Annotated in this window: 51 protein-coding genes and 1 pseudogene; 25 read left to right on the plus strand and 27 right to left on the minus strand. The window is 37.8% G+C overall.

The genetic code is table 11. The annotated features are described in order from the left end of the window. The first annotated feature begins 33 nt into the window (after positions 1–33). Entirely contained in the window at positions 34–834 is an 801-nt protein-coding gene (locus C7H19_RS14815) for an SDR family NAD(P)-dependent oxidoreductase (RefSeq protein ID WP_106457662.1), read from the plus strand. A gap of 231 nt (positions 835–1,065) precedes the next feature. On the opposite strand, the gene C7H19_RS14820 is transcribed toward C7H19_RS14815, so the two are convergent. From C7H19_RS14820 to C7H19_RS14830, 3 genes are all read right to left on the minus strand, one after another. Beyond that, the gene (locus tag C7H19_RS14820; RefSeq protein WP_106457663.1) at positions 1,066–1,476 is read right to left on the minus strand and encodes a hypothetical protein; all 411 of its coding nucleotides are present in this window, start codon (positions 1,474–1,476) and stop codon (positions 1,066–1,068) included. 115 nt (positions 1,477–1,591) lie between these two features. After that, a complete protein-coding gene (locus C7H19_RS14825) occupies positions 1,592–3,829 on the minus strand; it encodes an EAL domain-containing protein (RefSeq protein ID WP_106457664.1) in 2,238 nt (745 codons plus the stop codon). Between the two features lie 448 nt (positions 3,830–4,277). After that, entirely contained in the window at positions 4,278–9,818 is a 5,541-nt protein-coding gene (locus C7H19_RS14830) for a HAMP domain-containing protein (protein ID WP_106457665.1), read from the minus strand. A 449-nt stretch (positions 9,819–10,267) separates the two neighbouring features. On the opposite strand from C7H19_RS14830, the gene der reads away from it, so the two are divergent. After that, a complete protein-coding gene (gene der, locus C7H19_RS14835; RefSeq protein ID WP_106457666.1) occupies positions 10,268–11,626 on the plus strand; it encodes a ribosome biogenesis GTPase Der in 1,359 nt (452 codons plus the stop codon). Here der and recJ read toward each other — a convergent pair. Then, the gene (gene recJ / locus C7H19_RS14840) at positions 11,561–13,927 is read right to left on the minus strand and encodes a single-stranded-DNA-specific exonuclease RecJ (RefSeq protein ID WP_106457667.1); all 2,367 of its coding nucleotides are present in this window, start codon (positions 13,925–13,927) and stop codon (positions 11,561–11,563) included. The genes der and recJ overlap by 66 nt on opposite strands. Before the next feature lie 153 nt (positions 13,928–14,080). Here recJ and C7H19_RS14845 point away from each other — a divergent pair, with 153 nt between their 5' ends. Both C7H19_RS14845 and C7H19_RS14850 read left to right on the plus strand, forming a co-directional pair. After that, on the plus strand, positions 14,081–14,416 hold the full coding sequence (locus C7H19_RS14845; protein ID WP_106457668.1) for a 2Fe-2S iron-sulfur cluster-binding protein: 336 nt from the start codon (positions 14,081–14,083) through the stop codon (positions 14,414–14,416). Between the two features lie 28 nt (positions 14,417–14,444). After that, entirely contained in the window at positions 14,445–14,867 is a 423-nt protein-coding gene (locus C7H19_RS14850) for a DUF1824 family protein (protein ID WP_106457669.1), read from the plus strand. Between the two features lie 639 nt (positions 14,868–15,506). Here the strand turns inward: C7H19_RS14850 and C7H19_RS14855 are convergent. Then, on the minus strand, positions 15,507–15,935 hold the full coding sequence (locus C7H19_RS14855) for a hypothetical protein (RefSeq protein ID WP_106457670.1): 429 nt from the start codon (positions 15,933–15,935) through the stop codon (positions 15,507–15,509). 263 nt (positions 15,936–16,198) lie between these two features. On the opposite strand from C7H19_RS14855, the gene C7H19_RS14860 reads away from it, so the two are divergent. Continuing rightward, positions 16,199–16,876 carry a uracil-DNA glycosylase family protein gene (locus tag C7H19_RS14860; RefSeq protein WP_106457671.1) on the plus strand — a complete coding sequence of 226 codons (678 nt, stop codon included), beginning with the start codon at positions 16,199–16,201 and terminating at the stop codon, positions 16,874–16,876. Positions 16,877–17,148: 272 nt separating this feature from the next. Here C7H19_RS14860 and C7H19_RS25725 read toward each other — a convergent pair whose 3' ends face one another. Beyond that, positions 17,149–17,310 (minus strand): hypothetical protein, encoded by a 162-nt coding sequence (locus C7H19_RS25725; RefSeq protein ID WP_181280617.1) that lies wholly within the window; start codon positions 17,308–17,310, stop codon positions 17,149–17,151. Between the two features lie 55 nt (positions 17,311–17,365). Between C7H19_RS25725 and C7H19_RS14865 the strand changes: the two genes are divergently transcribed. Then, entirely contained in the window at positions 17,366–20,911 is a 3,546-nt protein-coding gene (locus tag C7H19_RS14865; protein ID WP_181280618.1) for a PAS domain S-box protein, read from the plus strand. 65 nt (positions 20,912–20,976) lie between these two features. Here the strand turns inward: C7H19_RS14865 and C7H19_RS14870 are convergent, their stop codons facing one another. Together C7H19_RS14870 and C7H19_RS14875 are read right to left on the minus strand one after the other, a co-directional pair. Beyond that, positions 20,977–21,504: a pentapeptide repeat-containing protein gene (locus tag C7H19_RS14870; RefSeq protein WP_106457673.1), complete on the minus strand. Its 528-nt coding sequence runs from the start codon at positions 21,502–21,504 to the stop codon at positions 20,977–20,979. Positions 21,505–21,819: 315 nt separating this feature from the next. After that, on the minus strand, positions 21,820–22,404 hold the full coding sequence (locus C7H19_RS14875; RefSeq protein ID WP_181280619.1) for a general stress protein: 585 nt from the start codon (positions 22,402–22,404) through the stop codon (positions 21,820–21,822). A gap of 404 nt (positions 22,405–22,808) precedes the next feature. On the opposite strand from C7H19_RS14875, the gene C7H19_RS14880 reads away from it, so the two are divergent. Next, positions 22,809–25,472 carry a bifunctional diguanylate cyclase/phosphodiesterase gene (locus C7H19_RS14880; RefSeq protein ID WP_245927546.1) on the plus strand — a complete coding sequence of 888 codons (2,664 nt, stop codon included), beginning with the start codon at positions 22,809–22,811 and terminating at the stop codon, positions 25,470–25,472. Between the two features lie 38 nt (positions 25,473–25,510). Here the strand turns inward: C7H19_RS14880 and C7H19_RS14885 are convergent, their stop codons facing one another. Together C7H19_RS14885 and C7H19_RS14890 are read right to left on the minus strand one after the other, a co-directional pair. Continuing rightward, the gene (locus C7H19_RS14885; protein ID WP_106457674.1) at positions 25,511–26,143 is read right to left on the minus strand and encodes a Uma2 family endonuclease; all 633 of its coding nucleotides are present in this window, start codon (positions 26,141–26,143) and stop codon (positions 25,511–25,513) included. Next, positions 26,140–27,063 (minus strand): histone deacetylase family protein, encoded by a 924-nt coding sequence (locus C7H19_RS14890; protein ID WP_106457675.1) that lies wholly within the window; start codon positions 27,061–27,063, stop codon positions 26,140–26,142. The genes C7H19_RS14885 and C7H19_RS14890 overlap by 4 nt, the downstream gene beginning before the upstream one ends. Before the next feature lie 16 nt (positions 27,064–27,079). Here C7H19_RS14890 and C7H19_RS14895 point away from each other — a divergent pair, with 16 nt between their 5' ends. Next, positions 27,080–27,949: an alpha/beta fold hydrolase gene (locus tag C7H19_RS14895; protein WP_106457676.1), complete on the plus strand. Its 870-nt coding sequence runs from the start codon at positions 27,080–27,082 to the stop codon at positions 27,947–27,949. Between the two features lie 3 nt (positions 27,950–27,952). On the opposite strand, the gene C7H19_RS14900 is transcribed toward C7H19_RS14895, so the two are convergent. Next, positions 27,953–28,855, minus strand: a complete 903-nt coding sequence (locus C7H19_RS14900) for a tetratricopeptide repeat protein (RefSeq protein WP_146136522.1) — start codon at positions 28,853–28,855, stop codon at positions 27,953–27,955. 144 nt (positions 28,856–28,999) lie between these two features. On the opposite strand from C7H19_RS14900, the gene C7H19_RS14905 reads away from it, so the two are divergent. The 4 genes from C7H19_RS14905 (at position 29,000) to C7H19_RS14920 (ending at position 31,023) form a co-directional block, all read left to right on the plus strand. Continuing rightward, positions 29,000–29,368, plus strand: coding sequence for a phasin family protein (locus C7H19_RS14905; protein ID WP_106457678.1), 369 nt, complete (start codon positions 29,000–29,002; stop codon positions 29,366–29,368). Between the two features lie 88 nt (positions 29,369–29,456). After that, a complete protein-coding gene (locus C7H19_RS14910; protein WP_106457679.1) occupies positions 29,457–29,840 on the plus strand; it encodes a hypothetical protein in 384 nt (127 codons plus the stop codon). Between the two features lie 63 nt (positions 29,841–29,903). Further along, on the plus strand, positions 29,904–30,230 hold the full coding sequence (locus tag C7H19_RS14915) for a cupin domain-containing protein (protein WP_106457680.1): 327 nt from the start codon (positions 29,904–29,906) through the stop codon (positions 30,228–30,230). Positions 30,231–30,252: 22 nt separating this feature from the next. Then, positions 30,253–31,023 carry an HAD family hydrolase gene (locus tag C7H19_RS14920; RefSeq protein WP_106457681.1) on the plus strand — a complete coding sequence of 257 codons (771 nt, stop codon included), beginning with the start codon at positions 30,253–30,255 and terminating at the stop codon, positions 31,021–31,023. Positions 31,024–31,117: 94 nt separating this feature from the next. Here C7H19_RS14920 and C7H19_RS14925 read toward each other — a convergent pair whose 3' ends face one another. The 6 genes and pseudogenes from C7H19_RS14925 to sufR all read right to left on the minus strand — a co-directional run bounded on the left by C7H19_RS14925 (position 31,118) and on the right by sufR (position 33,038). Then, on the minus strand, positions 31,118–31,327 hold the full coding sequence (locus C7H19_RS14925; RefSeq protein ID WP_106457682.1) for a DUF6887 family protein: 210 nt from the start codon (positions 31,325–31,327) through the stop codon (positions 31,118–31,120). Beyond that, complete coding sequence (locus C7H19_RS27220; protein ID WP_425428912.1) at positions 31,324–31,500, minus strand: DUF6888 family protein; 177 nt, start codon at positions 31,498–31,500, stop codon at positions 31,324–31,326. Before C7H19_RS27220 ends, C7H19_RS14925 begins: the two co-directional genes overlap by 4 nt. Before the next feature lie 76 nt (positions 31,501–31,576). Further along, positions 31,577–31,822, minus strand: coding sequence for a hypothetical protein (locus C7H19_RS14930; protein ID WP_106457683.1), 246 nt, complete (start codon positions 31,820–31,822; stop codon positions 31,577–31,579). Between the two features lie 13 nt (positions 31,823–31,835). Next, a pseudogene (locus C7H19_RS14935) lies at positions 31,836–32,078 on the minus strand (Txe/YoeB family addiction module toxin); the annotation flags it as partial. A gap of 18 nt (positions 32,079–32,096) precedes the next feature. After that, on the minus strand, positions 32,097–32,357 hold the full coding sequence (locus C7H19_RS14940; protein WP_106457684.1) for a type II toxin-antitoxin system Phd/YefM family antitoxin: 261 nt from the start codon (positions 32,355–32,357) through the stop codon (positions 32,097–32,099). 39 nt (positions 32,358–32,396) lie between these two features. Then, on the minus strand, positions 32,397–33,038 hold the full coding sequence (gene sufR / locus C7H19_RS14945) for an iron-sulfur cluster biosynthesis transcriptional regulator SufR (protein ID WP_106457685.1): 642 nt from the start codon (positions 33,036–33,038) through the stop codon (positions 32,397–32,399). 247 nt (positions 33,039–33,285) lie between these two features. On the opposite strand from sufR, the gene sufB reads away from it, so the two are divergent. The 6 genes from sufB (at position 33,286) to C7H19_RS14975 (ending at position 39,102) form a co-directional block, all read left to right on the plus strand. Continuing rightward, complete coding sequence (sufB, locus tag C7H19_RS14950; protein WP_106457686.1) at positions 33,286–34,728, plus strand: Fe-S cluster assembly protein SufB; 1,443 nt, start codon at positions 33,286–33,288, stop codon at positions 34,726–34,728. A gap of 60 nt (positions 34,729–34,788) precedes the next feature. Beyond that, positions 34,789–35,559 carry a Fe-S cluster assembly ATPase SufC gene (sufC, locus tag C7H19_RS14955; RefSeq protein WP_106457687.1) on the plus strand — a complete coding sequence of 257 codons (771 nt, stop codon included), beginning with the start codon at positions 34,789–34,791 and terminating at the stop codon, positions 35,557–35,559. A gap of 3 nt (positions 35,560–35,562) precedes the next feature. Then, the gene (gene sufD, locus C7H19_RS14960) at positions 35,563–36,903 is read left to right on the plus strand and encodes a Fe-S cluster assembly protein SufD (RefSeq protein WP_106457688.1); all 1,341 of its coding nucleotides are present in this window, start codon (positions 35,563–35,565) and stop codon (positions 36,901–36,903) included. A gap of 45 nt (positions 36,904–36,948) precedes the next feature. Next, a complete protein-coding gene (locus C7H19_RS14965; RefSeq protein ID WP_106457689.1) occupies positions 36,949–38,211 on the plus strand; it encodes a SufS family cysteine desulfurase in 1,263 nt (420 codons plus the stop codon). Between the two features lie 328 nt (positions 38,212–38,539). Continuing rightward, entirely contained in the window at positions 38,540–38,827 is a 288-nt protein-coding gene (locus C7H19_RS14970; protein WP_245927547.1) for a DUF4926 domain-containing protein, read from the plus strand. Positions 38,828–38,949: 122 nt separating this feature from the next. After that, on the plus strand, positions 38,950–39,102 hold the full coding sequence (locus tag C7H19_RS14975; RefSeq protein WP_245927549.1) for a hypothetical protein: 153 nt from the start codon (positions 38,950–38,952) through the stop codon (positions 39,100–39,102). Here the strand turns inward: C7H19_RS14975 and C7H19_RS14980 are convergent. Further along, entirely contained in the window at positions 39,087–39,857 is a 771-nt protein-coding gene (locus tag C7H19_RS14980; protein WP_106457691.1) for a tryptophan-rich sensory protein, read from the minus strand. The two genes, C7H19_RS14975 and C7H19_RS14980, sit on opposite strands and share 16 nt — an antisense overlap. Positions 39,858–40,546: 689 nt before the next feature. Between C7H19_RS14980 and C7H19_RS14985 the strand changes: the two genes are divergently transcribed. Further along, positions 40,547–41,851, plus strand: coding sequence for a GTPase family protein (locus tag C7H19_RS14985; protein WP_106457692.1), 1,305 nt, complete (start codon positions 40,547–40,549; stop codon positions 41,849–41,851). Positions 41,852–41,881: 30 nt separating this feature from the next. On the opposite strand, the gene C7H19_RS14990 is transcribed toward C7H19_RS14985, so the two are convergent. Together C7H19_RS14990 and C7H19_RS14995 are read right to left on the minus strand one after the other, a co-directional pair. Next, positions 41,882–42,232 carry a type II toxin-antitoxin system PemK/MazF family toxin gene (locus tag C7H19_RS14990; protein WP_106457693.1) on the minus strand — a complete coding sequence of 117 codons (351 nt, stop codon included), beginning with the start codon at positions 42,230–42,232 and terminating at the stop codon, positions 41,882–41,884. A gap of 3 nt (positions 42,233–42,235) precedes the next feature. Continuing rightward, positions 42,236–42,442, minus strand: a complete 207-nt coding sequence (locus C7H19_RS14995) for a hypothetical protein (protein WP_106457694.1) — start codon at positions 42,440–42,442, stop codon at positions 42,236–42,238. Between the two features lie 390 nt (positions 42,443–42,832). Between C7H19_RS14995 and C7H19_RS15000 the strand changes: the two genes are divergently transcribed. From C7H19_RS15000 to C7H19_RS15015, 4 genes are all read left to right on the plus strand, one after another. After that, entirely contained in the window at positions 42,833–44,563 is a 1,731-nt protein-coding gene (locus C7H19_RS15000) for a diflavin flavoprotein (RefSeq protein ID WP_106457695.1), read from the plus strand. A 40-nt stretch (positions 44,564–44,603) separates the two neighbouring features. Continuing rightward, positions 44,604–45,107 (plus strand): phosphate-starvation-inducible PsiE family protein, encoded by a 504-nt coding sequence (locus C7H19_RS15005; RefSeq protein WP_106457696.1) that lies wholly within the window; start codon positions 44,604–44,606, stop codon positions 45,105–45,107. Positions 45,108–45,128: 21 nt separating this feature from the next. Further along, positions 45,129–46,844 (plus strand): diflavin flavoprotein, encoded by a 1,716-nt coding sequence (locus tag C7H19_RS15010; RefSeq protein WP_106457697.1) that lies wholly within the window; start codon positions 45,129–45,131, stop codon positions 46,842–46,844. Between the two features lie 185 nt (positions 46,845–47,029). Then, complete coding sequence (locus tag C7H19_RS15015; RefSeq protein ID WP_106457698.1) at positions 47,030–48,421, plus strand: (Fe-S)-binding protein; 1,392 nt, start codon at positions 47,030–47,032, stop codon at positions 48,419–48,421. Here C7H19_RS15015 and C7H19_RS15020 read toward each other — a convergent pair whose 3' ends face one another. From C7H19_RS15020 to C7H19_RS15045, 6 genes are all read right to left on the minus strand, one after another. After that, entirely contained in the window at positions 48,422–48,643 is a 222-nt protein-coding gene (locus tag C7H19_RS15020; protein WP_106457699.1) for a hypothetical protein, read from the minus strand. Positions 48,644–48,895: 252 nt separating this feature from the next. Beyond that, positions 48,896–49,609, minus strand: a complete 714-nt coding sequence (locus C7H19_RS15025) for a hypothetical protein (protein ID WP_106457700.1) — start codon at positions 49,607–49,609, stop codon at positions 48,896–48,898. A gap of 2 nt (positions 49,610–49,611) precedes the next feature. Continuing rightward, entirely contained in the window at positions 49,612–50,685 is a 1,074-nt protein-coding gene (locus C7H19_RS15030) for an AAA family ATPase (RefSeq protein WP_106457701.1), read from the minus strand. Between the two features lie 59 nt (positions 50,686–50,744). Next, positions 50,745–51,581: a tetratricopeptide repeat protein gene (locus tag C7H19_RS15035; protein ID WP_106457702.1), complete on the minus strand. Its 837-nt coding sequence runs from the start codon at positions 51,579–51,581 to the stop codon at positions 50,745–50,747. An 87-nt stretch (positions 51,582–51,668) separates the two neighbouring features. Beyond that, positions 51,669–52,394, minus strand: a complete 726-nt coding sequence (locus C7H19_RS15040) for a DUF928 domain-containing protein (protein WP_106457703.1) — start codon at positions 52,392–52,394, stop codon at positions 51,669–51,671. A 40-nt stretch (positions 52,395–52,434) separates the two neighbouring features. Further along, the gene (locus tag C7H19_RS15045; RefSeq protein ID WP_106457704.1) at positions 52,435–54,324 is read right to left on the minus strand and encodes a sensor histidine kinase; all 1,890 of its coding nucleotides are present in this window, start codon (positions 54,322–54,324) and stop codon (positions 52,435–52,437) included. Between the two features lie 430 nt (positions 54,325–54,754). Between C7H19_RS15045 and C7H19_RS15050 the strand changes: the two genes are divergently transcribed. Beyond that, positions 54,755–55,525, plus strand: a complete 771-nt coding sequence (locus tag C7H19_RS15050) for a calcium-binding protein (protein WP_106457705.1) — start codon at positions 54,755–54,757, stop codon at positions 55,523–55,525. A gap of 799 nt (positions 55,526–56,324) precedes the next feature. On the opposite strand, the gene C7H19_RS15055 is transcribed toward C7H19_RS15050, so the two are convergent. Then, a complete protein-coding gene (locus C7H19_RS15055) occupies positions 56,325–56,987 on the minus strand; it encodes a response regulator transcription factor (protein ID WP_106457706.1) in 663 nt (220 codons plus the stop codon). A gap of 256 nt (positions 56,988–57,243) precedes the next feature. Here C7H19_RS15055 and C7H19_RS25730 point away from each other — a divergent pair, with 256 nt between their 5' ends. After that, a complete protein-coding gene (locus C7H19_RS25730) occupies positions 57,244–57,450 on the plus strand; it encodes a hypothetical protein (protein WP_106457707.1) in 207 nt (68 codons plus the stop codon). Positions 57,451–57,671: the final 221 nt, after the last annotated feature.

Below are 57,671 nucleotides of genomic sequence, written 5' to 3' on the forward strand. Positions count from 1 at the left end.
GGGTTCAAAGCATATATAGGAATTTTAATAGTAATGAACAGTTCATTTACGCGCCCTTTAGCCGTTGTTACGGGTGCTTCTAATGGTATTGGCTACGAACTAGCGAAACAGTTTGCCCAAAATGGTTTTGATCTATTAGTAACAGCCACAGGATCTAGTATAAATGATGCGGCTCAGGAATTTGAGCAATTAGGAGCAAAAGTCCAGACTTTAGAGGCGGATTTGGCTACTTATGATGGTGTTGAAAAACTGTATCATGAGATTAAGGCAACCGGTCAGCCTGTAGAAGCGATCGCTATTAATGCGGGTGTTGGTGTTGGTGGTGACTTTGCCCGTGAAACAGATTTACAAGATGAACTAAATTTAATTAATCTTAATGTCGTCTCAACCGTTCATCTAGCCAAACGAGTAGTTAAAGATATGGTCGATCGCGGTTTTGGTCGAATTTTATTTACTTCCTCCATTGCTGCCATCATGCCTGGACCTTTTGAGGCGGTTTATGCTGCGTCTAAATCTTTTATACAATCTTTCTCTGAAGCTTTGCGTAATGAGTTAAAAGATACGGGTGTTACTGTTACTGCTTTGATGCCAGGACCGACGGATACTAACTTTTTCCACCGTGCGGGAATGGATGACACGAAGGCGGGTTCAAACAAGAAAGATGATCCAGCAGATGTCGCAAAACAGGGCTTTGAGGCTTTAATGTCGGGTAAAGATTCTGTGATCGCGGGTTCACTGATGACCAAGATTCAAGGCACAATCAGTAATATTTTACCAGATACGGTTAATGCTGAACAACATCGTAAGTTGACTGAACCAGGCTCAGGGAAATAATTTGATTTTTATTATTGACCAAACGCCTTCTAACCGACCAACCGCCCCCTAACCCCCTCCTAAAAGGAGAGGGAACTATAAGGAAATGATGATTTAAAGCCCCTCTCTTGAAAGGAGAGGGGTTGGGGTGAGGTCAACATAATCCTAATTAAAGGAAATGGGTTGGGGTGAGGTCAACATAATCCTAATTAAAGGAAATGGGTTGGGGTGAGGTCAATAAAAATTAATCAATTAATCTGCGTCTTCTTGTAAACTAAATTCGGGTAATTGTTTCATCACATCCGATAGCAGTTCTTTTTTGTTCTGCTCATTGAGGGTGTTTATCTGAGCTTTAATTCCCATTTGTAATATCTTAAGTTGATATGGATCGAGATCGATCGGTACGGGTTTAGCATCATCTGGGGAACTATCCCACGACTCTAATTGTGACTTAAGTTGAGTTCTTATTGCCTGTATCCGTTCTTGAGCTTCTGAATAATCATCTGTACCATAGGTCAATAGGTTTTGTTCTTTTGTATCGCTATCATCTGAGGAAAACTGTTGAGCTTGAGCGGATTTTTGTAATTTAACAATGCTTTGCTCAATACTTTGATCAATCAGTTCTAATTGTTTTTTATTAATAGAAAGGGGCAGCGCATCCATAATTATTTTCTTTAGTTTTAAGGTTTAGCCTGATTGTACGCTCATCACTCAGAATAAATCATCCATCATTAGGTTTAATTTAACGGTTTCTAATTTGGTAATTATAAGCGCCAGTCTACATGACTTTTTGCTCCGATTTCAGCTTAAGTTCTGTGAGTTTGAACAGAGCTTCTATTGCTTTGTGAGCTAAAGGTTTAGAAAATAAATAGCCTTGGCCTAATTCGCAGCCTAAAACTTGCAATTTAAAGAGTTGCTCGTGAGTTTCTATTCCTTCAGCCGTTACATCAATTTGTAAATGGTGTGCTAAGGTGATAATCGTTTCTACAATTTTTAAATTTTCATCGTCTTGAGTCATTCTATTGACAAAAGAGCGATCAATTTTTAAGGAATTAACAGGTAAATGATGAAGATAGCTTAAGGAAGAGTATCCAGTTCCAAAATCATCAATACTAACTTGAATTTTTCTTTTAATTAATTGGTCAAAGATATTTTTTATAATGACTGTATTGTTCATCAATATACTTTCGGTAATTTCTAATTTAAGATTTTCTCCTTTTAATCCTGTTTTTTTTAAAATTAAATCAATTTGCTCTACTAAATCTATTTGTTGTAGTTGTCTACTCGAAAGATTAACACTAATTTTTAAGGATGCGGCTTGAGGATATCGTTTTTGCCAGACCGAGAGTTGACGACAAGATTCATATAAAATCCATTGCCCTATCGGTATAATTAAGCCTGTTTCTTCTGCTATAGGAATAAATGATGATGGCGGAATTAATCCTTTTTGTGGGTGCTGCCATCGAACTAAAGCTTCAAATCCCACTAGATGTTCGTTAGTCAAAGAAACAATGGGTTGATAATGTACCAAAAATTCTTGACGTTCTAAAGCCAATCGCAAATTAGTTTCTAACTCTAAAAGCGTATGTACTTGCTCGTGCATCATGGGCTTAAAAATCGCATAACAAGACTTTCCTTGCGCTTTAGCTTCATACATTGCTAAATCAGCATTTCTTAATAAGTCTGCGGGACATTGTTCAAAAGAAGAATTAAAAGCAATGCCAATACTAGCAGTAGTAAAAACTTCCCAACCTTCAACTAAAAAAGGTGTTTTTAATTCTTGGTTAATTCGTTGAGCGACTTTGATAGCGACTTGTTCGGTGTTAATGTTATCGAGGAGAATGATAAATTCATCGCCTCCTAAACGAGCTACCGTATCGTTAGTACGAACACATTCTTCTAGTTTAGAAGCGATCGCTATCAACAATCGATCGCCTACAATATGTCCTAAGCTATCATTGACTACTTTAAATCGATCTAAATCAATAAACAAAAGAGCTAAATGATAATTTTTCTTTTGTCTGGATCTTTCTATTGCTTGCTCAAGTCGATCCATTAACAATAATCGATTGGGTAACCCAGTCAAACCATCATGTAAGGCATCATGACGCAATCTAGCTTCTGCGTGTTTACGCTCCGTTACATCGTTAGCCATAGAGATGAATAAATGTCTGCCATCGGACAATTTTCCAAAGGATGTCGAACTAATATGCCAAAGTCGTAATTCTCCATTCTTAATCCGAATTGTTGTTTCTTTTTGATTGATTTTGCCATTACTCAGTTTTTGATGATAATTTTGCTCAAGATAATTTTCTATGACTTGAGTTATGCCAAAGGCTTTGGAATGCCAATCTGTAAGGGTAGAAATTTCTGATGATGAATATCCGGTTAATTCTAACCAAGCATTATTAATTTGAAGAACTTGCCCATCTTCAGCGTAAATCATCACGGGAAACGGTGCATACATAAAGGCTTGACGAAAACGTTCTTCACTTTCGACTAATGCTGCTTCTGCTCGTCGTCGTTCGACTAATGAGGCGACAAAATTAGCTAGGATTGAGATTCCTTCTAAGAATAGATCATCAGTATTAATTATTTCGGGATGAGCCAGGCTGAGTACGCCAATCACTTGTTGATTAACGATCATCGGTTGACAGATGAAGGTACTGATACTCATTTGGTTAAGCGTTGAATTTGTCTGACAAGTCTTGGTTTCGTCTTTCTTGTAATGCTTAACGAGCGATTGCCCTGTTGCTGCTACTTTTCCTGAAAGTGTTTGCTCGACGGGAATTTCTAAAAACTCGCCATTTGTTGGGCTAGGGATTCCTTTTACACCCAGAAAAACCATGACTTGACGAGAGCGATTATAGAGTTCTATTGCGCCAATCGGAAACTCTGTAGCCGCACAAATTTTCTCGACAATACGTTGAGCAATAGTGGCTAAAGATTCTGAAGTTAAGGCAATTAGAGAAATTTCATGTAACATCCTTAACTGTTGATTTGGTTGGCTAAACATCTTTTTGATTGTCTTTCATTTAGTAACTTGCCTTATTGTTCGGTTAGGTAACCAAGGAAAAAAGTTCAAGAAAAAGTCATAAAATTTAATATTATTGTTAAATTAATTTACTTAAGTTTTGTTCAACAATTGACCACAATCCTAAAAATTTAATTGGGTAGTCAACTCAATATTCTGTAAGTCGAGGGTTTCAAACATTGACTAATCGATTATGTCAGTTTGAACCAATTTATCAAATGGTTTTTAGTTCATTCTAAGAGACTTAGAGAATAGACGCGCTCATTAATTATGGAAAGGATTATTACCCAAATTATTGATTAATTTCCTTAACTCACTCATTAAATAGCTGTTAGTCCATTCTAATAAACTTTTCGGATAAAATAATAGATTTATTTCCCTATGGATTGCGAAATTGATACAAATCTTAGGTTAATTACATAATTTTAAATTAGGACAACCATACGCGCAGTAATGAAAGTAATTGCTCGGTATCAACGGGTTTAGTAATATAATCGGATGATCCGGCTTCGAGACATTTATTACGATCGCTTTTCATGGCTTTGGCGGTTAGGGAGATGATCGGTAAGGTGCTAAACTGTTGTTGTTGGCGGATTAGGCGCGTTGTTTCATAGCCATCTATACCAGGCATCATGACATCCATCAAAACAATATCAACATCGGGATGATTGCGTAATAGAGCGAGTCCATCTGTGCCGTTTTCTGCGGATAATACTTGCATGGAGTAACGTTCTAAAAGACTGGTTAGCGCAAAGATATTTCTTAAGTCGTCATCAATGATGAGAACTTTTTTTCCCAAAAGAAGTCGATCGGTTTTTTGTACTTGTTGTATGAGTTGTTGTTGGATGGGAGATAACTGAGATTGAATACGATGCAACAATAAGGTTGTTTCTTCTAAAAGACTGGGGAGTGAGTTCGTTACTTTGACTTGCGTTGTTTGATTTAGATGAGCGATTTGACTTTCAAGATCGGGGGTTAAATGATCTGTAGTGTGGATAATGATCGGGATTTTTGTTTCGCTAATTTTTTCTTGACATTCTTCTAATAATGTGCTATCAAAAATGGCACTATCAACGGTTGGCGAGGACAAGTCGCCGCTTTGTGAATTTAAAAGGTTTATTGCTTCTGTTGCTGTACTGACGGTGGTAATTTGTAGATCATTGTTACTAATTAGTTCGACGATTTCCTGTTGTTGTGTTGCGTCGGGTATCGCAAGCAAGAGATTTTTGTGTGGACGATCGAGCCAATTTTTTAGCTCGGTAATAATATTTATTAAAGCCACGCGTTCTATAGGTTTGTGATGATAGGCGATCGCACCTTGTGAGATAGCGCGTTTTTGGACATCTTTCATCGAGAAGATGATCACAGGAATATGGCGAGTATCTGCATTATGTTTAATGCGATCTAATACAGTCCAACCGCTATCACCGGGTAAACAAATATCGAGTAAAATGGCGGAGGGTCGATATTTTTGCGTCATGACTAATGCCGTCGCCGATCGCATGGTAATTAGTCCTTTAAAACCCTGTTCTCGTGCTAGTTCGAGCAATAAACGGGCAAAATTCGGATCGTCTTCCACAATGAGAATTGAACGATCGCCATTCTTGATGTTTGAGCGATCGTCATTCAGGATAGGTAGAGACGCACCATCTAGAGACGCGTTATGACTCGTTTCTACTAATTCATTTACTAACTGAGGGCTTTTAGGATGGGTGTCTATAATAGATACGGGTGTTTCTTGTTCATGTTGTGGGAATTCGGCTTCTAAATAAGTTTGGGGTATATAGAGAGTGAAAGTACTACCGACTCCGACTTGACTGGATAAAGTAATCTCACCCCCTAATAAACGAGCAATTTCACGACTGATCGATAAACCTAAACCTGTTCCTCCGTAGTGACGAGAGGTTGTACCGTCTGCTTGTTGGAATGCTTCAAAAATGAGTTTTTGTTTGTCTGGGGCGATGCCAATACCCGTATCAGTAACGGTGAAGGCAATAACGAGATCGGCTTGGTTTAAGGTATTATGATCATAACTCCAGCCTTGAGTTACTGGGTTACATTGTAGGATAACTTGACCTTGGGCTGTAAATTTAAAAGCATTCGAGAGTAAATTTTTGAGAACTTGCTGTAAACGTTTGGCATCGGTATAAAGGCTGTGGGGCAAGTTTTCATTAAAGATGATGCTAAAGTTTAAGCCTTTATCGTGGGCTATTTGACGGAAAGTGCGATCGAGATGATTATTTAAGTCAACTAAAGGCATTTGCTCGATCTCGACTGACATGGTTCCAGATTCAATTTTAGCCAAATCTAAAATATCGTTAATCAATGCGAGGAGATCACTTCCTGCTGAATGAATAATTTGGGCGTATTCAACTTGTTTGGTGGTGAGATTACTTTCTACATTATCGGCCAAGAGTCGAGCCAAAATTAATAAACTATTGAGTGGTGTGCGTAACTCATGGGACATATTCGCCAAGAATTCGGATTTATACTTAGAAGTTAGGGCTAATTGAGAGGCTTTTTCTTCGAGTGAGTGTCTTGCTTGTTCAATTTCCGAGTTTTTGCGTTCTACTTCTTCATTTTGCCCTTTCAGTAGACGGGCTTTTTCTTCTAGTTCTTCGTTGGTTTGTTGTAGTTGTTCTTGTTGATTTTTTAGTAGTTCTTCACTTGCTTTGAGACTTCGCGCTTGTTCTTCTAAACGTTGGTTGGTTTCGCGGAGTTCCCCTTGTTGGGTTTGTAACTCTTGTGCTAGAGACTGGGACTGTTTGAGAAGTTCTTCCGTTCTCATGGATGCTGCGATCGTATTTAATACAATAGCAATACTTTCGGTTAGTTGATCAAAGAAGGTCAGATGAATTTCGTTAAAACGTTGGAATGAGGCTAGTTCAATAACCGCCGTCACTTGTCCTTCAAATAATACAGGCAAAACAACCGCATTGAGGGGGGATGCTTCGCCTAATCCTGAGTTAATTTTAATGTAATCGGAAGGAATTTCCGTCAGTAAAATTCGTTCTTTTTCTAATGCACATTGTCCGACTAAACCTTCTCCTAGATAGAAACGATTAGCGAGATGTTTCCGTTCCCGATAAGCATAACTACTTATTAACTTCAGATGTGATTGTTGGATTTCCACACCGTCCATCAGATAAAATACACCGTGTTGAGCATGAACAAGGGGCGCAAGTTCGGACAGAATTAATTTAGAAACGGTTTCTAAATCTCGTTGACCTTGTAGCATTCTGGTAAATTTGGCTAAATTTGTCTTTAACCAGTCTTGTTCTGTGTTTTTCTGGGTTGTTTCTCGCAAATTGGCGATCATTTGGTTAATATTGTCTTTGAGGACTGCGACTTCTCCTTCTGCTTGTACGGAAATAGATCGGGTTAAGTCCCCTTTGGCGACGGCGATGGCTACTTCTGCGATCGCTCTTACTTGAGTGGTTAAATTTGCGGCTAATTCATTCACATTATCCGTCAAGTGTCGCCATGTTCCCGATGCGCCAGGTACTTTCGCTTGTCCCCCTAATTTTCCTTCGATCCCCACTTCTCGCGCTACCGTCGTCACCTGATCGGCAAACGTTGCCAGAGTATCGATCATTTCATTAATTGTATCGGCTAGGGTTTCAATTTCTCCCTTAGCATCGAGCATTAATTTTCGTTTCAAGTCCCCATTAGCTACCGATGTTACTACTCTAGCGATCCCTCGTACTTGGGCGGTTAAATTTCCTGCCATCGAGTTAACATTATCAGTCAGATCTTTCCATGTTCCTGCAACTCCGCTTACTTGCGCTTGTCCGCCTAATTTTCCTTCGGTTCCCACTTCTCGCGCTACTCTAGTTACTTCAGAAGCAAAAGAACTGAGTTGATCAACCATTGTATTGATCGTATCTTTGAGTTCTAAAATTTCCCCTTTCACATCAACGGTAATTTTCTTCGATAGATCGCCATTTGCTACCGCTTTCGTCACTTCGGCAATATTTCGCACTTGCCCGGTTAAATTACTCGCCATCGAGTTAACATTATCAGTCAGATCCTTCCATGTTCCGGCAACCCCTTTGACATACGCTTGTACTCCTAGTTTTCCTTCGGTTCCCACTTCTCGCGCTACTCTAGTTACTTCGGATGCGAAGGAATTAAGTTGATCTACCATGATGTTAACGGTGTTTTTCAGTTCTAGGATCTCTCCTTTGACATCAACGGTAATTTTCTTGGATAGATCGCCATTTGCTACCGCCGTCGTCACTTCGGCAATATTCCTTACCTGTGCGGTTAATGAACTCGCCATTAGATTAACATTATCGGTAAGATCTTTCCATGTTCCCGCAACGCCCCTGACTTCTGCTTGTACGCCTAGTTTCCCTTCGGTTCCCACTTCTCGCGCTACTCTGGTTACTTCCGATGCAAAGGAACTGAGTTGATCTACCATGACATTAATGGTGTTTTTCAGTTCAAAAATTTCCCCTTTTACATCAACGGTAATTTTTTTGGATAGATCGCCATTTGCTACCGCCGTCGTTACTTCTGCAATATTCCTCACCTGCGCGGTTAGGTTTCCTGCCATCGAGTTAACATTATCAGTTAGATCTTTCCATGTTCCCGCTACGCCCCTGACTTCTGCTTGTACGCCTAGTTTCCCTTCGGTTCCCACTTCCCGCGCTACTCTAGTTACTTCGGATGCGAAGGAATTAAGTTGATCCACCATAATATTAATAGTGTTCTTCAGTTCTAGGATCTCGCCTTTGACATCAACGGTAATTTTCTTAGATAGATCCCCATTCGCCACCGCCGTCGTTACTTCCGCAATATTCCTTACCTGTGCAGTTAGAGAACCTGCCATGAAGTTTACTGAGTCGGTTAAATCTTTCCATGTTCCGGCAACACCGCGTACATCGGCTTGTCCCCCAAGTTTACCTTCTGCACCCACTTCTCGTGCTACTCTAGTTACTTCGGATGCGAAGGAATTTAATTGATCCACCATTGTATTAACGGTGTTTTTTAGTTCTAGGATCTCGCCTCGCACATTAACGGTGATTTTTTTGGATAGATCGCCATTTGCTACCGCCGTCGTCACTTCTGCAATATTTCTTACCTGCGCGGTTAGGTTTCCTGCCATTAAATTTACACTATCGGTAAGATCTTTCCATGTTCCGGCAACGCCTTTGACTTCTGCTTGTACGCCTAATTTCCCTTCGGTTCCCACTTCTCTCGCTACTCTAGTTACTTCGGATGCGAAGGAGTTTAACTGATCTACCATGATATTAATGGTGTTTTTCAGTTCTAAGATCTCGCCTTTGACGTTGACGGTGATTTTTTTAGATAGATCTCCATTTGCGATCGCGGTTGCCACTTCAGCGATATTTCTCACCTGTGCCGTCAGATTTCCCGCCATTGAGTTAACATTTTCGGTAAGATCTTTCCATGTTCCTGCAACGCCTTGTACTTCTGCTTGTACGCCTAATTTCCCTTCGGTTCCCACTTCTCGCGCTACTCTAGTTACTTCCGATGCAAAAGAACTGAGTTGATCGACCATTGTATTGACGACTTGGGCGGTTTGCAAGAATTCACCTTTGAGGGGCATTCCTTCAATTTCGGTAGCTATCGTCTGAGAAAGATCCCCGTTTGCTACTGCTCGAATAACTCTAGCGGTTTCGGCGGTGGGTTGCACGAGATCGGTAATTAAAATATTCACTGACTCGATACAGTCTCCCCACGAACCCCCTGCACTACCCAGACTCGCTCTTTGGGCTAATTTTCCTTCTTTCCCGACGACGGTACTGATCCGCTCTAATTCTGCCGCCATCCTTTGGTTTAAGTCAATAATGTCATTGAGAGTATCCGCAATTTTTCCCGCTACACCAGTATGATCGAGGGGAAGACGAGCGCTGAAATCTCCTTTTTTGACGGCGACTAGGGTTTTTAAGAGTTCACTAAGATCAAGCGTATCACTATTTTTCGTTGTGCCAGCAGTGGACATTATTTTTACCTTTGAGCAGAATTAGGAAGGGAAGGGCGATAATATCATTCTAAAAAGAATTTTCCTCCTTAAAACAGAGGATAAAAACTCTCTAAGGATAGAAGTTTGATCTTAGTTTCATGTTAAAAGCCAGTTAAAAGCCAGTGAATAAATTCACTGTCTGATAGCAGAAGTCCGTTAAAACGGACTAACAAACTGTTTGGAGTCGGTTTCAACAAGGGGCTGTGGAAAGCCGTCGCACGGCGAACCTTGTACGCCCCGCCGACTTTTGCTATTAGACAGGGGTTTAAACCCCTGACAAACTAACAAACTGACAAACTGACAAACTGACAAACTGACAAACTAACAAACTAACAAACTGACTGACAAACTGGCTCTTATTCAATAAAAAAGATCTCAATGAGATTACGTTATGATGGAAGATCAAATGTTTTTTTCATTTTTGCACCATGACACTGCCCATTGTAGCCATTATCGGACGACCGAATGTCGGTAAATCAACTCTTGTAAACCGTTTAGCTGGTGATCAACAGGCTATTGTACACGATGAACCTGGTATAACACGCGATCGCACCTATCGCCCCGCATTTTGGCAAGATCGAGATTTTCAGGTGGTTGATACGGGGGGTTTGGTCTTTCATGATGATACCGAATTTTTGCCCTTGATTCGTGAACAGGCGATGATTGCTCTAAATGAGGCGAGTATAGCTATTTTTGTTGTCGATGGGCAACTGGGACCAACGTCCGGCGATCATGAGATTGCAGAATGGCTCAGAACACAATCTGTTCCCGTTATTCTAGCTGTTAATAAATGTGAATCTCCCGAACAAGGTTTGATTCAAGGGGCGCAATTTTGGGAACTGGGTTTAGGTGAACCTTATGCGATGTCTGCAATTCATGGAAGTGGTACGGGTGAATTACTTGATGCAGTGATTACTTATTTACCTTCTACTGATAATATTCCCGAAGAAACAGAAATTAAAGTCGCAATTATTGGTCGTCCCAATGTGGGTAAGTCTAGTTTACTAAATGCTTTGACTGGGGAACAACGAGCGATCGTTAGTCCGATTTCGGGAACAACTAGAGATGCAATTGATACATTAATAGAAAGAAACGGCCAAACTTATCGAATTATTGATACAGCAGGAATTCGACGCAAAAAGAATGTAGAATACGGTGCAGAATTTTTTGGAATTAACCGCGCTTTTAAAGCGATTAATCGTTCGGATGTTATCTTATTTGTTATTGATGTGATCGATGGTGTAACGGAGCAAGATTTAAAACTCGCAGGGCGTATTATTGAAGAAGGTCGTGCCGTTGTTTTGGTGGTGAATAAATGGGATGCTGTCGAAAAGGATTCTCATACGATTTATGAATATCAAAAATTACTACGCGATCGTCTATATTATATGGATTGGGCGGAAATGATTTTTATTAGTGCTATGACGGGGCAACGCGTTGATAAAATCTTTGAATTAATTGATCAAGCAGCAGAAGCACATCGTCGTCGCGTCAGTACATCGGTGATAAATGAAGTATTAGAAGATGCGGTAAAATGGCATAGTCCGCCAACAAATCGTCAAGGTAAACAAGGTAAGATTTATTATGGAACTCAGGTAACAAGTCAACCTCCTACGATTACTTTATTTGTCAATGATCCAGCAAGATTTAATGATAATTATCGTCGTTATATTGAAGGTCAATTTCGGGAACAATTAGGGTTTAAAGGAACTCCTATTCGTTTATTCTGGCGTGGAAAACGTACCCGGGAAGTCGAAAGAAGTGCTAACCGTGCTACTAAAGTTTAAGCGATTTTGTTCTAAGATTTTTTGTAAGATATCAAAAGGAACTTGAGAAAAATATTGTTTCTGGAACTGTTCTTCTTGAAATGCTTTGATAAAGTCTAAGTAATTATTTGGTTCTAAGGGTTTGGTGAGAATAAATTGTATTTGCTCATTGTTGATCTGATAGCTAATACCATAATTTATTAAGGTTTTTAAGCCTAATTCTAAAGTGCGATCGCTTAAATTTAATTTCTCTTTTAGCTGTTGTTTTGTAATCATTTGATTAGTACGGCTGAGATATTTTCCTATTCCTATTAACTGTTGTAAAACATCTTCGGCAGAAGAATCTAAAGGCGAAGAATAAGCTAAAGCAAGTTTATTTTGTTGTGCTAATGCTTGTCGATAAGCTTTTTGTATTTCCTGCCAATAAGTCGGACATTTTTCTAATAATTGAAGTTGTTCTAAACTAATAGTTTCATCTTTTTTATTACGCCAATCAATTAAATATTGTTCTACGGAAAAAGGCTCAAACCAATTTATTTCAGATGTTTTGGTTTGAATCGCAATTAAGCGTAATTCACATTTTTGAGAAGATTTAGTATTAGTATTCAGATCTAACTCAACAATGACATCACAACATATATTCTGAGGAATTTCTTCCGAAGTCTGTCCCCACCAAACTCCAGGAAATCCTTCTTTTATAGTATCATCAAAAAGCTGAAAACCAACTCTTTGATATTTTATTTTATTACCTTTTAAATCTTCTATATTTCTCCATGTTATATTTTTAAAATAACAATTTTTAATCATTAATTTAGGTACATTATTTCCCATTCCACAAGGTTCTAAAAGCTTAAGTTCTCGAAAAAGGGATAATCCTAAATCAGCAACAGTAACAATTAAATCAGCTTCTAAACTTGGGCATAAACTTAAACTTTCATAACCTTTTTGTCGTAACTTTTGATTAATTCCTTCTCGAAATAAAGGAATATTTTCTACTAGCATACTTAATCCTGCTGCAAATGGATGACCCCCAAAACGATGTAATAAATGAGATTGAGAATTCACCAATTCATAGAGGTCAATATTTTGTACAGAACGGGCGGAACCTCTGGCTAAATGAGGTGAATTACCGTCCTCTTCAGTCGTACTTAATAAAATAGTCGGCTTACCATATTCTGCCGCAATTTGTCCCGCTACTAAACCTAGTATACCACTCGGCCACTGGGGATCTTCTAACACAATTACACCAGTTGTTGATAAGTCCATTCTTGCTAATTTCTTTTTAACATTTAGAATTAAATCATTTTGTAAAGACTTTCTTCTAGTATTTGCTAATTCAGCATCTACAGCTAATTTCTTACACTGTTTTTCATCTTGACTGGTGAGTAATTCAACACAAAAAGTCCCATCACCATGAATGCGACTAACTGCATTAATTCTCGGACCAATTCCATAAGAAATATCTGTCGGACGACTACCCGTTTTTTTAGAGTATTTTAATAACTGAGTTACACCAGGATGAGTCGTTTTTTGAATTTGTTCGATACCTTTTTGGGCTAGATAACGACAGTCACCCTTTAACTGTACTAAATCAGCAATTAAACCAATTGCCACTAAATCTAATAAATTTTCTAAGGGTTGTTTGGGAATATCTGGAAATGTTTGATACAAAGCTTCTACTAATTTATAAGCAACGGCAACCCCAGAAAGATGAAACAATGGATGATTATCAGCAAAATAACGAGGATTAATGATCGAAATAACAGAAGGACGATCATCGGGTAAGGTATGATGATCGGTAACAATGATATCAATTCCCAACTGATTAGCGTATTCAATTTCAGCTAAATTGGTACTTCCTGTATCACAAGTAATAATTAATTTAGTCCCATTGACAACTAATTTTTCAAGTCCTGAACAATTTAAACCATGAGATTCGGTAAAACGATTCGGGATATAATAATTTAATTGTAAATGTTGGGGGAAAAATTGCCCTAAACCTTCCCATAAAACGCTAGTCGCTGTAATACCATCCGCATCAAAATCGCCCCAAATGGTTACTCTTTCTTTCGTCTTTAATGCTTTTGAAAGTCGTTGTATTGCCCATTTCATCTCTTGTCCAAAAGCAAAAGGACTCGTAGGATGATAAGCATTAGGATCGAGAAAATTAATTAACGTTCCAGGATCTTGTATACCACGATGCCAAAGTAATTGCGATACCATACGCCCATCAGACTCTGGCGTGTACTGCTTGACAATGCCCAGAAACCAGTCTGGTATAGAATGAAAGGGAACTATGGAGAAGCGCGAATCTGATCCCATCTGAAAAAAATATTAGTTATTGGATAGTATTATCGTACTATTTATGGCGTTTTGGGAAAATATCAAAAATCTTAACGGTTTTTAGCGAATCGTGTTTCATGTTACACATTTTAAGGGTAGCATGGTTAAAGTGTACTTTTTTGTTGTTTTCCTGTGGCGGTTTATCAAGTTCGTCTCATTAATCCCACGCTTAATTTAGATCATACGATCGCTGTCTGTGATGATCAGTATATTTTAGATATTGCAGCAGAGACGGGGATACGTTTGCCATCGGGTTGTCTCAACGGAGAATGTTCGGTTTGTCTGGCTAAAATTGTTAATGGTGAGGTAGATCAAAGTGAACAAAAGTTTTTAAAACCTTCAGAGATGGCAGCAGGTTATACTGTAATTTGTGTTGCTTATCCGCGTTCTGATTGTGTCTTGGAAACTCATCAAGAACAAGTTTTATACAAAGACTCTTTGTATTTTAAAAATTCTTCTCAAGTTTAGTAAATATTAGATTAATTAAGTTGTTCTCATGTCTACTCAACAACAAATCAGTTTAACCATAGAAGAGGCTTTAAAGCTACTCAAAGAATATAGTTATATTCAAGTTCAAACGGTCGAAAAAGAAGCCGATCAAGAACTATTACGCCAAGCTTTGCTGTTAGTTACCAGTTTAACAGAATATGAAACACTCGGTGTCTGCGCCGATCATGTTGAACAAGGTTTCACCGCTTTAGTAAATTATCTCAAAGCTTTAGGATATGAGATAAAATTAGAGCGAGATCAGTTAGAAGAAAAGCAAGGCGCGGTTTATATTAAATTTAATTCTCAGAAAATGTCTTATTATATAGATTCTTATACGGGAAGTTATCGAGGTGTCTTGATTTCTTGTCAAGGTGAAAATGATACTTTAGTCGGAACTTATGGACATTTTCCTTTAGATTTATTTGATTGAAATTGGATTCATTTTATTTATTTTTAAGTTTGAATGCCAGAGATTTGTCAGAGATTTGCCAGATTTGCCAGATTTGCCAGATTTGCCAGAGATTTGCCAGATTTGTCAGAGATTTGTCAGAGATTTGTCAGAGATTTGCCAGTGATTTGCCAGAGATTTGTCAGAGATTTGTCAGAGATTTGTCAGAGATTTGCCAGAGATTTGCCAGAGATTTGCCAGAGATTTGTCAGAGATTTGCCAGAGATTTGCCAGAGATTTGCCAGAGATTTGCCAGAGATTTGCCAGAGATTTGCCAGATTTGCCAGAGATTTGCCAGATTTGTCAGAGATTTGCCAGAGATTTGCCAGAGATTTGCCAGAGATTTGCCAGAGAATAAATTCTCTGTCTTATAGCTAAAGTCGGTTAAAACCGACTAAATATTAATGTTTTAGTCCATTTTAATGGACTTCTGCTATGAGACAGGGATTTTAATCCCTGACCAACTAATAATCACATTAATTAATCAGATTTTCTTAATCCCTGACCAACTAATAATCACATTAATTAATCAGATTTTCTCAATCCCTGACCAACTAATAATCACATTAATTAATCAGATTTTCTCAATCCCTGACCAACTAATAACCTAATCTCATGATTTTATCCGACTTTGTGTTGATCTAATCCTTCTTTGATCCAACTTAGACAATCATTTGCGGAGATAAATAACTTTGGTGCGGCAATATTTTTCAGTTGCTCAGGAGGATAATGATCATAAAAGTATTTGCCGTTTTGATGATGCAGAATAATCATATTATTTTGATAAATGTATCTGTCTCGAAAATGATCTAATCCTAAATAACTAATCATTTTTTCATCTAAATTTTGTTGAGCTATTTTGATAATATCTTCTAGATTATTAGAACAAACTCCAGATAAATTGTCGGATTCATGGAGAGGGCTAATATAACCTTTTTCTGAGAGTAATTTATAAGAGTAAATAGTTTCACAGCCAATGCGTCCTAAAATAAAGGGTACAATCAAATGCCCTTTATAAGAAACAGATTTCTCATAGATTAGGCGTTTCATGGGTTCTATTAAAGATAAATGGTAAAAATTTGTCTATTAGCAGCTATTGTATCGCAAAAGACCATCTATTTTATACCTTGGGGTAGATTTTGGGATCATCTCAGACACGTTCTTTCTCTATGAAAAAGGGTTCTTTATCTATCTGAAGCAAGAAAGTGTCGAAAATAAAAAAAATATCATAAACAAAAGTTATAGGTCACGTTGTCCCAAGCAAGGCAATTAGGCTACAATAAAACGTCATTTATCTTAAAGATACTTGGAGTATGTCAAATCTCGAAACCCTAATCCAACAAATCCAACAAGAAGCAGAACGCGCACCCTTTCCGATAGATATTCCGATTTATCAGTCAGCGAACAAAGAACCAACACAACCGATTTTGTATGCAGGAAATCTCAAAAGTCCTTTGTGTTTTTTTGGTCGAGATTTAGGGAGAGATGAAGTTTACGCGGGACAACCTCTGATTGGTGCAGCAGGAACCCTTGTTAGAGAAGGGTTTTATCTTGCTTTACATGGCAAAAAAAACAAAACGAAAAAAGAATTACAGTCGGTGTGCGATCGCGTTTTAATGACCAATACAGTACCCTATAAACCCCCCGGTAACAAGGCCTACTCAACAGAGGTTAAAGAACGGTTTCGCCCCTTTATGGAACAATTTTTATTATTCCATTGGGAAGGGAATCAAATTATTACTCTAGGTACAGAAGCTTTTAAATGGTTTGCCCCTTATGGTAAAAGAGGAGAAGTAAATAAATTTTTCTTAAATGACGATCGTTATCGTACTAAATTACCCGTTATGTTAACAGCAAAAGACGATAATGGAATGCAGCATCAACGCCAAATTACCCTTTTACCTTTACCTCATCCTTCTCCATTAAACCAACAATATTACGAACTTTTCCCCAAAATGTTACAGGATAGACTGAATGAATTTGAGTTTTAAAAGTTAATAGTTAAAAGATCGCCTAACTTCAAGCTCAATCTTTTGATAGATAAACAGAAAAAGCAAAGATCATCCTTCAGATATATTTTGATTACTGCACTCTATCCTATTCTCTAACTGTAGGGGTTTGGTATCCAAAACTGTTTAATATCTTTTTTCCTTAATCTAGAAAACTAGACTGCTCGTTTGACTAAAATTCATTTTATTCTAAAATTAAGATGAACAGATATTTCTAATCATTAATCTAACCAAGAAAATAACATCAACAAATCTTAATCTTTAAAAAGTCCGATTCTCATTGAAAGAAGAAGGAAAATAATCAATGTAAAATAATTATAAGGTTGCTTGGGAGTATTTTCGGTGAGGGTGAGAATGGAGAAAGCCAGCGATCGATTTAGCACTCGCCAAAATACATTATATTGCTGATCAGCCATTGGAGACAAATCATAACCCGCAAGGGTGATCGCAGTCTTGATGAGGAAAGATATTATGACTGAAAATAGCCGCAAAAATCAAGATGCAATCACAAGTACTCATAATACTGCTACTTTTTCGACAGCCCGCATTTTTTTAGTAGATGAGTATGCAGATCTACAAGTTTATATCAAACGTCTTTTGAGCAGACAGTATGACATCGAAATAGTTTTTAATGGAATAAAAGCTTTAAACGCGATCGCACAACAACGACCAGATTTAGTAATAATGAGTCTGAGGTTGTCGAACTTAGAAGAGTTAGAATTGATTAAACAATTACGTGCTAATCCATACACCCGAGAAATTCCCATCATTGTGTTATCAGTATTAGCAGGGGAGGACATCCAACAAAAAACACTTTCTGTTGGTGCAGATGACTACATGATAGAACCCTTTGGCGAGCGCGAACTACTAGCACGAGTAGAAGCGAATCTGAAAATTACAAAAATGCGGCAAAAAGCACAAGAACGAGAACAACAATTACGTTTTGAAACAGAAGCGGTACAACAACGAATTAGTGATATTCTCGAAAGTATAACCGATGCTTTTGTCGCAGTTGATCACCAGTGGCGATACATTTATGTTAATGGGCAAGCAACCAGACTTTTACACAAAACCCGCGAAGAACTACTAGGAAACATAGTATGGGAAGTCTTTACCGAGGGTGTTGAGCTAAATATGCTTGCATATCGGGAATTACAAAGAGCGATGAGAGAACGAGTCGGGGTTAAATTTGAAGATTATAGCCCAACTCTAAGCACATGGTTTTATGTTCATGCTTATCCTATTCCTGAAGGACTCGCCGTCTATTTTCAGGATATTACTGAACGCAAACAAATAGAAGCAACCCTACGAGAAAGTCAAGAACGTCTCAAATCAGCAAATGAGCGTTTTGAGTTAGCAGCAACGGCCGTCAACTGTTTGATCTATGATTGGGATCTAGAAAAAGATATTGTTGAAAGAACGGAAGGATTAACCCGAATTTTGGGTTATTCTCCAGAAGAAGCCGACACGAGCGCTCAATGGTGGTTTAATATTTGCCATCCAGAAGATCAAGCGCGAATCCAAAACCGAACTAATATTAATTGGATCACTCAAGATAGATGGACAGCCGAATATCGCGTTCGTCACAAAGACGGTTATTATATAAATGTATTAGATCAAGGAATCATTGCCAAACGAGACTCACAAGGAAACCCGATCCGAATTGTTGGCAGTACAACCGATATTACTGATAAAAAACAGGCTGAACAAAACTATCGAGAACAAGGATTATTTTTACAAAACATAACAAATAATGTACCCGTTCTACTCTGGACTGCACAACCCGATGGAATCCTAGAATTTGTCAGTCAACCTTGGATAGATTATACAGGTATGGATATGGAGCAAGTAAGTCAGCAAGGTTGGCAAAACTTGATTCATCCTGATGATTTAGCGGAAACCGTAAAGCGTTGGAACAAAGCCGCCCAAACAAGACAACCCTATGAAATGACTCATCGGCTAAAACGTTCCGATGGAACTTATCACTGGTGTATTAGCCGCGCAGTTTTGACGGGAGATGAACAAATAACACCTTTACGCTGGGTTGGTTCAGCCGTCGATATCGATCGACAGAAAAAAGCCGAAACCGCATTAGGAGAAAGTGAAGAACGATTTCGACAAATGGCAGAAACCATCGAAGTCGTTTTTTGGCTTTCTGATGCTTTTGAAGAAAAAATTCTTTATGTGAGTCCAGCATATGAGCGGATTTGGGGTCGAGATCGTGAGGAATTGTATACTGATTTTAATAAGTTGATTGAGACGATTTATTCTGAAGATCAAGAACGAGTCAAAGCAGCAGCAACACGCGATCGTTTGCAAGAAGGGCTAGATATTGAATATCGCATCGTGCGTCCTGATGGTTCGCTCCGTTGGATACGCGATCGCAGTTATTTAATTCAAGATGCCGACGGAAAACCCTATCGTTTAGCGGGTTTTGCTGAAGATATTACCGATCGCAAACAAACACAGCAAGAGCGACAACAAACCTTACAAGCCCTAGTTGAAAGTGAAAAAGCTCTCCGCCAAAGTCTAGCCATTCTCCATACCATTAATGAAGCTACGCCAACATTAATTTATGTTAAAGATCGTCAAGGTCGTATCATTATGGGAAATCCAGCCTTATTCCGGATTTTGGGTAAGCCCGAATCCGAAATTATTGGTTATACCGATCCAGAATTTTATGTTAATCCGGCTGATGCTGATGTGATTGTCGAAACCGATCGCCAGATTATGGAAACTGGACAGATGCAAATCATCGAAGAAACCCTAGAATTACCTCAAGGAAAATCTACATTTCTCTCGGCTAAATCACCTTATTATGATGAATCGGGCAAGATTATCGGTTTAATCGGTGTTTCTTTTGATATTACAGATCGCAAGCAAACTGCCCAAGCACTACAAGAGAGTGAAGAACGTTTACGAGTCGCCCTCGAAGCGGCTAGACTGGGTATGTGGTACTGGGAACTCGAAAGCGATACCCTCACTTGGACAGATCAGTGTAAAGCTCTCTTTGGACTTAGTACTGATACAGTCATGTCCTATCAAGTTTTCTTAGATGCTCTCCATCCTGACGATCGTCAGCGTACTAATGAAGCAGTTAATCAAAGTATTGAAGAGCATATGAACTATGATATTGAATATCGTACTATTTGGCCAGATGGGACTATACATTGGATTGCAGCAAAAGGAAATTGTTTATATGATTCAACTGGAAAACCAATCCGTTTATTGGGCGTAGCGATCGATATTACCGAACGTAAGCAAACTGAAGAAAATCTCTATCAAACAACACAGGAATTAAGAGAGCTTAATACAGAGTTAAGTACAGCTACCACTATTTTAGAGGAACGCAATCAAGAACTCGATCAGTTTGTCTATGTTGTTTCTCATGATCTCAAAGCCCCACTGCGAGCGATTTCTAACCTTTCCCAATGGATCGCCGATGATTTGGGTGATCAACTCCCAGAAGAAAATCAACAGCAAATGCAACTCTTACAAGATAGAGTTAGTCGCATGGAAAATCTGATTGATGGATTGTTGAACTATTCGCGCATCAATCGCATCGAAACGGCAATAGAGACAGTAAATACCCAGGAGTTACTAGAAGAGATTATTGATTCCTTGGCTCCTCCAGAGAGTTTTTCCATTCTTTTTAAACCTGAGCTACCAATTTTCAAAACAGCAAGACTGCCTTTGAGTCAAGTTTTTGCCAACTTAATCTCTAATGCCATTAAACATCATGGACGCACAGACGGTGAAGTGAGCATCTGGGCGAATGATTTAGGACATTTCTATCAATTTGCTGTAGCCGATAATGGACAAGGTATATCGCCAGAAAATCATGAGAAAGTTTTTGCGATTTTTCAAACCCTCGGTTCTAAAGAGTCTAAAAATAATACAGGAATTGGACTAGCGATCGTCAAAAAACTCGTCGAGAAAAATGGCGGTAAGATCACCTTAGAATCTCAGTTAGGTCAAGGAACAACTTTTCGTTTTACTTGGCCTAAATTTAGATAACACTAAATGACCGTAATAAAGGAGGGTTTGGCGACCAAACCCTGACAAAACAGAAAATAAAATCTCTAACCCGCCCAAGTGAGCCATTTAGGAGATACACCACCAACACAGTCTTCTGTACTGTTTTCGGTACCAGAAAGATTCGCCCCTGTGGTATCAGCGACACTCAGATCGCTTCGGGTTATTTTAGCTCCTTCTAAATTAGCTCCATAAAAATCGCAAGAATCAAGATTAACTTCTGTTAAATTAGCTCCACTCAGGTTCGCATAACGTAAATTAGCGCATCGTAAATCGGCTCGTGCTAAATCAGCCCCGCTTAAATCAGCCCCACTTAAGTCGGCCCCAATCAGATTTGTTTCGACGAGATTTGCACCGACAAAATTAGCCTCACTCAGATCGGCTGCACTCAGATTCGCTTGTTGTAGACAGGCTCCACTCAAATCAGCTTTACTCAGATTTGCTTCACTGAGATCGGCTCTAGATAAATCAATACGTGAAAGATTAGCCCCTACTAAACTGACTTGATGCAAACTAACACCATTAAAATTCGATTCATGATCCGCAAAGCGATTGATTAATTCATGTGCATTCATGTTTGTTTACCATCCCTTCGTTTTGGGTTAATTTGGGTGATTTCACTCCTACACACTATTTAATTGATTTTATTTTCTAACCAATTAAGTCTAATAGTCTTATTAATTGAGTTAAGACTTGAAAAGGTTTATTCTCTTTTACTTTTGACTGAAAGGGGATATTTAAACTGTTTTAATTATAGGTTAAAAGATTGATCCTATCTTAATTCTTATATATAAATATACATTTTTCGTAAAATAAATTAATAAAATAATTTTTGATACTATTAGTAAAGACGCGCCATAGCACGTCTCTACGATTCGATTGGTTAATTTCTAGATTTCGGAATTAACTCGATCGGGAATAATTCCGCGATCGTAACGTCGTCTATTGGATACGTCATAGATATTCCAGTCACGGATTCCTCTATTTTGAAAAATCATGCCGGCTCGCTCAATTTCATCGAGAGTCCCTTCTACTGTAACAAGATAATCACCCTGAGAAATGCGATCGTTGTATCCCCTAGCTTCATCTTCAGGAATTCCTAAATCAGCTAATGCACCAACTAAACCACCAGCAGCCGCACCAATTCCCGCACCTGCTAAAGTAGTGGCTAGAGTTCCTGCCGCCAAAAATGGGCCAACACCAGGAATTAATAAAGCTTCTAAACCAATAAGTAAACCAGTAACACCACCTAAAACAGTTCCAGTGACGGCACCGACACCCGCACCCTCTTTCGCATCACCACTATGGGTATCATTGACTGATGCTCCACCGAGGCGATCGTCATTTTCTGCATTTTTGCCTAATACAGATACGTGTTCCATCGGGAAACCCGATTCTCTAAGTTGATTGAGAGCGTTTTCAGCATCACGTCTTGATGAAAATGTTCCTACTGCGCGTAAAGAAGTTTGTTGCATTGTTTTTATTCCCTCCGAACACAAAAAGTCAGTTATTTATTTTTTTAGTTTGGCTTTTTTTCTCCTAGATATCATCTATCCGAGGGTGTTTGATGGCTCTATCATCAGGAGGGTTTTAGTGAAATAATTGCCCATGATCATGTTAGGAAACAGCCCACGTTGCCCGTTCCCTAGGTCTTGTAGAACCGCAATTTTAAAGGATGACAGCGATCTTTTGCTAGACCGCCTTCCTATTGAGCTTGACGTAATTATCAATTAATGCTGTTGCAACTTGTAATCTAAATCACAAAAATTTCAGACTCAGATCACAGATAGATTTCAGACAATCGGTATACTGAAGAAAGAAGATAAAACAACAATTAATTTATTAACTAATCAAAAAATAACCATTTATAGGAGGCAGATTGAAAACTAAAAAAGGAAGATTAAATCAACCAGAACTTCAATCTGAAGACTTAATTAATAGAATCGTTAATCGAATTCGTCAGTCATTAAAACTAGAAGAAATATTAATGACAACGGCGAGAGAAGTTCAATCTTTATTACAAGTAGCACGAGTTAAAATTTATCGATTTTCTTCTGATGGTAGTGGTGAAGTAATTGCCGAGTCTTTAGTCGGTAATTCTTTACCTTCTTTATTAGGGTTACACTTTCCCGCTAGTGATATTCCACCAATGGCGCGAACCATGTTTCTTAAAGCTCGTCAGCGTGTAATTGTTGATGTAGTAGCTTCGCGTAAAACCCTCAATTACCCTGAAAATTACCTTGATTATTCTCTAACGGATGTTAATCTTACAACAAGTGAGATTCGTCACTTACCAGTTGATCCCTGCCATCTTAAATATCTTTCAGCGATGGGGGTTGCTTCTTCTCTCGCCGTACCCATTCTTCATGAACAAAATTTGTGGGGTTTGTTAGTCGCCCATGATATAAAATCTCGTCACTACTGCGATCGAGAGCTAAAAATCGTGCAATTGTTAATGGATCATCTCTCCATCGCTATTGCTCAGGCAAGTCTACTGAATGCGGCTAGACAACAAGCGACTCAAGAAGCAACCCTCAATAAAATTAGTCGCCTTTTGCACTCACCCCTCAAATTAGCAGATATTCGGCAGACAATTTTACAAGTAACGGTTGAAGCTTTACAAGGTTCTGGGGGACGGCTTTATATTAATGCTGATCATTTAGGAAATTTGGCTCAGTTATATACTTATGGTGAGCAACCAATCTCGGCTCAGTTAGAAGAGACAAACTGCTGGCAACAACTACTGGGTATTTCTTCAGAATACTTCTTAATACAAAATACAGCAGAGGCAGTTGTCAACGAAGCTTGGGAATTAATTACCTGTTCCTATGACAAAGGAGTCACTCTACCAGATCAAGTTGTCAAAAGTTCGATAACTAATCCGCGTTTATATAATATTGAAGATCTTTATATTGAACCTCAATTTCAACCTTTAGTATCTAAATTCGCGCCGACACGCATTCGCTCGATTTTAATTGTCCCGTTACAGTATCAAAATCAATGTGTCGGATGCTTGAGTATTTTTCGCAATGAAATTGAAACTGAAAAGTTATGGGCCGGACGTTGGCATCAAGACGATCGAAACAATATGCCGAGGCGCTCGTTTGAAATTTGGCGAGAAATTAAACAAGGTCAGGCTCAAGCATGGCAACCTGAAGAAATTAGGCTGGCTGATGCTTTGGGAACACATCTTTATCTGACTGTTATGCAGAAGCGAGTCGAAGAAACCCTTCGCCATCAGTCTCTACACGATCAGCTTACTGGGTTGCCTAACAGATTGCTGTTTCATAATCTCCTGACTTTGGCTTTAGCTAGAGCCGAGCATCACGGACAACTTCTCGGTGTGATGTTTCTCGACTTAGACCGGTTTAAACTGGTTAATGATACTTTGGGTCATGCCGCCGGTGATTTATTACTACAGCAAACTGCACAGCGACTCGCTTATTGTTTACGCACCGAAGATACGATCGCTCGTTGGGCTGGCGATGAGTTTACGATCTTGGTTCCCAATCTTAGCTCAACTGAGCAAGCGATCAACATTGCTCAAAGAATTTTAAGAGCTTTCGACGAGCCTTTTTATCTTGAAGGACAGGAACTTTATATTAAGTCGAGTATTGGTATTGCTTTTGCTCCTTATGATGGACTCGATGCCGAAACTTTGCTTAAAAATGCTGATATAGCTATGTATCGGACTAAACAACAAGGCAAAAATAATTATCAACTTTATGCACCAAGCATGAACACGAAAGCGTTAGAACGCTTAACTTTAGAAAACAATCTTTACAAAGCTTTAAAACGCGGCGAGTTTTTGTTGCACTATCAACCGCAAATCGATTTAAACACGGGTCAAATTGTCGGTATGGAAGCTTTAATACGCTGGCAACGAGACGAAGTAGAACTGATTTCACCCGCTCAATTTATTCCTTTAGCTGAAGAGACTGGATTGATTGTAGCGATCGGAGAATGGGTTTTACAAACTGCTTGTACTCAGAATCGAGCCTGGCAATTAGCGGGTTTACCTCCTTTACGAGTAGCGATTAATCTTTCAGCTTGTCAGTTTCAGCAGGGTAATTTAGTACAAATTGTGCGTCAGATTTTGCAACAAACCGGGTTAGATCCTCAGTATCTCGAATTAGAAATTACTGAAAGTATTGCAATGCAGGATATCAATTTAACAATTACCGTTCTTAAAGAGTTAAAAGCAATGGGGATCTACATTTCGATTGATGATTTTGGGACGGGTTATTCTTCTTTAAGTACTCTCAGAGATTTTCCTGTTGATGCACTCAAGATCGATCAATCTTTTATTAGAGAACTTTGGACGCACTCCAGTAATAAAGCTATTGTTAAGTCTGTTATCGCTCTAGGACATGGTTTAGGATTAAAATTAATCGCCGAAGGAGTCGAAACTACAGAACAACTTCAATTTTTACGATCGCTTGGTTGTGATGTCGCTCAAGGTTATTTCATTAGTCGTCCTCTATCAACTGAAGCCGCTACCCAATTCGGTTTTGTTTCCCAAATTTTTGAGCAACGTTTCTAAAGTCGCTTTAATTTGAGAGGGGATTACTAAAATTATAATTATCCTAATTCATTTCTTAATTCTCGTAACATCTGACTTGTTCCTTGATTTATTGCTTTTTGGACCCATAAAGGGATCTTTTCAATGATCGATAAATTAGGAAAAGTCGGACTTATTAATGTTTCTTCATATTGACCATTTTTAAAAATATAAATTTTTAGTTGATGATTGTTATAAATCCAGATTTCGGGGACACCAATAGCTGTATAAGCATCAAGAGTTGTTATCGATGTAACGTCAGATTCTATGGCTAAATCTGGAGGGGGATAGATGTTTAAATCCATACGGGTACAACCTCTCACCTTTGCTGCATTCTGAATATAAAGTGCTGTGTCGGGTTCAACTCCAGCGATTTTAAGACGCTTAAAAGTTGTCGAACCAAAATCCTCCCAGTCTCGCCCTTCAATATTTAGAATTGTTTTAACAAGATCAGCGATAATACGATGAGGACGTTCATGAATTGCCAAGGGGGACATGATTTCTAATGTACCTTGATAATAAGTGAGACGGACTTGACGATGTTCTCCCAATTCAATGAGAATGTTTTCAAAGTCTTCCCACGTGAGATGATGTATATTGATCACACTTCCTGGAGTGAGTTGTATGGCTTTAATCGGAATGGCGATCGTCATGTTTTTATAAATGCTTCTAAAGTCGCTACTACTGATTTTCCTAAAGCGTCTAAATCATATCCCCCTTCTAAACCGAATAGCATCGGACAATTGAGGGATAATAAATATTCAGTTAATACGCCATAATCACTCGGTTGTAGGTTAATTGATGCTAATGGATCAGCTTCAGTCGCATCATAACCCGCACTAATAATTAAAAAATCTGGATTAAATCTCTTGACAAAAGGCATAACTTGTGTATCAAATGCCAATTGATAATCAGTGAGGGTACTTTCTGGGCGCATGGGGATATTTAATACATTATTAAATTTTCCCTGATCGCTGGCTCGTCCGGTTCCTGGGTAACAGGGAAACTGATGCAGGGAACAATAAGCAATATGGGGGCTATCTTCGATAATATTTTCCGTTCCATTTCCATGATGCACATCCCAGTCTAAAATCGCTACTCGATTAATTTCTGGTTTTTCTAAAGCGTATACGGATGCGATCGCTGCATTAGAAAATAAACAAAATCCCATTCCTGTTTTGCGGGTGGCGTGATGACCGGGTGGACGCGCTAAGATAAAAGCGGGAGAATGTTTAGTGGCTAAAACCTGATCAACTCCATCTAACCAAGCACTGACAGCGAGTAAAGCAATCTCATAACTAGAGGCTGATACGGGTGTATCACCGTCGAGCATTCCTCCGCCATTTTCTGCAATTTTTCGCACTCGATTAATATAATCAAGAGTATGACATTTTTGGATGATGGGTAAAACGTCTCTCGTGTCAATAGAGGTTGGTAAATTCCATTGTAGTTGATCTGACCATCTTACTTTTTTTAGTGCCGATGCGATCGCTGTTAAACGTGCAGGTTTTTCGGGGTGAAATAATCCTGTATCATGTTGCAGAAACTCATCAGAATAAATAACAGAAATCATAGTTAATTAAAGCGTGATGTTTGAACACTTTACCAGACATACCTTAAATGTTAATGGTATTCCGATTCATTTTGTACAGGGAGGTACTGGCTTTCCTTTATTGTTATTACATGGCTATCCTCAAACTCATGTCATGTGGCATAAAATCGCCCCCAGTTTAGCCCAAAAGTTTACAGTCATTGCCCCAGACTTAAGAGGATATGGTGATAGTTATAAACCAAAAGATGCTCCTGATCATAGTAACTATTCTAAGCGAGTGGTTGCGGCCGATCTGGTTAATTTAATGGCTTTATTAGGTAAGAAGGAATTTTATCTCATTGGACACGATCGCGGTGCCAGAGTTGCTCATCGTCTTACTTTAGATTACCCGAAAAAAGTAAAAAAATTAGGTTTATTAGATATTATTCCGACTTATGATGTTTTTCATTTAGCCGATCAAGAACTTTCTACGGTTTATTATCATTGGTTTTTTCTCATTCAACCCTATCCATTTCCTGAAACTTTGATTGGATCTAATCCTCATTATTATTTAGAGCATTGTTTAAAAAGTTGGGGACGAGATTTTACAGCTTTTACACCCGAAGCTTTAGCCGAATATCATCGATGTTTCCAAGATCCGATGATGATTCATGGGACTTGTTCAGATTATCGGGCGGCGGCTACTATTGATTTAGAACATGATCAATTAGAGCGAGATAAAAAGATAGAATGTCCACTTTTAATTTTATGGGGAAAACAAGGCTTTCTCGAAAAGAAATATAATGTTTTAGAACTTTGGCAACAACGAGCAATTAATGTTACGGGAAAAGCCATCAATTGTGGACATTTTTTAGCTGAAGAATCGCCCGTCGATACTGAGCAAGCGATTTACGGGTTTTTAGAATAAAAATTAACCGATTGTTGTCTCAAATTGTGCTAAGGTTTTCCGAAGTTTTTGCATGATATTTAAAATCTGCTCATCTTGATTCGGTAAATATTGAACACCTGAGCGATAATCATTAAAGGCAGCTTGGAAATAACCGAGATGTTGATGGATTATTGCACGATTAATGTAAGCTTCTCCATGATGTGGATTATGTTTAAGAACTTCGGAAAAATCGGCGATCGCTTGTTGATAGTTTTTATGTTTAGAACAAGCACATCCTCGGTTATAAAGTGCGAGTGCGTTATGATGATCTAACTGAATGGCTTGATTAAAATTTAACATTGCTGTGGTGAAATTTCCTAAATTTAAATAGGCTAAACCTCGATCGTTGTAAATAGTAGATAATTGATCGGGTGCAAGATTATTAATTTTTTGTACCGCTTGATCATAATCGGAGATCGCTGTGATTGGTTGACTGAGTGCAGTATACGCTAAACCACGATTGTAGTAAGCAGAATAAGCGTTAGGATTAAGTTGAATGGCGGTGGTATAGTCTGCGATCGCATCAAGAGAGCGCCCTAAGTGATAAAGTGCCAAACCTCGATTAATATAGACAGCCGGTTGTCTTGGCTTGTCTTGTAATGCTAAAGTACAATCTTGATAGGCTTGTTGATATTGAGCGAGATGGAGCGACACCAAACAACGATTACTATAAGCTGCTTTAATCTGTTTTCCTTGTTCGATGGCTTCAGAAAAGCTTAAATATGCTTGGTGATAATGTCCTTTTTGTGTTTGTTCGATTCCTTTTTCAAAGCAGTTTTGAGCATCAGCAATAGGAGTAAAAATCATCCAGAAACTTAAACACAGAAGGATTAAGCTAGATAAGTGACGGACTTTTTGGGGTAAGAATTGAAATAAAGTGACCAATTTAATTAATCCTCAATCTTCCTTTTATTATGGAAAATATTTTTATGAGGTGTCAAACGACAAATGGTCAAACAATACCAACAAGCGATCGATATTTTGTATCTTAGTAGATATATGCTAAATGTGATTCAAGGATAAAGTATTATGGCTGGTTTAGGAGATTGGGTACAAAAAGCTGTATATCTGGGCGTTGGTATTGCGTCTTATGGGATGGAAAAAGCAGGTGTCACTCTACAGGAGTTGAAAACACAAGCACAAAAAATTGCTGATGAAATGGTAGCACGAGGCGAAATGACGGCAGAAGAAGCCCGTCGTTATGTTGATGATATTGTTCAACAGGCACAGCAACAAGTTAATGCTTCCCCAGAAACCAATCAAAATAAAGAACCTCGTCCCATTGAAATTATTTTAGAGGATGAAGAACCAACCCCAACAGCAACAGATGATGTAGATAAGCTCAGAAAACAGGTAGAATCGTTACAAGATGAACTCCGGAATCTAAAAAAAGAGTAAAATAACAAATCTAGAGTGTTTGAGATCAAGCTAATTCTTGAGCTTAAAAAAAAGTAAAATCTCTTACCGAATAAATAGGATCACAGCAATGGACGACTGGCATAAAGAATTTTGGGATGTTGTAGACTCGGTAGCACAAGGAATTGAACAGTTTGTACAAGATGTAACACAAGCTGTCGAAGTGATACACAATGAAATTGCGATCGATATTGAACAGTTTTTCGAGGAGGTTTTTGATGTCGAGTTGGAACTACGTCCTGGAGAAAATGATTTATTTCCCGATCATTGGGGGGAGTTAAGTGACTGGTTAGTCAACCCTAGAGTTGAACCTGATCCTACAACTCACCCTTGTTGTGTTGGATGTCAAAATTATCATGGTCGTATTTATGGGGGAAATTTACTGGTTTGTGCAATGCACCCCTACGGTTGGCAAGATGAAACTTGTCCAGACTGGGAAGGTAAAGGAAATTAGTATTAATTAAAGGTGGCTGGGTTTGGAGACCAAACCCCTACACTTTATTTATAGTTTATTTCTATGATTAGACCTTCAAATTTTTTTAGTCTTCCTTCTGTTTTACCAGATCAAGAATTATTTGAGTCGTTGTTTTTTAAAGAAAATATTAGGATCGAACGCATTATCTCTACGGGACAAACAACACCCCTAGGGCAATGGTACGATCAAGAACAGGTTGAATGGGTTATTTTATTGCAAGGTGAGGCGGTAATTTTTTTTGAGGATGGTTTAAGATGCAAGCTGCTACGTGGTGATTATTTATTAATTAAAGCACACCAAAAACATCGAGTAGAATACACCAGTATTGAGCCGCCTTGTATTTGGTTAGCAATTCATGTTTATAGTTAGTTAAGATTTATTCTTTTTTCCTATGAATCCCGATATTTTAGCGCTTGATTTTGATGGTGTGATTTGTGATGGTCGTCGTGAGTATTTTCAGTCTGGATGGCTTACTTATTGTCATATTTGGCAGCATAAGAGTATTATACCCCCTGATGGTTTGCGCGATCGCTATATCCGTCTCGCCCCTGTGATTGAAATCGATATTGATGTTCCCCTTTTAGTTCGTGCGCTAATCTTAGATTATTCTGATCAGGACATTTTATCTAATTGGCGTGGCATTATACCACAAATTTTAGAAAAAGACAAGCTTTCAAAAGAAATAATTAATACTGAATTTGCGCGTCTTCGAGATGAATGGATTAATCGAGATTTTGAGGAATGGATGAGCTATCAACCATTTTACCCAGGCGTGAGACAACGTTTACAGGAGTTTTTGTCGTGTCCGTTTAAATTGGTGATTATTACGAATCGATTACAACGATTTGCTCTAAAATTATTAGAAGCCGAAGGAATCACGTTACCCGCAGAACAAGTGTTTGGGAAACAAGGCGATCGACCAAAATATGAGGTAATTCGGCATTTATTGGCGGATGGTGAACCTAATATCTGGTTTGTCGAGGATCATGTTAGAGCGTTGTATCTCATCGAAAAACAGCCAGATTTAGTTAATGTGAGCCTTTTTATCGCAGATTGGGGCTTTAATACGCCAGCCGTTCGACAAGAGATTCGTTCCTCTGATTCACGGGTTCAGATTATTTCTTTTAGTCAATTTATGCAAGATTTTCCCGCTTGGGTTTAGTCTTGTTGAAAATCAGCGTTTTGGTGCTACTGTATTACCAGACTGGCGTATCTGTCGCATCACCGAGGATAAATTATGTGAGTTTTTAGAAAAGTTACTCTTCTTTCTTAGTTTTCTGAATTTTTTTAATAATTTCAGCTATTTTTTCAGGATTATCTAAATCAGTGAGTGTTCCTGATGCTAAAACAGGTGCATCCACTAATTTATCCATATATGCTTGAAATGCTTGTTCATCGTCTCGGTGTTCTAAAATATAGGCGCGTAGTTCAGTACGGCTCATTTGGTGATAATTGATATATGTCATATAAATTCCCAGTTCCCGTGTTTATCAATTAAAATTTCTGTTTCTTCACCAGCTAGAATGTATACATCTTCAGTTCGTTCATCTAAGCGTACTAAAAAGATTGAACGATATAAGCTAGTCAAACGCTGACACAGTATAAAGCAGGTTAAAGTCTGTTCGGTAGTCGGAAGAATAAGTACTCCTCAAAATAATAAGGTGCTATTTTCAAATTTAGCACAGCGATCGCATTTAATCCTTATCAAACTCTATCTACAATTTTAAAACGGCTGCATCGATACCTTGTTCTCGTCTAATTTTACCGTCTTTTTCAAACCAAGCGATAATCTGTTTATGGGTTAAATCTTCGATGGGAACTCCCACATCTTCAGCAATAATTTTTAGTAAGTTTTGCGAAGAAAGTGTGAGACGTGCGAGAAACTTCTCTGTAGAAGATAATAAAGCTGCGTCTACATCTGCGGATGCTTCTGGTGATAAAAATTGCGGACTTTCCATCATAGGTTATTTTCCTCTATTCGTAATGACTCCACATTCGTAAAACAAGTACAGTTTTTTCTTTTTCTAAGACTTGATAAACTAATCGATGCTGAATATTGATTCGTCTAGAATAATAGCCAACTAAATCTCCTTTTAGTTTCTCATAACGTGGATAGGGTGTGTAAGGATTTTCTGATAAAATTTTGAGGAGTTCTTCAGCTTGTGTTTTTAATCCTGCTGAGGATAGCTTTTTGGCATCTTTATTAGCTTCTTTGCTTAAAACTACTCGCTTTCGTCACCAGTCAATATCCTTAACGTCTATACATTCATTGAGGGATGTTTGTCCTTCTGCTAAAATAGATTCTGTTAAGCCTGAAATAGATTTTATATACAAAGTTTCTTGAATGGCATTCCAATCACTTTCACTCACTAAAACTGCTTTAGCTTTTTTACCCAGAATTAGAATCGGTTTATGGGTTTCGTTTGTTTCATCAATCAATTCATTGATATCAAGTTTGGTTTCTCTAGCTTCGTATATAGGAGGTATAGTATCCATAATAGTTTAGATTTTAACGTATTATATAAATAAAAATTGTTATTTTGCCTTAATTAAATATCCGCAACGATGTTCGCCGTGATTCATCCAATGGGTTCGCTCTATAGTACAATCGGGTAAGACGACGGAAAACATTTCTAATTCATGACCGCATACACTCGGATAAGATTCAGCAACTCCAGAAATAGCGCAGTTATGTTCGGCTAAAATATACTTTTCACACTGATTATCTTCGATGGGCAATAATTCCGCCATATATCCTTCACTTCTGCGGAGTTCGACTAAACGGGTGACTCTTTCTAGTAATAAACCATTTCCCACTTGTTTAGTATAATCTTCTGCTTTGCGTTCCCATTGTTTGCGTAAGACTTCTTTAACTTGTTTTTCGCCGACGGTTTGGGCTAGAGTATCGAGAAAGGATAGGGCAAATTCGTCATAGTTGTTGGGGAATTGCGATCGCCCTTGACGGCTAAGATAATATATATGCTGCGGTCGTCCCATCCCATTTTGTACCGAACGATATTCTATTAGTCCTTCCGTTTCTAAATCTTTGAGATGACGACGTGTCGCTTGGGGACTAATTTCAAACCTATCAGCTAACTGATGGGCCGTCGCTTGACCCTTTTTCAATAAGTGTTGTAGGATATCCTGTTTAGTCGAAGTGGGTTGAGTTGTGGTCATGGTTCTAAGTCACTGGAAATACAGAATTTCGGTTAAAGGACTTAGGCGAGAAAAAAGGAGTCGTTACCCTAAGATCGTAACCTAAACTCGCTATCTTCAATCCAGGTCAAAAAAAAATTGTTAACTTTGACAACATTTATGTTGTTAATCTATTTTATAATAAAGTTAAGCAATATAGTTGTTGTTTAAGTAAGTTTCCTCGCCCACCTAGTCAACCCGATATTGTAAAAGAGAACACGAACATCACATGAGTGCGACAACCGTCAAAAACATCGTCAACCAACCTTACAAATATGGTTTTATCACGGATATCGAGTCCGAAACCGTACCCAGAGGGCTAACTGAAGACACCGTCCGCTTGATTTCGGCGAAAAAGAACGAACCCGAATTCATGTTAGAATTTCGCTTGAAAGCCTATCGGCAATGGCAAAAGATGACTGAACCGACTTGGCCGAATGTGAACTATCCAGCGATCGATTATCAGAATATCATTTATTACTCTGCACCGAAACAGAAAAAAGAAAAGCTTAACAGTCTTGACCAAGTTGACCCCACTTTACTAGAAACCTTTGAAAAGCTGGGTATTCCCCTTTCTGAACAAAAACGACTGGGAAATGTGGCCGTTGATGCTATTTTTGACAGTGTTTCTATCGCTACCACCTTCAAAGAAAAATTAGCGAAAGACGGTGTTATTTTCTGTTCCATCTCGGAAGCATTACAAGAACATCCCGAACTCGTTCAGAAGTATCTCGGTAGTGTTGTTCCCGCAGGCGATAATTATTTTGCGGCCTTAAATGCTGCTGTCTTTAGCGATGGTTCATTTGTATTTATCCCCAAAGGCGTTACTTGTCCGATGGAACTATCGACTTATTTCCGCATCAATAACGGTGAAACGGGACAATTTGAACGAACTCTTATTATTGCAGAAGAAGGCGCATCGGTTAGTTATTTAGAAGGTTGTACCGCACCGATGTACGATAGTAATCAGCTTCATGCCGCAGTTGTGGAATTAGTCGCATTAGATAACGCCGATATTAAATATTCTACGGTGCAGAACTGGTATGCGGGTGATGCTAATGGGAAAGGTGGAATTTATAACTTTGTTACCAAGCGTGGACTCTGTAAAGGGGTTAATTCTAAGATATCTTGGACTCAAGTAGAAACCGGTTCCGCTATTACTTGGAAGTATCCCAGTTGTGTTTTAGTCGGTGATAACTCCGTTGGTGAGTTTTATTCCATTGCTTTGACTAATAACAAACAACAAGCCGATACAGGTACTAAAATGATCCATATTGGCAAAAATACCCGCAGTACGATTATTTCTAAAGGAATTTCGGCAGGCAACTCCCAAAATAGCTATCGTGGTTTAGTGAAAATGGGGCCAAAAGCAACAGGGGCCAGAAATTACTCTCAATGTGATTCTATGTTAATTGGGGATAATGCTGGAGCGAATACATTTCCTTATATTCAGGTAGATAATAACACTGCAAAAGTTGAACACGAGGCCTCTACTTCTAAGATAGGCGAAGACCAATTATTTTACTTCGCACAAAGAGGTATTTCTGAAGAAGATGCAATATCGATGTTAGTGAGTGGTTTCTGTAAAGATGTATTAAGTAAACTACCGATGGAATTTGCGGCCGAAGCAGATAAGTTATTGAGTCTGAAATTAGAAGGAACCGTCGGCTAAAAAAAAGGTGGATATTAACCCACCAAGAACTAAATTAACGAACTAAGGATATCAGTATAAATGAGTGAAGTTATTCTATCTGTACGCAATTTAACCGCTAATGTTGATGGTACTCCCATTCTCAAAGGTGTCAATTTAGAAATCAAAGCAGGTGAAGTACACGCTATCATGGGGCGTAATGGTTCAGGAAAAAGTACCTTTTCTAAAGTCATCTCTGGACATCCAGACTATGAGGTGACGGGTGGTGAGATTATCTATAAAGGAGAAAACCTTTTAGATAAAGAACCCGATGAACGCGCTAAGAGTGGAATATTTCTCGCGTTTCAGTATCCTTTAGAAATTCCAGGAGTCAGTAACTTAGATTTTTTACGCGTTGCTTATAATGCGCGTCGGAAATATCTAGGGTTAGAAGAGTTAGACACCTTCGACTTTGAAGAGATAGTTGAAGAAAAACTAGAAGTTGTTCAGATGAACCCCGCTTTCTTGGGTAGAAGTTTAAACGAAGGGTTTTCCGGTGGAGAGAAAAAACGCAATGAAATATTACAGATGGCGTTACTCGAACCTACACTGGGTATTTTAGATGAAATAGACTCCGGTTTAGATATCGATGCCCTAAAAATTGTCGCTAATGGAGTCAACCAACTCGCAACACCCGATAATGCTTTCTTGGTTATTACCCACTACCAACGCTTACTCAATTACATTACACCAGATTTTGTCCATGTTATGTATGATGGACGCATTGTAACCAGTGGTGGAAAAGAATTAGCCCACGAGTTAGAGAATAAGGGTTACGACTTCCTCGATGAACAAGCTTTAGTGGAGGTGTAAGTCATGACATCAATTATTCTAGAACCCACTAAAACAGACAACGACGAATATCTACAAAAATTAGTCGAACAAAATAAAGCCAAAATATCCGCAGAATGGTTAAACGACTTGCGTAAAGATGCGGTTACGGAAATACAAAACCTAAAACTACCCCACCGCAAAGACGAAGAATGGCAATTTATAGACTTATCGGAATTACGTCAAACTAACTTTCAAACTGCCCAAAACGTCGAACTTTCCACCGAAGCGTTAAACCCTTTTATCTTACCCGAAGCGGGAGCAAGTCGTCTCGTGTTCGTTAATGGGTTTTATGCGGCAAATTTATCCGATGCTTCTACGTTACCCGATGGCGTATTCGTCGGCAATCTCTCCGAACTCGCCGCCAATGCTCGAAAAGAGAAAATTGTCAAGTATCTTGGGCAACAAAAAGGAGATGTTTTTACAACTCTTAATACAACCGATTTAAGCGATGCGGCGGTAGTTTGGGTAAATCCCGATATTGTCGTAGAAACGCCGATTCATCTCCTCTTTTTGACGATTATTAGTAAAACGCCGGCTATTTCCCAACCGAGAATTTTAGTCGTAGCCGAAAGAGGTGCAAAACTCCAATTAGTCGAATATTATGGCGCAGTAGCGAAAAATTGTTCTGATGTACCGCGAAATTTACCGTATTTGACGAATGTCGTTAGCGAAATCTATATAGAAGAGAATGCCGAAATAAATCATACTCGGATACAGAGAGAGTCAGGGGATGGTTTCCAGATTGCGAGAAGTGCGATCGCTCAATCTCGTGATAGCCGTTATACTTGTAATGACATCAATTTTGGTGGAAAACTGTCCCGTCATCAACTCGACATTTATCAAAACGGTGAACAGACAGAAACCAATTTATATGGATTAACCTTAATTGGGAGAGAACAAACCTCAGACACCCACAGCGCAATCTATCTAAATCATCCCTATGGAACCACAAATCAGTTACATAAATGTATTGTAGATAATTCGGCTCATGCTGTATTTAATGGTAAGGTTTTTGTTCCTAAAGCCGCACAAATGACCAATGCAGCCCAATTAAACCGAAATCTTGTATTATCGCCCAAAGCAAGAGTTAATACAAAACCAGAATTACAAATTACAGCCGATAATGTTAAATGTTCTCACGGTGCAACAGTTAGTCAACTAGAAGCCGATGAACTATTTTATCTCAGAAGTCGCGGTTTAACTGAAGACAATGCCAGACATTTATTATTAGATGCTTTTGCTGCCGAGATTTTAGATAAAATTCCCCTAAAATCCTTACGACAAAGATTAAGTCAATGTGTCGCGTGTCGAACAATTGATTAAGAGATGAATATAGGTAATGTCTAAATGGAGTTTGGATAAAATAAGATGACTATTATTCAAGAAAAAAATATAGCAGATAAAGTTCGTTCTGATTTCCCCATATTGAATCAGAAAATACACGATAAACCTTTAATTTATCTAGATAATGCCGCGACTTCACAAAAACCCGAAGCTGTATTAAAAGCATTACAACAATATTATGAATACGATAACGCCAATGTTCACCGAGGCGCACATACATTAAGTGTACGCGCAACAGAAGGATATGAAGCAGCAAGAAATAAAGTTGCAAAATTGATTAATGCTGCATCGCGTCAAGAAATTATTTATACTCGTAATGCCACAGAAGCCATTAATATAGTTGCTTATAGTTGGGGTTTAACTAATCTAAAAGCAGGTGATGAAATTATTCTTACCGTCATGGAACATCATAGTAACTTAGTTCCCTGGCGTATTATAGCCGAAAGAACAGGGGCAATTATAAAATATGTCGGTTTAACCGAAACAGAAACCTTTGACTTAGAACAATATAAAACCCTGCTAAGTGAGAGAACAAAACTTGTTGCAGTCGTGCATATTTCTAATACATTAGGTTGTATAAATCCTGTTGAAGAAATCGTAACACTGGCCCATCAAGTCGGTGCAAAAGTACTAATTGATGCTTGTCAAAGTGTTCCCCATTTTCCCATTAATGTACAACAAATCGACTGTGATTGGTTAGTCGCCAGTGGTCATAAAATGTGTGCGCCAACTGGGATAGGATTCTTATATGGGAAAAAAGAAATATTAGACGCAATGCCCCCATTTTTTGGCGGTGGTGAAATGATTGCCGATGTATATTTAGACCATTTTACCAGTAACGAATTACCCCACAAATTTGAAGCAGGAACCCCCGCAATTGGAGAAGCGATCGCCCTTGGTGCTGCGGTAGACTATTTAATGGGGCTAGGTATGGATAATATTCATGCTTATGAAGAAGAATTAACCGCATATTTATTTAAAAAACTTGCAGATGTGCCTAAACTAAGAATATATGGGCCAAAACCAACAACAGAAGGAAAAGGACGTGCAGCATTAGCCTCATTTAACGTAGAAAATATTCATGCTAGTGACTTATCTACCTTATTAGACCATGAAGGAATCGCCATTCGTTCTGGTCATCATTGTACCCAACCTTTACACCGTTTACTAGAGGCTTCAGGTAGTGCGAGGGCGAGTCTATATTTCTATAATACCCGTGAAGACATCGATCGATTTATTGTGGCGTTGCAAGATACGATCGATTTTTTCGGCAGTATGATGGATTAAGGTAAGTGATTATTTCCTTTTGGTGTCAATTTATTCTAAAAACACTATTGATTATAGTTAATCAGGGAATAAATTAAGTGCCTCATACCAAAAGTCTATTAAAATGGACTAAATATAAAAAGCTTTTAGTCGGTTTATGGAAATTAAAAAATTATTTCGTTTGGCAATGATTAGTATATTAATACCGCCAGAGAATAAATTCTCTGTCTTATAGCAAAAGTCCATTAAAATGGACTCTTATGTTATGCGGTTAGTCGGTTTTAACAAGGGGCTGTCTGGGCGACCTGCGCGCCCAGCTTGTAAGCCCCGCCGACTGTAGAGACGCGCCATGGCGCGTCTCTACGAGACAGGGATTTTAATCCCTAGCATAAAAACAATGAAACAAGCTGAGTTATTTCAATGGGTTGAGTTAAAACAAGATGTTCTTGATAGTTTAGTAAAGCAAGGTGATAGAGGAGTTATTGTAGATCATTTACAACCGACAAAAACGCAAAAAGAAGCAGGTTACACAATAGAAGTATTTAAAAATGGAGAAACCTTAGATTTAATTTCGGTTCCTATTTCTTGGGTAACGCTGTTACCTGAATTTTGGGGGAAACCTAAAGCAGTTATTTAAGATAAAACTTGAGCTTGATCTACTATAACTAAAAACTGTTCAGGCGTTAAAATAACATTGTAATACCGAAATCCACCAACATTCAACTCAATGAAAATGAATCTTTTACGTTACCTGAGTCGGTGCTAAATCTTGTAGGATCTGGAGATTGGTTAGTTACAATTGAACAAATAGAATCAGATACAAATTCTAGCTCGATTCGAGATCATCAAGCTTTCTTAAACGGATACGATCCTATGGATGAAGGATTATATAATGATTATACAGCGAAGTGATTTTTAATTCTAGATTTTTGTTTAAATGCAAATATCACTAAAAGTAAAGCTAATCCTACTGCGGTTCCTGCAAGTACTAATACATCTAAATGACGAAATGCGATCGCAACAAATGCCCACACAAGAACCCCGGCAAAAGCGATATCTCTGCGTTTCGTTATCGCCAGAATTCCGATTACAGTTGTGACAATTAACATTAAAATCGTCCAAGTGGTAATACTAATATTCCAAGCATTCCATTGAATTGAAGCTAAAGCGATCGCAACATTTAAAATCGTTGCTACACTAATCCAAGCAAGATAAATGCTAATGGGAAAATTAATCAACCATTTTTGTACTCTTGAAATGGGTTTGAGATAAATATCTAACCGAATATAAAGAATAATTAACGGAATTAAGATCGAAAACATCGCAATGAGTGACAGGAAAAATAATCGATATTGAAACAAAATCACCCAAGCAATTTGAGCTAAACTACTAATAGTCAGTAAATAGCCTAATTGACGACATCGAGGCTCATTTTTATTAGCGGGCAAAGCTTGATAAATTCCTAAACCCAATAATCCTAAATAAATCAGCCCCCAAATCGCAAACGCATAGTTTGCAGGAATAACCAGAACATTTTCATCATAGCTATCGGCAATTTGTTTAATACTAATACCATCAATGGGTTTAATATTCGTAATTGTGTTAACGACAAACGCCGCAATAAGAGAAATTAAATTCGTCCACTGTCTGATTGTATCTTTATTCATAATCTATAGTATTCTTAATAACAAGCATCTTTTTTATAATTTAGCAATCATCTTAACAATAAATTAATCAAATCCAGCCATTCTAAAGACGTAAATAAACCCGTAAAACAGTCTATCTAGGTGAGGACACGGGTGTGGAGGAGTGTGTCCGCACATCAGAGTGTCCGTGAGGATAACCGATTTATAGCTCATATTTTTGTTGTGTTATCGAAAAATTGGGTTGCTCTACCCCGTCATTTATGACGGCTTTGTGGTAGAATTTTGACACAGGAAAGGTAATCAACCTGTCTAAAAACCTAGTAGCCTAAACGGTTAACGCTGCACCTTGAAAATCAAAGATATAGGGTTCTGTCCAATTTTTCTAGCTCTTACCTGTGGACAGGTAAAATCTTTGCAGGAACTAGACAATCAGCTTTGTACAGACGTGCCATGGCACGTCTCTAACAAACAAATTTTGGAGTAATCCAACTAGGGTAGGGCATACCCAAAGTTAAAGTAAGGGGAGAGAACCACCTCTGAATTAAATATCGCAAGGCATTTAATTTAAGTGGACTCGGTGAACCTTGAATCTCCCCCCGTAAAAGGGGGAGAGAATGTCAACCCACCATGTAACCAGCCTATAGAAACGCTTAATGATGAATAGAATATGAATAGCACCAAATCTAAATCTTTTTCTGGTTAAAAGACGAATGAGCAAACAAAGCGAAACAGAATTACCATTAGAGAATGAGCAAACCAGCAAAACTCCTTCCTCGGATCTCCTCAATAACCATTGGACAAATCGTATTACTGGTGCTTTTAGTACAGCTACTCAAACCCTAACTAAACTTTTACCCTTAGAACAAGTTACCCAGTGGTTTAGTGTTAGTGAAACACAAGTCGCAGAAATATTAGAAAAAGTTCGCTCACAACTCCCAACAACTGAAGCATTATTATTAGGTAAACCGCAAGTCGGGAAAAGTTCCATTATACGGGGTTTAACGGGAGTATCAGCCGAAATTATTGGCCAAGGTTTTCGCCCCCATACCAAGCATACCGAACGTTATGCCTATCCATCCAATGATTTACCCCTACTCATTTTTACGGATACTGTAGGACTTGGGGATATTAAACAAAACACCGAAACTATTATACAAGAACTAATTAAAGATTTAGAACAAGAGACAAACTGTGCCAGAGTATTAATTCTAACCGTCAAAATTAATGACTTTGCTACAGATACTTTACGCCAAATCGCCCAACAATTGCGTCAAAAGTATCCGAATATTCCCTGTTTACTCGCGGTGACTTGCTTACATGAACTCTATCCCGCTAATTTAGAAGATCATCCCGCTTATCCACCCGAATTAGCCGATATTCAGCGTGCTTATGATGAAATTAAGCTAGATTTTACAGGACTATACGATCGCTCTGTATTAATTGATTTTACCCTCGAAGAAGATGGATATAATCCTGTTTTTTATGGACTAGAAGCCTTTAGAGATAGTGTAGCCGAATTATTACCCGAAGCCGAAGCGAAAACTATTCATCAATTGTTAGATCGAGAAGCAGGCGATCGCATTGGCAATATGTATCGAGATGTTGCCAGACGCTATATTTTAGCCTTTTCCATCATTGCCGCTACCGTTGCTGCTTTTCCGATCCCCTTGGCAACAATGCCCGTTCTAACCGCCTTACAAGTATCAATGGTGGGCGTTTTGGGTAAGCTATATGGACAAATGCTCACCCCTTCTCAAGCGGGAGGTGTCGTCAGTGCGATCGCCGGTGGATTTTTAGCCCAAGCGATCGGACGAGAATTGATTAAATTTATTCCTGGTATGGGTAGTATTATTGCTGCTTCTTGGGCTGCTGCTTATACTGTAGCTTTAGGTGAAGGGGCGTGTGTTTATTTTGGTGATCTGATGGGAGGGAAAAAACCCGATCCCAAAATAATTCAATCAGTCATGAAAGAAGCTTTTAAATCTGCACAAGAACAGTTTAAAGGAATGAAATAGTTCGTTATTTTATTTAGTACTTGTGGAGCGTTAGCAATTTTTCAGTTGAAAAGTTATATGAAGACAATCATCAAGTTTCTGTAATAGTTCGTTTTCTAATTGACCAAGCTTTCTGATAATTAAGTTTCGGTCAATTGTGACAATTTTAGCGACTTTGACTTTAGAAGCGGTTTTTAATCCAGTTTGAAGAAATTCTGCATCACTGGTTTCAATTATAAATTCTTCTGCACTAACCTGAGCAAGATTTTGTGTAGTAATAAAACATACTGTAATGTCATTTCCTCCCTTGTCAACCCATAATACTACTGAAGGGCGTAGTTTAGTCGTCTTTAAATCAGTAAAAGAAAATGGAACTAACACAATATCACCTTTCTTCAACATGAGTTAGATGGCTTCTCCATCTTCAAACGTATATAGTTCAGGTTCATCATTTAAAAAATCGAAAGAATGACCATAAACAGCTAATTTCATCAATTCTTGAGTTGTCACTAAATTGGATTCAAAAAACAACTTTTCTTCAAATAGTTGGCGTTCTTCTTGAGGAAGCGATTGAATAAGTTTTACTAAAGATTCCACTAATTGTGTATTCATTTTTTTGTTGAATCAATTGAAATTAGAAAAACATTTAGATTAATTAACGTCTGAGAGAGCTTTTAAGCTGAAATATCTTGAAAATACTTAAGTTTTGTTGATTATATTCATCAGAATGACATCTCTTTAAGTATTTACATTGTAATTACTCAAAAAAATACTGTCAAATAAATGATCGGCTTCTGACAAAACCTCACATTGCATTTATTTTATTGAATGCTATACTTATTCAGCATAGCTTAAAGTAAATACATAATATAAAATATATCAATTCAATTATTTAATATAAATTTCTTATATTTTGCTTAAACTATTGACATTTTACAAAATCTGATTATTAGGCGACTATACAGATCAGTACCCCCAAGACAAAAAGGAGGAAAACGTTATATGATTGCTACTACAGATCGTCTTAGTCCAACTTCTGCGGTTAAACGCTTAACAATACAGACAGTTGGTATTGCAACCGAAACAACCGGAATGCGATCGCTAGACTGGGATCGAGATCGCTTTGATATCGAATTTGGTTTACGCAATGGTACAACTTATAATTCTTTCCTCATTCAAGGAGAAAAGATCGCCTTAGTCGATACTTCCCATCGCAAGTTTGAAACCTTGTATCGAGAAACCCTAACAAATTTAATCGATCCAGCATCCATTGATTATCTAATTATCAGTCATACCGAACCCGATCACAGTGGTTTAGTTGCAGATATCCTAGAACTTGCACCCGATCTTACTATTGTTGGGGCAAAAGTAGCCATTCAATTTTTAGAAAATATGGTGCATCGTCCCTTTAAATCCATGCAGGTCAAAAATGGCGATAAACTGGATTTAGGAAATGGACACGAATTAAGTTTTTATTCCGCGCCGAATCTACACTGGCCAGATACAATCTTTACTTATGATGCTAAAACCAAACTTCTGTTTACCTGCGATGCTTTTGGGATGCACTATTGTGATGATCACACCTTTGATGAACAGACGAGACTACTTGAAGAAGACTTTAAATATTACTACGATTGTTTAATGGGTCCAAATGCGCGATCGGTTCTCAGTGCCTTAAAACGAATTGAAGGATTAGAAATAGATATTATTGCTACAGGACATGGACCCTTACTTAAATATCATATCCCCCAATGGATGGAAAACTATCGCGTTTGGAGCGAAGAACAGACCAAAACCGAAACCTTAGTCGCTTTATTTTATACTGAAGGATATGGATATAGTGAAGCGATCGCTACAGCTATAGCAGAAGGAATCAGTCGTACAGGTGTTATCGTCGAAAAGATCGATCTCGGTAGCGTTGATCTCCCTGAAGTGCGAGAATGGGTCATGGATGCTAAAGGGATAGTTGTAGGAATGCCCCCACAGTCTGCAATACAAGCCCAAGCAGCCCTAAAAACTATTATTGCAGCAACACACCCTAAACAAGTAATTGGTTTATTCGAGTCGGGTGGTGGAGAAGATGAACCTTTATTCCCGCTACGCAGTCAATTATTTAGTAATGGACTAATTGAAGCATTTCCACCCATATTAATCAAAGAACCGCCGACTTTAGCCATAGAACAACGTTGTCATGAAGCAGGAACCGACTTAGGACAAGAATTAACCCGCGATCGTACAATTAAACAAATAAAATCAATTAATCCAGACTTAGAAAAAGCATTAGGGCGAATTAGCAGTGGTTTATATATTCTAACCACCCAAAAAGAAGAAATTAGTAGTGCAATGTTAGCCTCATGGGTGACACAAGCGAGTCTCAGTCCTTTAGGTATTGCCGTCGCTGTTTCTAAAGATAGAGCAATTATTGATTTACTGCAAATTGGCGATCGTTTTGTCTTAAATATTCTAGAAGAAGGAAACTATCAACATCTCATGAAGCATTTCTTAAAACGGTTTGCACCAGGTGACGATCGTTTTGCCGGAATTAAAACTTATCGAGCTAATAACGGTTCTCCTATTCTAGCTGATGCTTTAGCTTATCTCGAATGCGAAGTAACCAGCCGTCTCGATTGTAATGATCATTGGGTTATTTATAGCACAGTTGAAGCCGGAAGAGTTGCCGATGTAAACGCTTTAACTGCTGTACACCATCGCAAAGTCGGTAATCATTATTAATTCGTTTCTTCCCATCATTCATCCAAAGAAAGAAAAAATCATGTACAAACCCATTGAAACAGACTCAACATCAGGACATGAGCTAAACCGAGTTCGCATTGTACGCAGCTTAGAAATGATTCAGGACTTAATTGTCATTTTGCTGTGTATGGGACTGTTTAGCCTCATGGTACTACAAACTTGGCATATGTTTTTATCCCTATTGCCCCCCCTAAATTATCATCTTGTAACGGCTGATTTTTTGTTTCTGCTAATCTTAGTCGAATTATTTCGCCTACTTATTATTTATCTCCAAGAACATCGAGTATCCATCGGTGTAGCGGTAGAAGTTTCGATCGTTTCCGTCTTACGCGAAGTCATTGTCGGAGGGGTTTTAGAAACCAGTTGGTATCAAGTTTTAGCCGCTTGTGCTTTTTTAACGGTTTTAGGACTTCTTTTAGTGATTCGGGTTTGGATACCTCCTACATTTGAAGGAATTGATCCCGAACATACCATCTCAGAACGCTATAAAAACAGAATACACAAAATTGAAGACGAATCGTAAATCTATACAGGAATTAAAATCATGATGACTCTAACACCCACTCACACCAGAGATGTTCAAATTGCCACCATTGGACACAATACTATCATGGTTCGCTCAAGGACATGGGAACGTCTTAAATTTGAAGTCGAATACTCTCGTCAACGGGGTACAACTGCTAATTCTTATCTCATTCAAGGTGATCAAATAGCTTTAATCGATCCGCCTGGTGTATCATTTACCGAAATCTTTATCGAAGAATTAAGCAAAACTATCGATTTAAACCGCATTAACTATATCATTCTCAGTCATGTTAATCCTAACCGTCTCATAACCCTAAAAGCTTTACTCGAAAAACTTCCCCAAGTCACCTTAATTTGTTCTCGTCCTGGCGCTAATATTTTAAAAACAGCATTAAAAGAAACCCAATCTATTCGTTGTCCAGAAACGCTAGATTTAGGGCAAGGTCATCATCTACAATTTATTACAGTACCTACACCACGATGGCCCGATGGTTTATGTACTTACGATCCAGCTACAGAACTACTATATACTGATAAATTATTTGGTGTGCATATATGCGAAGATTCGATCATCGATGAAGACTGGAAAGCACTAGATAGCGATCGTCTTTACTATTTTGACTGTTTACACGCACCACAAGCAAAACAAGTCGAAGATGCTCTAGATAAATTATCGCGCTTTTCGGTCAAAGGATATGCGCCCGGTCATGGTTGTTTAGTTCGTCATAGTATTAGTCGTCTGACCTATGATTATCGTTATTGGTGTGGACAACAAAAACGCCAAGATTTTAAGGTCGCTTTATTGTATGCTTCTGCTTATGGGAATACGGCTACATTAGCAAATGCGATCGCACAAGGACTGATTCAAAATGGTGTAGAAGTAGAATCCATTAACTGTGAATTAGCCAACTCTAATGATATTCTACAAGCAGTAGAAACCTGTGATGGTTTTATTCTAGGTTCTCCTACATTAGGAGGTCATGCACCTGTACAAATTCAAACCGCATTAGGTATTATTTTATCTAGTGGGGATAAAACGAAACTAGCGGGTGTTTTTGGTTCCTATGGTTGGAGTGGTGAAGCGATCGATCTCTTAGAAACTAAATTACAGGATGCTAATTATCGTTTTGGTTTTGCTCCCATTAGAGTTCGTTTTAGTCCAACTTCAGATAACCTAGAACAATGTTATCAAGCGGGTACCGAATTTGTTCAAGCCTTAAAAAGAAACAAAAAAATACGTTCACCTCGAATATCAGCCACAGAATCTCAAATTAATCGCACTGAACAAGCTGTGGGGCGTATTATTGGTTCTTTATGCGTTATTACAACACAAAATGGCAATAGCCCTAAAGGAATTTTAACCTCTTGGGTATCGCAAGCGAGTTTTAATCCACCTGGTTTAATGATTGCAGTCGCCGAGGATCAAAATGCTGATCTCATGCGTCATACTGGAGATAAATTCGTTTTAAATATTCTTTCTGAAGGTAGAAACGTTCGCCGTTATTTTTCTCGTCATAGTAGCCTAGGGAGTCATCCTTTTAGTGAAATTCCCACAAAAACGGCGGAAAATGGTTGTATGATTCTCTCAGAAGCTTTAGCCTATTTAGAATGTCGCGTTGAAAGAATTATGGCTTGTGGCGATCGTTGGTTAATCTATGCCATCATCGAAAAAGGAGAAGTCATCCTCACCGATGGAGTTAGCGCTATTGAACATCGCAAGTCCGCAGGTTATTAAGATACCACGCTAAAGATCACCGTGAAATGAATTTCACGGCTCAAAGCTAAAGTCTGCTAAAGCAGACTAGAATATACAGGAGTAGTCAGTTTTAACAAGGGGCTGTGGAAAGCCGTCACACGGCGAACCTTGTACGCCCCGTCGACTTTAGCTATTAGACAGAGAATTTATTCTCTGGTGGACTTATGCAACTTTCAGATAACCCGAACACCACAAACCCCGAATCATTGAACAGTTTTAACTATCAAGAATTATTAGATCAAGAAATTAAAGGATTTGATACGAGAAAGCCACCCAAACAAGAAATAATAGATAGTTGTGTTCATTGTGGTTTTTGTTTATCAACTTGTCCAAGTTATCGCGTTATTGGTAAAGAAATGGACTCCCCACGAGGCCGAATTTATCTAATGAATGCTATAAAAACTGGACAAGCTTCACTCGATGAAACAACCTCTCAACATTTTGATACTTGTTTAGGATGTTTGGCTTGTGTAAGTACCTGTCCATCGGGGGTAAAATACGATCAGTTAATCGATGCAACTCGCTCACAAGTTGAACGAAATCAACCCCGTAGTTTAGGTGATAAGCTAATTAGATGGTTAATTTTTAATCTTTTTCCCTATCCTGTTCGTCTGAAAATTTTATTACCTCTATTTTGGATTTATCAAAAAATAGGCTTACAAAAATTAGTTAGAGCAACAGGTATATTAAAACTAATCTCCCCGCGTCTAGCAGCGATGGAATCGATTTTACCCGAAATTGATTTATCATCGATTAATAAAAACTATCCTGATATTATTCCCCCACAAGGTGAAAAACGGTATCGAGTCGGCGTAATTTTAGGCTGTGTGCAACGTTTATTTTTCTCGCCCGTCAATGAAGCAACCGTAAGAGTTTTAACCGCTAATGGCTGTGAAGTTGTCATCCCAAAAACGCAAGGTTGTTGTGCTGCATTACCCGCACACCAAGGGCAAGAAGAACAAGCAAAAGCTTTAGCCCGTCAAATGATTGATAGCTTTGCGGATACGGATGTTGATTATATTATTATCAATGCGGCAGGCTGCGGACATACGCTCAAAATTTATGACCATATCCTAGAAGATGATCTAGAATATCGAGAAAAAGCGCAAAAATTCTCCGCAAAAGTTCGAGATGTGCAAGAATTTCTCGCCGAAATCGAATTAACCGCAAACTTGTCGCCAATTAGTAATAATGACCTATTGACAATCGTGTATCAAGATGCTTGTCATTTATTACATGGGCAGAAAATTAGTTTACAACCTCGTCAGTTATTAAAACAAATTCCGGGCGTGACATTAAAAGAACCCATTGACGCTGTTTTATGTTGTGGGAGTGCAGGGGTTTATAATATGCTAGAGCCAGAAGTAGCCGACGAATTGGGACAACAAAAGGTACAGAATCTATATAATACAGGAGCGCAGTTAATCGCCTCGGCAAATCCAGGCTGTTCTTTACAGATTAAAAAGCATCTTTCAATACAAGAAAAAGAAACACCTTTGTATCATCCAATGGAGTTGTTAGATTATTCGATTAGAGGAATAAAGATAGATGGGTGATTATAATTGCTCAATTCTTGTCCGTAATTCTACAATATCAGGATGCTGATTGATGTCAAGCTTAGGTATTGCCCATTCAAAAAAAGAAGGTAAAGAAATATATCGAGGTTTCTGTTTCTGCATTTCTTTTTGTAAATCTTTGCCATGAAACCAAATTAAGTATTGTAAAACTTTGTGGAAAATATAGTCATTTACTAGCAATTGTAGTAAAATATTTACCATAGCACCTAGTAAATTAAATATCTGACCTTAAAACTAGAGGGTTGTCAGTAAGGCTCAAGTTAATTTAATCTTAACTAAAAGAAGTTACTGACGTAAAAGTTTTAGCTAAAAGATAAATGTGTTTAAACACAAGTAGTTGGAAATGCTAAAAAATTAGCTCATCCAGTAGAGGGTGTTGTAGTTCATCCATTACGGATTAAACCGTACAAAGCTCATTTTAGTTAATGAAATATTTGACTATAAAATTAGTAACTATTGTTGCTGTGTCCAGAACTCCTCTTGAGCAAATTGTTGCTGATATCTAGCAAGACTGGCTTCAAAATTTTCAGGTGTAACGGTATCAACAGCTTGTCTAAATCGATAAATAAGTTCTAAAGCTTCAGTTTTACAGTCTTGTAAAGTTAATGAAACAGGAAGTTTACCGCTTCCGCCTGTCCATGTCGTTTTGATTTGTTCTCGTGCTACACTCATCATCAACAAGTCACCTAATGCCCATCTTATAGATTGATATTCTTGTAGGTTTTCGGCACTACTTTTAATCCATTCTGTAATGATATCTATTCCAGGTGAGTTCCCATGTCCCCATTTAGAGGTAGGATTTGATAACCTTTCTATGTATTTGTCCCTCCAATAGTTATGGATTAAATTGGAATCTAAAAGATAATTTTCAACACAAGCACGATAAGTTAAGGTTAGCGATCGATTGCCAAGTTGGAGTAGTTGTATCTTATCAGTTGGTGGAGCATCAAAATCTCGATCCCGAAAAACGATATATCGTTGATTTGTTGTTTCATCTGGAAAAAAATAACCTTGAGCAAAGATTGAGAATGTAAACTTACTACCCGCCGAAACAATGGTACATCTATCACCCGTTATACCTTCAACAACTCTGCTGAGTAACTTATAGTCTAAGCTTTTTAGTTTTCCCTCACAAAAAATCGTTTTTCCGCCACTAACAACACTCACAATTACACCTCGAACCGATCTAACCGAACAATATATGCTTCAGGCACTAACTGTTCTATATAATCAGAATGAGTGGTAATGATAAATTGATTATTTTTGCCTAACTTCGGTAAAGCTCTTAGTAAAGCTTGTTGCATCGGTGGATGTAAATGCAATTCAAGTTCGTCAATTAAGATCACTGAATTATGAATATTCCAACTAGCAAAATCCATTAGTATCGGAAAAGTAGCACGCTCACCCCCAGACATCTCAGAAATTTCATATTGATTTTTACCATCATAGAGATAAAACCAAGGTTCGCTTAGAATATCATCAATCTCTTCCCGAATAACAGGCCCTTCAAAGCTACGCTCTGGAAAAACGAATTTATAGGCTCGCTCAATTTCCGCATATAAATCTTTTTGTCCAAGTCGTAATTTTTGTATTTTACCCGCTTCAACATCTTGATGAAACTGCCGCCATTTTGACAAGCGATCGCGTAGAATATCATCTGTAATTTCTAGTTTTCGATCCTGATTTTCAGTGGTTAAGCTAGTTGAGGTTCTTTGTTCTGTGTACCAAAGAATTGTACCAACTCGCTCAAACACTTGAAAGCCTTCAGAGCGAAGCAATGATTTAGCATATTCTCGTCCTTTGAATTGAAACAATTCAGCAGCCGTATCCGCTTGAACTCTCTCATCTCGCCATTTAAGAGTTACAATCGGTTGATTAGCGGGAGGTCTTAAATCATCCCGTCCTATATGATGTAACTTCTGCTGAAACTTTTGAACAGCTTCAAGTTCTTGAGATGAAAACTGTGCTTTTAGAGTCACATCTGAGTTAGATCTTTCCCAGTTCCTTGCTAATAATTCATAGCTAAATCCTGCCCATTCCAAGTCGGAAAGTTTCTTCAAGCGTCCAGTAGCTACCCCTAACGTTGCGGCAATTGCCTGTAAAAGACTTGTTTTTCCAGCACCATTCATTCCAACTAAAACGATTAAATCTCGTGCTAATCCAGTTTCTGGATCTGTAAAATCAAATATTTTAGAATTCCGAAATCTTTTAAAATATTTTAACTGGATAGATTGAACTTTCATAACGGTTATATCTAAAAATAGGGTTTGGTCGACAAACCCTTACAAAAAACGAAAATCGATTATTTTGTTTCCTCAGTGGGTTGAGATTGAACTCGTAGTAAAACCGCTTTCATTTCAGGCGTATCTAATAATATTTTGGTATTGGCTAAAAGTTTATCTCCCCAAAGATTTTTTCTTAAAAATTCTAAATCACCATAACGACCATCAATCATTAAAGCCGCTTCAGCTAATTTTAAGCCTTCTGTTTTTTTCCCTTGAACATAGGTGGCTACAGCTTGAGCTAATTTCGGTTCTGCTTGTTCAGGATCAATTTTAAGAGCCGCTTGCCACTCTTTTAAAGCCCCCGTTAAATCGCCTTGTTCGTATTTAACTAAACCCGTATTATTAATGGCTGGCCAAAAGTTTTTTTCTATAGAAACTGCTTTTTGATAAGCTTTAATCGCTTCGCCATATTGCCCTAACTTTAAGTGAGAATTTCCTAAATCAAAATAAGCCGTCGGTACATCGGTTTTGATTTTTAGCCCTGCGTTAATTTCGTTTATTGCCGTTTGATAGTCCCCTTTCTCAAAATAAGCACTACCGAGGGTAAAACGAATGACCGCTTCTTCTGGGGCTAAGGTTTGGGCTTGTTTAAGGGCTTCTATACCTCGATCAATTTCCTCCCCTTGTAGATACAAACTACCCAAAATAAACCAAGTCTGAAAGCGTTCTGGGGCTAGTTGAGTGGATAATTCAGCCCGCGAGACGGCCGCATCGGGACGCTCAAAACGCATCAGTTGAATGGCTTCTTCTGCCATTTCTAAGCCCGCTTGTTCGAGTTGTTCAGAATTGAGTTCTGGATTATATGGTAATAAGGCTTGTGCTTGTACGGTTTGTCCGCCACTCCACAAACCCATACAAGTTAACAATAAGAATAACCAAGAATGTTTAGACACGATAAAAGTCTCAAAAAATATTTATTTAGATCAGTCTATAAAAGCATCTTAACGCCAATTGCTAGAAATCTCTTCTAAACTTTCAATACGTTTTAAGATAATTATCTGCTGATTGTTCGATAAAGTGCTTGTATCAGAAGGGTTTTCCGACTGAGCCAAGGAAGATATTAAATGAGATCCTAATTCTCCTAATTTTCCTGATGATGAAACAAGTAAACTCTCACTTAAGGCATCATACCAGAATCCTTTCTGGGCATACTGCTCTATTTTTTCTTTTGGATTCAGGTTAGGATTGAAGCTAGAAGGTCTCGCCACAACTTTAAATTCTGCTCTTTCTAAAATATTATTGCCATTAGGACATCGCTGCGCCACTTGCCAAAGATATTTGTTTCCGACTGTTAGTGATGGTTGTTCGTTGGGTAAAGACAGGGTATTAATTCCGGCTGTACTTTTAAGTAGAATGGGCTTTCCTTTTTGTTTGACCTGACCATTCGCAGTAAACTCGAATAAACGGAATTCTATCTCGGATGGAATGCTCATCAACCAAATAAATTGAGGTCGAGCCGAGATTGTTTCTCCTACATAGGATTGAGGGGCTAGAATGATTAAGGTATCACTCTCGTCCTGATTTAAGCATCCAGAACGAATCCCAGTCGAGCGAGAATAGTCGCTTGGTGGCTCTTGAGAAGCTGGTGGTACATATCCCGCAGTCGCCGCAGCAAATGAGGTTAAACTCCATAATAAGGTTGTTGACAAAATTAATTTTATGTGCATTGCTTGACTCCATATTAATGAGGTTTTTAAAGAAAAAAAATCAAAATAGCGATCTCTTGCGATCTTGGCGTAGCGGTGCGCTTTTGAGAGGCCAACTTAACTCACAGCAGGTTCCATTCGGTTCTATGGCTTCTCTTTTAAAGGTTCCTCCTAGTTGTTTAGCTAAATTTTGACATTGTTTTGTCCCCCGTCCAGTGGTCGTGATCTTACTTTTTTTACCGTTATCTTGAATAGTAAGTGTATACCAGTTATTTTTTATACTCCCGATCGCACTAATTTTTTTAACCCCTGATGCGTGTTTACCAACATTACAAATTGCTTCTTCTAAAAATTGACATAGTTGTCGTTTTTCCTCATTAGATAAATCTCCCGAATCTATCGGCTCAAAAGAGCGTATTTTCACTTTTAAAGTAGTAAAATGAGGGAAATTGCGTTCTAGAGTGTTACTAAAAACTTCATATAAAAGCTCATGAAGTGGCTGTGCTAAATTAAGTTTTAAACCACTTCCCAGTCTTAAACTATCATCTTGAGTTATGGATTCTTGTTTTAAATAGTCCCCAATCTCTCTAATTTCTAAATTTAGGGTTTCAAGTTGTTGGAGTAATTCGGATTGAGATACGTTTTTTTCTCGCAAAGAACGTAAGACGATCGCTAATGTTTGTAATGGGCCATTATGAATCACTGTAAAAGTATGTTCAATGGTTCGCTGATGTTCTTCGAGCTTGACCTGTAATTTTTGTTCATACTGATAAAATGCCGTTAAAATAACTCCATTAAGAACAAGAGTTAGTAAAGATGGTACTACTGGCAACCACCAACCAATTAATAATACTAAAGAACAAATTAAGATTAAACTAAAACTACTCAAAATAATCATAAGTAAATTATTGAGTGGCGTTACAGTAACACGACTTAAATAAATACCGAGCATTCCCCAAGCAATGATCCACAAATATTCCCAACCTTCGGACATGGTTCGTAAAAACGGTCTATTGTCTAAAACCGCGCTGAGGATCTGACTGATACCATGTGCTTGAAATTCAACACCATAAATTTGACCGTACAGTTGTGAATGATTGAGAGCATTAGTATTAACTAAATCTGGCGCACTCGGTGAGGTAATACCAATTAATATAATTTTATCTTCTAACCATTTTGGTTCAAAATTATTGTTTTTAATATCATTAAGTGATAAAAGACGAAAAGGACTAATGTTATGAGAATTACGATAATTCAGCAGCATTTGTACACCACCCGCATCAGTTCCGACATAACCTCCCGTATTGGGATAAAAACGCGGTAATTCAGTTTTGCCAAAACGCATGGTTTGGGGATCATGAATGCCATTTTCTAAGGTAATATTTTCTTTAGCTAAATAGAGTTCGGCTAAACGTAAGCTTAGAGAAAATTTATAATCTTGTTTCGTGGGAATACCTAATAATATTCGTCGATATTGTCCATCAAAATCAGGTATAACATCAGAAAAGCCAATTTGTGAAGGGGGAATATTTTGAGGGGGAGCAATAGAGGGTTTTAAGACTTTTTCGATGACGATTAAATTTTGGCTATCAGATAAAGTTTTTTGACGTTCTAAGTAACCAGGTTCAACCCGAAGATCTCTAACAATGTCTAAACCGATCGCTCTTGGTTTATACTGTTGTAGTGTTGTGATCAGTGTAGCAATTTCTACATCGGCTACTGGGTATTGTCGAAGTTTTTTAATATCTTGTTCATCAATTCCCACAATCACAATACGTTCATCAAGTGTTTCAAAAGGACGATAGCGGAGTAATAAATCTAAAGCAGACAATTCAAAGTGTTGAAATAGTCCTAGAGAACGGGTGAGCAAGATTAAACCTGTTAAAGTCAATCCAGGAACAATTCCAAATGGCAAGCGTTGTAGCTTTGTCCCAATTTTTGCCCACATCATTAATTCATTTAGATTTCTGTCTTAAGTAAATCATACTTCAAGATTTAACAATTAGTTGTGAATTTTTCGGGTATGACCATTTCACTTTTCTGAAATCATCGTTACTTAAAACTGAAATTATCTTCTTATCGCGGTTCTTTTTATGAGCGGATATACATTGAAAAACCATCTATATATTATTTAGTTGTTATCCCAATTCCAGATAAATCCTACAGACGCGATGCACGAATCGTCTCTACATGGCGCGTCTATACAAATTCCCTTATTGCAGTTTTCGGAAATTACAAGTTGTTTAATCTGAATTGAAGATTACTTTTTTGACTTTTCAGGTTTGCCGTAAATCTACATGATTTGGAAAAAAAAAAATTTTATTCTAAAGACATCAAGAAAAAACAAATAAATTTCATTCACTCAAACAGGAGACAAAACAATGACTTACTACTACTACGGAACCAGTGGCAATAACTACTTAAATTATACAGGTTTTGATTATTTAAACGCTTATGGATATGGTGGCAATGATACTATCTATGGCAGTTATTACAACGATTATATTAACGGTGGTGATAACAACGATTATTTATCTGGCAATGGTGGCAATGATTATTTAGATGGATGGAATGGCAATGACTATCTAAATGGAGGTTCTGGAAATGATACTCTTTTAGGATATTACGGCAATGATACGCTTTTTGGTGGTGATGGTAATGATTATATGTACGGAGAAGCGGACAATGATTACCTAGATGGTTGGACAGGTAATGACTATATGGATGGTGGTTCGGGAAATGATACTCTTTTAGGATGGTATGGCAATGATACTCTTTTTGGAAGTACAGGAAGCGATAAATTATCTGGAGAATATGATAATGACCTGCTTCAAGGCTCTAGTTCTACTGTCTACAATAGTTATGAATACGATACCCTCACTGGTGGTTCTGGTAAAGATACATTTGTTTTAGGACAATCCTACGGCAGTTTTTATCAAGGTGCGGGTTATGCAACTATCACAGACTACTACTGGGTAGATGATAAGATTCAAGTCAAAGGTAGTAGTTCTAGTATTACTTTAATCCAAAATCAAAACGTGTTAGGTGGTTCCGCTTATGACACAATTATTCAAAATAGTTATGGTGATTGGATTGGTGTCGTGCAAGATAATACTAATGTTCTAAAATCAATGGACTTCATCTTTGTCTAACCCTCGTTTTTACAGTTGTTCACTCTGATAATTTATTTCCTCTAGTTTAGTCTTTGGACTAGACTAGCTTTTTTTTTATAAAATTTTAATTCCACAAATTATTGCATAACAAATCATGTTCAAACTTATCTCAATCAGATTTTGGGTTAAAAATAATTTAATTCAAAAGCTAGTAATTAATAGTCCTGTAGCTCACCGTGAAATTAATTTCACGGCTCAAAGCGGAAGTCCATTAAAATGGACTCTTAGTTCGTAAATCTGTTGAGTATGGTTTCATTTCTTTTTTTCATCAAATCTTTTTATTTTTCTAATTTTAGTCTATTCAATTGAAAAACCTTATTAGGGTGAGTCGGTTAAAACCGACTTTTGCTATGAGACGAGGACACGGATTTTCGACTTGTCGAAAATGCCAGAGTGTCCGTTAGTGAATTCATTCACTGGCATACTGGTATACTGGCATACTGACATACTTGTGTACTGGTGTACTGACATACTGGCCTTTCACTTTTCTGTAATTAAATGAACTCAATTCAGCTATTCAATCTACACAAATATCTATCGTTGAATTAAATTCATTTTCCTATGATCAAAGTAAAGTATTTAAAAAGAAAAGGTTAGGGAAAGTTTTTAGGAGGTCAATTCAATGAAAGTGAAATGGAAAAAGTTAATAATGCTAAGTCTTATGTGGTTATCCTCCGAAATAGTTTTAAACTTTTTGAATTTAGATAATTTAGCAAATTACGAAGAATTTAGGATGGCTCAAGGCTCAAGTCTAGTAAGCAAATTTAAGACAAGCCAACTAATCAATTAATCCTTCTTCACGAGAACGCTTTAACGTCAATATTCGGAGATTTTTATCATCTTCTGGATAAATTTCTAAAACATCTTGCAGTTTTGTCCAATAGTGACGTACCATCCGTTCAGAAACATTAATTTGTTTGGCTATAGCTTTATCTTGTAATCCTTCTTCAAATGCCAAACGTAATACTTCTAACCATTCTGGTTTAACCTCTAGTCCATTTTTAATTTCTTTTGTATGGGTAACTCCTTGTATCGCCCAGTTGACTCGCATTAACATTTCTTTTTCTGATAAACCTTTATCGGCAATAGTAAAACCTCCTTGATGAGAATCAATTTCATGTTTTAGACGAACTAACGCTTTAATATAACTGCTTTGTACTATCAAATTAAGTTGAGGAAAATTCTTCATTAGGTATTGTAATAATTGTAGTCCCACTTCAACCGTAGGGGTTAACCCTTGCGTTTCAGGTAAAGAAAGATCCATAATTACTAAAGTCGGCTTATACATCTCAATCTTTTCACGTGCTTCAGTTGCCGTTTGAGCCGTTATCATTCTTGCTTCTGGATACTGTTTTTTTAATAAATCTAGTGTTCCATCGAGGATCAGTGCATGATCGTCGATGACCAAAATTTTACTAGATAGCTCTGAATCATTACTCATTACTCATTCCTTGATATTCCTAGACATCATTACTTACGTTACTCTACATTTCTAGATTTAACAAGATTTTGAGAAATTTTAAAACTATCTTAACAATTTTTTTTTGATTCTTTGAAACTTGTAAATCATACAAGTCGTTTTAAATTGCAGTAAGGATTACTTAAAACTGAAACAAAGTTAATAGAAAAACTCAATGATTTTCTATTAATTTCTCTATAAGATTAAAGCCAAGAATCAAAATGATCCAGAAACAAGCATGTTAGCCCTCGAAGAAAAGACCAAAATTGTTCGGAATTATTTTTTGACTTCTGCATTAGTAATTTTTACAAGTGTTGTAGTTACAGATTTATTTTATAGTCCAATTAGAATCGGTCAACAGGAAAAATTAGAGAATTACAGTAATTATGTTACTGCTGGTTTAGTTAGCTATACCGTTAACTATTGTCAAAAAATCAAAGACTGATTAATTTTTTCATCTTCTCTAAGATCAAGAGTGATTCTCTAATATTGAATTTTAATCAATGATGTTTTTCTGTCTGTCCGATTTCATAAAAGTGAAATTTTATTTTCAATTTTTTTTCAATAACAATACAGAAAATAGCATTTAACTCGATTGTCCAACTGACTATTATAAAAACATACAAGCTTACTTGAAACACCAATTATTTTTTAGGAGTATCACCC

This window comes from Aphanothece hegewaldii CCALA 016 (genome assembly GCF_003007785.1).
In the GTDB taxonomy this organism is placed as follows: Bacteria; Cyanobacteriota; Cyanobacteriia; order Cyanobacteriales; family Microcystaceae; genus Chroococcus; species Chroococcus hegewaldii.

What these genes read in the sequence shown, in the direction of transcription:
- C7H19_RS15050 (WP_106457705.1), top strand. Translation starts at nt 54,755, where the DNA reads ATGACTTACTACTACTACGGAACCAGTGGCAATAACTACTTAAATTAT.
- C7H19_RS14815 (WP_106457662.1), top strand. Translation starts at nt 34, where the DNA reads ATGAACAGTTCATTTACGCGCCCTTTAGCCGTTGTTACGGGTGCTTCT.
- C7H19_RS14925 (WP_106457682.1), bottom strand. Translation starts at nt 31,327, where the DNA reads ATGACATATATCAATTATCACCAAATGAGCCGTACTGAACTACGCGCC.
- C7H19_RS14915 (WP_106457680.1), top strand. Translation starts at nt 29,904, where the DNA reads ATGATTAGACCTTCAAATTTTTTTAGTCTTCCTTCTGTTTTACCAGAT.
- C7H19_RS14970 (WP_245927547.1), top strand. Translation starts at nt 38,540, where the DNA reads ATGGCGCGTCTCTACGAGACAGGGATTTTAATCCCTAGCATAAAAACA.
- C7H19_RS14825 (WP_106457664.1), bottom strand. Translation starts at nt 3,829, where the DNA reads ATGTTTAGCCAACCAAATCAACAGTTAAGGATGTTACATGAAATTTCT.
- C7H19_RS15000 (WP_106457695.1), top strand. Translation starts at nt 42,833, where the DNA reads ATGATTGCTACTACAGATCGTCTTAGTCCAACTTCTGCGGTTAAACGC.
- C7H19_RS14990 (WP_106457693.1), bottom strand. Translation starts at nt 42,232, where the DNA reads ATGTTGAAGAAAGGTGATATTGTGTTAGTTCCATTTTCTTTTACTGAT.
- C7H19_RS14940 (WP_106457684.1), bottom strand. Translation starts at nt 32,357, where the DNA reads ATGGATACTATACCTCCTATATACGAAGCTAGAGAAACCAAACTTGAT.
- C7H19_RS15015 (WP_106457698.1), top strand. Translation starts at nt 47,030, where the DNA reads ATGCAACTTTCAGATAACCCGAACACCACAAACCCCGAATCATTGAAC.
- C7H19_RS14830 (WP_106457665.1), bottom strand. Translation starts at nt 9,818, where the DNA reads ATGTCCACTGCTGGCACAACGAAAAATAGTGATACGCTTGATCTTAGT.
- C7H19_RS15005 (WP_106457696.1), top strand. Translation starts at nt 44,604, where the DNA reads ATGTACAAACCCATTGAAACAGACTCAACATCAGGACATGAGCTAAAC.
- C7H19_RS15010 (WP_106457697.1), top strand. Translation starts at nt 45,129, where the DNA reads ATGATGACTCTAACACCCACTCACACCAGAGATGTTCAAATTGCCACC.
- C7H19_RS25730 (WP_106457707.1), top strand. Translation starts at nt 57,244, where the DNA reads ATGTTAGCCCTCGAAGAAAAGACCAAAATTGTTCGGAATTATTTTTTG.
- C7H19_RS14980 (WP_106457691.1), bottom strand. Translation starts at nt 39,857, where the DNA reads ATGAATAAAGATACAATCAGACAGTGGACGAATTTAATTTCTCTTATT.
- C7H19_RS15020 (WP_106457699.1), bottom strand. Translation starts at nt 48,643, where the DNA reads ATGGTAAATATTTTACTACAATTGCTAGTAAATGACTATATTTTCCAC.
- C7H19_RS14890 (WP_106457675.1), bottom strand. Translation starts at nt 27,063, where the DNA reads ATGATTTCTGTTATTTATTCTGATGAGTTTCTGCAACATGATACAGGA.
- C7H19_RS15030 (WP_106457701.1), bottom strand. Translation starts at nt 50,685, where the DNA reads ATGAAAGTTCAATCTATCCAGTTAAAATATTTTAAAAGATTTCGGAAT.
- sufR (WP_106457685.1), bottom strand. Translation starts at nt 33,038, where the DNA reads ATGACCACAACTCAACCCACTTCGACTAAACAGGATATCCTACAACAC.
- C7H19_RS14995 (WP_106457694.1), bottom strand. Translation starts at nt 42,442, where the DNA reads ATGAATACACAATTAGTGGAATCTTTAGTAAAACTTATTCAATCGCTT.
- recJ (WP_106457667.1), bottom strand. Translation starts at nt 13,927, where the DNA reads ATGGGATCAGATTCGCGCTTCTCCATAGTTCCCTTTCATTCTATACCA.
- C7H19_RS14985 (WP_106457692.1), top strand. Translation starts at nt 40,547, where the DNA reads ATGAGCAAACAAAGCGAAACAGAATTACCATTAGAGAATGAGCAAACC.
- sufC (WP_106457687.1), top strand. Translation starts at nt 34,789, where the DNA reads ATGAGTGAAGTTATTCTATCTGTACGCAATTTAACCGCTAATGTTGAT.
- C7H19_RS14820 (WP_106457663.1), bottom strand. Translation starts at nt 1,476, where the DNA reads ATGGATGCGCTGCCCCTTTCTATTAATAAAAAACAATTAGAACTGATT.
- der (WP_106457666.1), top strand. Translation starts at nt 10,268, where the DNA reads ATGACACTGCCCATTGTAGCCATTATCGGACGACCGAATGTCGGTAAA.
- C7H19_RS14855 (WP_106457670.1), bottom strand. Translation starts at nt 15,935, where the DNA reads ATGAAACGCCTAATCTATGAGAAATCTGTTTCTTATAAAGGGCATTTG.
- C7H19_RS14875 (WP_181280619.1), bottom strand. Translation starts at nt 22,404, where the DNA reads ATGCAACAAACTTCTTTACGCGCAGTAGGAACATTTTCATCAAGACGT.
- C7H19_RS15055 (WP_106457706.1), bottom strand. Translation starts at nt 56,987, where the DNA reads ATGAGTAATGATTCAGAGCTATCTAGTAAAATTTTGGTCATCGACGAT.
- C7H19_RS15045 (WP_106457704.1), bottom strand. Translation starts at nt 54,324, where the DNA reads ATGATGTGGGCAAAAATTGGGACAAAGCTACAACGCTTGCCATTTGGA.
- C7H19_RS14965 (WP_106457689.1), top strand. Translation starts at nt 36,949, where the DNA reads ATGACTATTATTCAAGAAAAAAATATAGCAGATAAAGTTCGTTCTGAT.
- C7H19_RS14905 (WP_106457678.1), top strand. Translation starts at nt 29,000, where the DNA reads ATGGCTGGTTTAGGAGATTGGGTACAAAAAGCTGTATATCTGGGCGTT.
- C7H19_RS14930 (WP_106457683.1), bottom strand. Translation starts at nt 31,822, where the DNA reads ATGATGGAAAGTCCGCAATTTTTATCACCAGAAGCATCCGCAGATGTA.
- C7H19_RS14910 (WP_106457679.1), top strand. Translation starts at nt 29,457, where the DNA reads ATGGACGACTGGCATAAAGAATTTTGGGATGTTGTAGACTCGGTAGCA.
- C7H19_RS14870 (WP_106457673.1), bottom strand. Translation starts at nt 21,504, where the DNA reads ATGAATGCACATGAATTAATCAATCGCTTTGCGGATCATGAATCGAAT.
- C7H19_RS15040 (WP_106457703.1), bottom strand. Translation starts at nt 52,394, where the DNA reads ATGCACATAAAATTAATTTTGTCAACAACCTTATTATGGAGTTTAACC.
- sufB (WP_106457686.1), top strand. Translation starts at nt 33,286, where the DNA reads ATGAGTGCGACAACCGTCAAAAACATCGTCAACCAACCTTACAAATAT.
- C7H19_RS14850 (WP_106457669.1), top strand. Translation starts at nt 14,445, where the DNA reads ATGTCTACTCAACAACAAATCAGTTTAACCATAGAAGAGGCTTTAAAG.
- C7H19_RS15035 (WP_106457702.1), bottom strand. Translation starts at nt 51,581, where the DNA reads ATGGGTTTGTGGAGTGGCGGACAAACCGTACAAGCACAAGCCTTATTA.
- C7H19_RS14885 (WP_106457674.1), bottom strand. Translation starts at nt 26,143, where the DNA reads ATGACGATCGCCATTCCGATTAAAGCCATACAACTCACTCCAGGAAGT.
- C7H19_RS25725 (WP_181280617.1), bottom strand. Translation starts at nt 17,310, where the DNA reads ATGGCTGATCAGCAATATAATGTATTTTGGCGAGTGCTAAATCGATCG.
- C7H19_RS14860 (WP_106457671.1), top strand. Translation starts at nt 16,199, where the DNA reads ATGTCAAATCTCGAAACCCTAATCCAACAAATCCAACAAGAAGCAGAA.
- C7H19_RS14920 (WP_106457681.1), top strand. Translation starts at nt 30,253, where the DNA reads ATGAATCCCGATATTTTAGCGCTTGATTTTGATGGTGTGATTTGTGAT.
- C7H19_RS14895 (WP_106457676.1), top strand. Translation starts at nt 27,080, where the DNA reads ATGTTTGAACACTTTACCAGACATACCTTAAATGTTAATGGTATTCCG.
- C7H19_RS14865 (WP_181280618.1), top strand. Translation starts at nt 17,366, where the DNA reads ATGACTGAAAATAGCCGCAAAAATCAAGATGCAATCACAAGTACTCAT.
- sufD (WP_106457688.1), top strand. Translation starts at nt 35,563, where the DNA reads ATGACATCAATTATTCTAGAACCCACTAAAACAGACAACGACGAATAT.